This window comes from Nostoc sp. DedQUE04 (genome assembly GCF_034530995.1).
Classification (GTDB): Bacteria; Cyanobacteriota; Cyanobacteriia; order Cyanobacteriales; family Nostocaceae; genus Nostoc.
On sequence record NZ_JAVRCA010000047.1, the window covers coordinates 1 to 57,671 of the forward strand.

Below are 57,671 nucleotides of genomic sequence, written 5' to 3' on the forward strand. Positions count from 1 at the left end.
AAACTAATATATCTTCTTGAAAAACTCCAGTTCTCAAGGTGGATGAGGTTTATATGTGCAGACAACAGATAAAGGTGCTGCCCTGAGCTTCAATGGCATCACTCATACCTAAACTAAAGATGGTGTATACACAGCAATGCTAACCCTTGTAAATTTGGAAACTTATACTGTCTATGAAGCATCAGTGTAAGTAGTTCACTACAAAAAAAAAGATATGCGAATTCTAATTGTGGAAAGCAGTATGTTGTTGCTCCTAACTGCAATGACAACTGGCTGTGTCGGTTCTTCCTCTGTTACAAAACAGTCGCAAGCCTTGTCAGCAAGCACTGAGCAGCTGACGAAACAAGCTGTGTTGAACTCAACACCTACACCGACTGCAAAACCGATAGAGCATTCTAACCCTGAAGCAACTATTGCCACTAATCCGACGCGCTGTGAAACTAGCCAATTGTCAGTGCGTCGAGTCTCTGAAGATGCTGGCGTTGGGAATGTTGCACTTACCTACGCCTTTACCAATAACGGTTCATCTCCTTGCACCCTCTACGGTTATCCGGGATTGGGACTACTGGATGCAAAAGACCGACCTTTGCAGGGGATTAAAATTATTCGCTCCAAGGATACTTACTTTTCGAGTAAGCAACCTCGACAACAAGTAACTCTGGCTCCTGGAAAACAAGCCTCATTTCAAATAGCTTACAACCACATTAGTTCCCCAGATCAAAACTGCCCAATGTCTAGTAAAATTCAAATCACACCTCCAAATGCTTACGAGCACTTTACCCTTACAGAACAAATCAAACCTTGTACGGGCAAAGTTAGAGTGACTCCAGTACGAGCCGTTAACACTCAACCTTAGTAAATTAAATTTCTGTAATTTACTCAAATACCCAGAAAAAGCATAAATTTAATCAAAGCCTCTGATAAGTTCAGGATTGTACTCATCAAAAAGGTTAAAAAATTTTATGGAAGGAATTGATGTTGCCGATCAAGATGGCAGAGTAGATTGGACGGCAGTAAAAAACTCTGGTAAAACTTTTGCATTTGCCAAAGCCACAGAAGGAGTAAGCATCAAAGATTCTGCTTTTGCTCATCACTGGCAAACCATGAAAGCTGTTGGTCTGATTCGCGGTGCTTATCATTTTTTTCACCCTCATACATCTGACCCGGTTCAGCAAGCAAAAGAATTCTTAAAAAGGCTGGGCAAATTAGAACCGGGAGACTTACCACCAGTTCTGGATGTAGAAGTAACTGACAAAGGAAGTAGCCAAGCTGTAATTAATGGAGCGAAGTTGTGGTTAGCAGAGGTGGAAAAAGCCCTTTTGCAACAAACAAAAAAACCAATCAAACCAATTATTTATACCTTCCCTAGTTTTTGGGAACAACTTGGTAATCCATCTGATTTTGCTAGTTATCCGTTATGGATTGCCCACTACGGAACTAGGAACCCAACTATTCCTGGTGCTTGGCAAGGACAATACTTAATCCATCAATATGAAGGTGATATATCTGGTGTAACTGGTGTTAGTGGTCGAGCCGATTTGAATAGATTTAATGGATTGCAGTTAGGAGATTCTGGGCTAAGAGTAAAACAATTACAACAGCAATTAAAAGATATTGGATTATATACTGATGCCATCGATGGGCGTTTTTCTGAGTCAGTTAAGAATGCAATTGTTAGTTTTCAAACATCTAAAAAATTACAAGCTGATGGAATTGTCGGTATAAAAACTTGGATAGCTTTGCTATGGATTTAAGTAAGTAGGTGTGAATAAACAAAGGTTTGTGGTCAACGGCTCCAAACCTTTAATTAATTTTAAATTGTATAATATACTTTAATTTATTGTGGTTGTTGCTTAACATCGTAATGAACAAAATTGAGATTCGACCTGGAAAAAACCTTTAAGGATTCGTTTGAGTGAATTAAACTTAACCCGCCTGATTGCTTTATTCACTTCTACCCACTGTCGTTTTCTTTTACTTGCTTCTGGATAATCTTCACTCAGCATATCAACTGATAATAAATACATCTTGACGCAATAAATTTTGCCTTGTTTGCGGTACTTGTAAGTTCCCAGTTCATTTGCATCTATTTGCCCAATTATCCCTGCTTCTTCCCACGCCTCTTTGGCTGCGGAATCAGGTGGACTCATACCATTAGGAATATCTCCTTTGGGAATCACCCAGTGTTGAAAGTCACGAGTTGTAATTAGCAAGATTTCCACTTTACCATTGTTCACTCTGTAAGGAATTACCCCAGACTGTATAAACACTTTACTGGTTTTTCGACTCATGTAATTTCCATCCTGTACGTCCTAGCTTTTTTGTACAATGTTTACTTCAGAAATTCTAGAGCTGATACCGGATAAATTTTGGTTAATCTTAAGTTATGAAAAGGTTAAAAACAGATTTTTACTTATAAGAGTTAATTATCGAAATGGAATTCAGGAGTCAGGAGCCAATATTCAGAATGAATTTTGTGCAACTAACGGATAGCGTAAGGGTAGCAAGCTATTTATTCAAAAAATTTCTAGCATCAGTGTTTGAGCGGGTGATGATGGTTTTAATGCCGCAGTTACACTATTATTAGACTGGTTTTATCTTGAGGAGTTTGACTTTTATTCGTCAGTTGTATCTATATATATAAAGTTATCGAGAATCTGCCAGCACTTTGGTTCAACTAACTGTAATAACTGTTCCCAAACTCTCGTTGGCTAATCTATCTACTGCACACACGGCATAAGTTCCCGCTTGTTGGACGGTAGCGAATGTTGTGCCAGCAGATAAAATTCGTTGAATTGTCCAAGTATCGCCACTCAACCGATAAAGTGTCCAGGAACGAACTGGCTGATTATCTCCAGGCTGCCAACTCAGTTTGCGGTTATTGACTTGTAGTCCAATGGGTGGAGATGGTGGTGTTGTATCTTGCCAAGGCAAAGTTGGCGGTAGAGCAGGTTTGTTATACAGCAGACTTTGAAATTTATCAGCAATGCCCTGACTATTTTCTGTCAAAACACTGAGATTAAAGAAGATATTCCCTAGTGACAATCGTCCAGCTTGGCTACGACTAATTTTCACCTGCTTTTCAATCTCATCACTTTCCCGACTCTTGTTGCTTGGTTCTGTCAAATTGTTACCAGCATAAACGTGTCTTTGCTTTGTGTTTACCTGTGTCCACCACTGTAGCAACGCTGGATAACTTTGTTGTGGTTGGTCTGTGCGCCAGTAAAGTTGAGGAGCGATATAATCAATCCAGCCTTCTTCTAACCATTTTTTGGAGTCAGCATACAGCACGTTGTAAGCATCCAATCCGGTAATACCAGCAGGTTGGCCGGGGCGATAAATCCCAAAAGGACTAATACCAAATTTTACGTCGGGTTTGGTTGTTTTAATCCCTTGCCAAAGGCGCTGTACCATTTTGTTAACATTGTCTCGTCGCCAGTCACCAAGGCTGAGTGTACCACCAGCTGCTTTATATGCAGCGTAGGTTTTATCATCGGGGAAAGCTTGTCCCTCAATGGGATATGGATAGAAATAATCATCTAAGTGAATGCCATCAACATCGTAGCGCTTCACTACATCGAGAATTACGTTATACGCTCTATCCTGAACTATTTTTAGTCCTGGGTCCATCCAGCGTTGTGTTTTCCACAAATAAACGCTTTCTGGATTAGTAGCTGCGATGTGGGGACTGACTGTTTTAGCTGGGTCGGTGGAAGTGCTAGCGCGGTAAGGGTTAAACCAAGCATGAAGTTCAAGATTATGCTTATGACATTCTGCGATCGCAAAGGCTAAAGGATCGTAAAATGGTTCTGGTGCTTTCCCTTGAGTTCCTGTAATCCAAGCACTCCAAGGCTCTAATCGAGATTCATACAAAGCGTCTCCCTCTGGTCGCACCTGGAAAATCAGAGCATTGAAGTTTAGCGCTTGTAATTTAGTAATAATCTCGGTAAGTTCTGCTTTTTGTTGAGCAACAGAAAGTCCCGGTTTGGAAGGCCAATCACCATTCCACACAGATACTACCCATGCTCCCCGGAATTCCCGGCTATGATTTACCCTAACGCTGCCGATAGGTGTGGGCGTTGGAGTTGGAGTTGGAGTTGGTGTTGGTATCGGAATTGGCGTTGGAATTGGAGTTGGAGTTGGAGTTGGTGTTGGAGTTGGTGTTGGCGTTGGTGTTGGCGTTGGTGTTGGAGTTGGTGTTGGCGTTAATATTGGCGGCTGTACTAAGTAAGTAGAAGCAATTTTTTCTGCCTGACCTAAATACACTAAGGCTTGATAAATAATCACTGCCACATCTGCACGAGTAGCAGCGAGATTAGGATTGAGTAATTTAATATTTGGGAAACTAACCACCAATCCAGCGCTAGTGGCAATAGCTACATGATTTCTACCATATTCAGGAATCTGTACAGAATCCTGATAAATCTGTGAGAGTTTTGAGAGCAGGTCAGGTTTAACCTTGGTAGCAATTTCTAAGCCTGCTACCAAGGAAACTAAGACTTCTACCCTAGTAATTCGGTTAGCAGAACGGAAAGTTTTATCAGGGAATCCGCTAATAAATGCTTTTTCGTAAGCTGTTTTGATGGCTGCTGCTGCCCAATAATTCGTGGGTACATCAACAAAGGAAACATACTGCCGCTTCTTGGAAACTGTCTCAAATGCGTTGGCAATAATAGCGGCAAATTCAGCACGGGTAAGTGAATTATCGGGGCGATAAGTGCCATTAGGCAACCCACTGACAATACCGCGTTGGGCTAAGGCTGTAATAAATAAACGTGCCCAATGGTTTTGAATATCCGAGAATGGAGTAGCAATAGATACCATTGTTAATTGCAGCTAGCTGGCCTTGATTTTGATTTCCTTTGTTAATTTAACAATTTTGTTGGCGTAGGCATAGCCAGCCGCAGGCATCGCTGCTGCAATGTTGTCTTGTAAACTTTGACTACTTAAGTTTGGGAATGGCGCATTGGGCATTGGGGAGCCACTGCGGTCTTGGGGTCTCCCCAAGTGGAGCAAGTGGAGGAGGCAGAAGTTCTTTAATTTTGAATTTTGAATTTTGAATTTTGAATTGATTTCTCCCCCACTCCCCACTCCTATCTACTAAGTAGGATTTGCAGCTTCATTAGTAGGATTTGAGGTAGAACGCGCATTCAACGCTAGCATCACGCGTGAAATGCCAGTGAAAATAATGCTGACACCAACTAGTGTACCCAGAAGCCAAGGTGCGTTGAAGGGCCACTGGAACCAAATCATTGCGCCTAAGACCAGCGTAATAATCCCATCACCGAGTACCCACGTCCAGTTTTCTTGTGGACGTAACCGGAATGCCAAAATTAACTCGAATGTACCTTCAGCCAGTAAAAAGCTACCAAGCAACAGAGTTAGTGTGAGTACACCTGTAAAAGGATAAACAAACAGCATAATGCCTGTTGCAATATAAAGCCCGCTCAATAGAAGTTTCCAAATAAAACCTCCTTGGTGGCGGGTTTGAGTGGCATAAACTAGTTTTGTAAATCCGGCAAAAATCAAAATCGCTGCAATCCAAGTTTCGGTGAATAAGGTGGTGAAATTAGGCGCTGCGATCGCAATAACCCCTAAAATACTCAAAAGAACACCTGTTATCAGTGACCCATTCAGATTTTTTTTAGTATTTTGAGAAACATCGGTTGTCATAAAAATCCCTTTCCTATTCTTAGACTAAACTCTACATTTAGATTAGGGAATTTTTAATTAACACAGTATGAACCCTAAGACAGACTCATCAGTATTAACTTCATTGCGATCGTGACTAAAATTTACGACTATTGAGATACTAAATCAATCATCAGATCGCAACTGCATTGTCTCTAAGTGACCCTATAAGAGTTCTGCAAGACTGCTAAGGCGTTCATAAACAGAAATAAGACGATCTCCTTCAAGTTCAACAGAAGTATTTGGATAATTCTGAATGGCTCCAAGTAATGTCACTTCACCATTTTGTTGAATAGATGTACTTAAAGCGCTTCGCAACGCTTGCTGATCTAATTGTCCTGCGGGAGGGTGAACTACCTCACCAATTTGGTTAACTAAAATTGGCCCTGCCCAACTAGCTAGTAAACTATTTAAAAAGGCAGCATCAGCTTTTATTGGGGCTTTCAATGCCTTACGAGCTACTGCGGGGTCTTGTTGCGCCGCTTCTAAATAAGCTCTTAATGTTGGGGTAGTCTTGCCAGTTTCTGTAAACTGACTTAATTCTTCAACAGATACTTGCCCCTGAAAAGTACCATACTTTAAAACAACTTGCTCGGCAGCATTAGCATTAGTAGTTGAGAAAAGAACAATAGCACCTACACCTAAAGCTACTGTCTGAGTAAGTAACTGAGTAAATTTCTTATTATTTAATTGATTGAAAAGTTGCGAAATCTGCATTTTGTTAAACTTGATAATGGTTTGGAGCAGACATAAGCACAAAATGCCTATGTCTTAGGGTTAAACTTTGTTATTAGGCGAAGCTGCATGAGGTAGTATTGATTGGTCTTCGTCTAAAGTTGGTGCAGGTACGCCCAAATGCTTCCTTGTAGTTTCTTCAGCAAGCTTTCGGTCTTGTTCGTTCTCGAACTGGCTCTCATCTAACAAATGAGGATTTTTTGCTGCTTCGTCTCGGCTTGGCCGATAACCATTTTTCCACCTGTACTTCCAGTCCATAATTTAAAAGGCAAATATACTGCAATTTTATTTCCTAGTTGTTTATAGTAGACGCTCAATAGAAAGTGATACTCCTACTATGGGTTGAAGAGGCTCATTCAGAAGGTATAAATTTAACCTACTAGAGTAAGAATACTTGTCTGCGTAAATTTTAATACTTTAATAAGTAAATAACAAGTCATCAGTAGCGATCGCAAATGTAATAATAACGATTGTCACGAGATGCGATCGCTATTGCTGTGTCATCCGATCAAATTTTACAGTTGCAGAATATCTAAGCGTCGGTGTACTCTTCTCTATGGGACGCGAAGGGCGAACCGGAAACAAGCTATGTACAGTCGTGATTTTTAATCTTTAGGTATATTTACTGGTTGCTTTATCAAAAAGCCTAATTGCTTTATCAAAATACTAAAATACTTTCTCAAAATACTGAAATGCTTTCTCAAAAGGCTTAAATGCTTTCTCAAAACACTTGAATGCTTTCTCATTTCGGTATTTTCAGCAAGCAAAAAGCTTAAATGCTTTCTCAAAAGGCTTAAATGCTTTCTCATTTTGGTATTTTCCGCAAGCAAAAGGCTTAAATGCTTTCTCATTTTGGTATTTTCCGCAAGCAAAAGGCTTAAATGCTTTCTCAAACACCAGTTTAGTTACTCATTTCAGTGTTTTCCACAAGCCAAAGGGCATTTGACTTTTTCAAACGGATCTATGCCTTGTTTCCTATTCCTTACCCATGCAAGTAAATTCTCCGAATCAAACCGGATTCCTATATGTCTGCTAATTTATGACTCGAACGCCTAAAGTTACAGAGGCATTTTGAATTTAGTGCAAAATTTATCAAATTTATGTCTAAAGAAATAAGTACAAAACTAACCTGACTATACCTAAAAATTGTCTATGCATAGAATAGTCACTCTCAATAAATATCTCTATAGATATAACTAAAAAAGCTACTTTTATTATAATTACACCTTTAGGCTCACGCAATTTAAACTAAAAAGGTTAATACTAAAAAATAACATTATCAAAATTAAATCTGGTTGCAATTAAAAATTGCAGCCTAGACAACTAATAGATAAATAAAGAAAAAAGTACAAACAATGGCAACTTCTACTGACCGCAAGCAACAGATTCAAAAACTGCGTGAACTTATCAAAGATATTGATTATGGTATGTTTACTACAGTTGATGATGATGGCAGCTTGCATAGTTACCCCATGTCAAAGAGTGGTGAGATTAACTCTGATAGCATACTCTGGTTCTTTACTTATTCTGATTCCCATAAGGTGACTGAAATTGAACACCACGAGCAAGTCAATATTAGTTTCTCTTCACCCGAACAGCAGCGATACGTTTCGATCTCAGGTACAGCACAACTTGTAAAAGAGCGCAACAAAATGCGAGAGCTATGGAAGCCGGAACTTCAAACCTGGTTTCCTAAAGGACTAGACGAACCTGGTATTGCTTTGCTGAAGGTAAATATTAACCAGGTTAATTATTGGGATAGTGTATCGAGTTTCAAGCCCCAAACAATTAGTTTTTTGACAACATCACGTCCTTAATTAATAATTCGTAATTCGTAATTCGTAGTTAAGAATTCAATGACGAATTATTTAAGACTTGTAATTATTGGACGAAATTGTGGCAATTGTTGGGGGTATTGAGTGACTGAAAGCACTGCCTAAAAATTCAGTGATCGCCTGCCTGCGGCTGGCTTTTAAATAATGCAAGCGGTGTGCGTGCGATCGCTGTCACCAATATGCTGCTGATAAAGGTTTTAAACTCTTCAAAACTTCTAAAGTTTGATACTGATGAAGGCAGAAGCAAACATGGTTTTCCACCCTAAAGCAAAGGACAACTATGAGACTGGGGAAATAAAATTTATGCCTTACAAACAAATTACAGACTTACCAGATGCAGTCAAAGAAAACTTACCCAAACACGCCCAAGAAATTTTCCGGGCTGCATTTAACAGCGCTCAAGAACAATATGGTGGAGAAGAACGTGCCTTTCGAGTCGCTTGGAGTGCGGTAAAGCGCGATTACGAAAAAGGCGATGATGGGCATTGGCACAAAAAACCAGAATAGAAATCAATACGGTTCGATTAAGGTTTTCTTACAGCCAGTGCTTGGGATAAGTCCTCTCTTGTGCCAGATTATTAAAAACCACAGCACAAAGCACCAAAATAATAGAACCTTGTAAAGCAGGTGTTAATAGAAATTGCCAAGGAGCTTTTGTCATCATCACGACTAAGGCAACTGCTCCTGAAGGTGGGTGTAGAGTTCCAGTCAGCTGCATCATCCCAATGGCAGTAGCAACAGCCATTCCCATTGTCCAAGGTGATGAACCAAAAAGATGTAAAATAATTAGGCTGACTAAGGCAGCTACGAGATTACCACCAATCACATTACGGGGTTGAGCCAAAGGACTGTCTGGTACGCCAAATATCAATACACTGGTAGCACCAAACGGAGCCATAAGCAGAGGAGAATGTGTTTTCGCAGACAGGTAAGCCGTTGCTGCGATTGCTAAGAAACTACCAAGCCAACTCCAAAAAATATGTTTGTGATGAGGTTTATCTATAGGACAGGTTAGAGGACATGACCGCCAGGTTCCACTTATCTTAAACCAGTAATTATTCAATTTCAAGTGAAGATTTTTGTAATTAAATAATCTTAAATAAGCAGAATTAGTTCGCTTTTTTGGGAAATTTCCTTTCATAAACTCCACAATAATAAATAAGCATCAACTTAGAAAATATCAGTGGTGAAATTATACTGTAGCTAGTTATCAATACCGAAATAAACAAACACATCTATCTCAAGTTTGTTAGCAAAAATAGTATCTTAAATCGGTTTATACATTAAAGATAACAATGCACACAGTAGTACTTTCCAGATTGTAAATAAGGCATCGACTAGATTATTTATTCAAGACATTAAGAGCAACATTTACATAGACCTATTAACGCTAAATTAACAAGTCCAATAGAATATTGCTTAATGTCATGATTTTATAACATTTTACCATTAAAGGATCTTGGAAATTTTTTAATAAAGCGTATATTACGTAGAAAAAAAACTATTCCACCTATAATAATTACTTATGATTTGCCTGAATTTGTTCCATCTAAACCTCCAAGGTACTCCAATTGGCGGTGATGGAGGATAGGAGGGTTGCCAATCGTGGGGTTCAATGCTCCCGATTGGCAATTCCGGCTGAGAGTGCTTGCAATTAGCGGTGAGAGTTGTCACATTAAAGATATTGTTACTAACTTCAAGGTGCTAGCAGATTTGCTAATAATAGTTTTAGAGCTAATTATTTAACGTGAGTTCGACAAGCCCTTTTTTGACCTCTCCCCCAACCCCTACGGTGTACACACAACTCAAATTACCCCCCTTAATCCCCCCTTATAAAGGGGGGAAACCGGAAATTTTGTTCCCTCCCCAATACATACGGGGAGGGTTAGGGTGGGGTAAAACCGAGATTTATCAACTACTTGAGACTTGTGTATACATCGTAGCCCTGTGGGAGAGGGAGGTTGTCCGGGAGAGATTCATCGAATTCACGTTTATTTAAAAGGTTGATTGCAGTCTTTGCTCAAACCAGTCCCTCAGATGTAATAACAACTCGCCTGACGTTAGATGCAATACGGTTCGGTTAAAGGGGAAAGGGTAAAGGGTAAAGGGGAATAAAAAACCGTTTAAACGCAGAGTGTTTTGGAAGCAATATTGTATTTAAGAAGTATCAGATGTCACACAAACAATTGATTTATTGCTGGCAAAAATGGTTACTTCCCATCTTGATGCCTGCCATTGTGCAAATAGTGGTTCTAACATTAGGGGTGTTGAGCATTTTGGGAAGCACTGCTCCGATGAGTCATGCTCAAGCTGTTTTTAGCAGTAGTCACATCCAGGAGCAACAGACACCATCAAAATCAACGGTGCTAAATGCCACTGTATATCGCAGTCCCGATTGTAACTGTTGTGGCGGGTGGATTGAACACTTAAAGACACAGGGTTTTAAAATCACAGATTTTTCTACACCTGACATCGAAACAGTCAAACAAAAGTACAACGTGCCAGATAACTTGTCATCTTGCCACACGGCAATTGTTAATGGATATGTTATTGAAGGACACGTCCCAGCAGACGACATCAAACGTCTGCTTCAAGAAAAGCCAAATGTTATTGGTTTATCTGTTCCGCAAATGCCTGTAGGCACTCCTGGGATGGAAATGGGGAATCGAAAAGACCCGTTTTCTGTGCTTTCTTTCGATCGCAATAACTCAGTTGCAGTATTCAATAAGTATCCTGGTGAGTCCTGAGTGAATAAAAAGGGTCTTTTAACTCGGAACTCAGCACTCTTTATTTAGAACCAGTTTTGATCGACTGCGACAAATGACTTAACCATCTCCTCAACCAGAAAGTAGATGGTGCGCTTGCAACATTTTGAGAAAGAAACTCAATGGCATGGTTACAATCTTGCAGGCTGGCATCAAGTCCCATTGCGCGATAAATTTCACGAGCATTACAAAAGGCATCCATCGCTTCTGATTCTCGATTGATTTTTTCTAACACCAAACCCAAATTAAACCAGGCATTTGCTTCTTCATTTGGGTCATTAAGATCGCTTCCGATCTTTAATGAATGCTGATAAAACTCCAACGCCCTTTGGTACTTTCCTAAAGCCTTATAAGCACTGCCCAATCCACTCAAAGCCATGCTTTGACCATTGCGATCGCTGATGAATTTCGCCAGCCCTAACCATTGTTGGTAAAATTCAATTGCTAGTTGGTAAGATCCCAACGATTCATAAATGTTGCCCAAACTTCCTAGGCAAATACATTCCCCAGTCCAATCGCCTATTTTCTTGGTTATACTCAACCATTGTTGGTAAAAATCTATCGCTTGCTCGTACTTACCCAGGTATTCATAAGTATTACCCAAGCTTCCCAAGCAAATGCCTTCCCCAGTGCGATCGCCTATTTTCCTGGTAATACTCAACCACTGGTGATAAAATTCAATCGCTCGCTGATATTTGCCCAGTGATTGGTAAGCGTTACCCAACCCAGATAAAGATTTGGCTTCTTCTAAGCGATCGCCTATTTCTTTAGCTATATCTAACCACTGTTGATAAAACTCAATTGCTAGGTGGTACTCGCCTAGCGACTGGTAAGCATTGCCCAAACTTGCCAAAGAAATGACTTCCCGATTGCGATCGCCTGTTTCTCTAGCTTTTTCTAAGCACCGCTCTTCATACTCAATGGACTCAATATTATTTAGTCCCCCGGATCTTATTACTTCTGTCATTCTCTATAGAAATTTTTGATCGATAAGCTGTCGATTATACAATTTTCTGTGGCTTTAGCACAGGATAAGTGCAACTTATGTCAAAATTGAGAAATTATTTTTCAATATCAAGCTTTCTTATATACTTTTCATACACAGCGATCGCCATGTATAAAAAGCTTTTATTTATCCTTAGTAACAAGCATACAAATATACCATACTGAAAAACTTAGCTTTCTCAAAAGATATAATAAAAACAAAATTAATCAGCAGCAGCATAATCTGGCAATACGTTGAGTTCTAAATTAACAGCACTTAAATAATTTTGATCGTTTAAAACTTGTGATGGTAATTTATTTGCATTCACAGCAGCTTTAACCAAATCTTTCGCAAGAATATTTCTATTCAAAGTTTTAAGTACTAGCGCTTCTCCGCTAGGAATACCGTGTTGTTGCAGACCTCCTTGATAAGCAAAATTAACTAGATTCAAAGGCTGGAGGTAATTCGCAGAAGTCGAGTTTGTGGATAAATTATTAGAGTTAACAGCTATTGTTTCACTGTTGTTAGTAGTAGCTGTTTGAGCGCCAGCAATTCCAGGTACAAGAGTAAGAGAAGCAAAAATCAGTGCAGAATTTATTAAGGTAGCAAGTTTCATAAGTTATATTTAGGTAAAATGCGATCGGTGTTTCTTAGTAATAGAGTCCTCTTTATTATTAATCTCAACTTCCTTCAGTCAGGTCATCTGATCGGTTGATATATGACTCACCCAAAAGGGTGAGCTAATTGGGTGATACAAACAGCAATAGAGACTCAACTGAGTCTAGACACAACAAGGATGGTTGAAATTTTCAAGTACTTAACTGAGGCGAGTTGAACATTTATGCAATTTTTTAGGTGACTCAAATACGCTCATTCACCTAAGCCTAATCACAAGTATTTCCTCAAATGTCAGAGAAAAATACTGCGTGCTGCTTTGCTAAAGCGTCTCTACATACCTAAAATTCTCTCTTAGAAGGAAAAACTTGACACTTAAGGGATTGTTTAGTATAAATGTACTATAAAAGCGCTTGATATTGCATAAAACTTTACCACTCCCGACTACGCCAATAGGAGAGTACAAAATAAATGAAGCTATCTAAGGTAGACTTGAGCAGTTTAGTAGCGATCGCTCATTCTGATGGATATTTGCAGTTGTTGCTCGACCGAGGCAACGAACTAGAGTTTTTGGAAATTCCGGCACCGATACAAGCTTACGAAGGATTGCAAGAACTCAATGAGGTTATAGCTGAAACTACTGCACTACCCTTTGAAGAAGAACCAATTGCCATGTTACCAGTTAGCTCATCAATGGCGGCGGCTGTAGGCTACGATCCTGACGAACAGATTTTGCAAGTTGAGTTTCAAAGTGGAGCGGTTTATCAGTACTTAGGCGTAGATGAGGATACTTGGGAAGATTTACATTCCTCGGACTCAATTGGCAGCTTTTTCAATCAAGAGATTAAAGGTAGATATGATTGCGATCGTCTAGATTGTGCAGATTAATGACTAATAACTGCATGTAGGGTTTTTAATAATTCTTGCGTTGTATAAGAAACTTCTTGGCATAAGTCGGGAAAAGGGGAAGGTGGGGCCCCCTCTGGGGATAAGGGGCGTAGGGAAAGGGACTGATGTTTTTTATCCCTTACCATGAGTCTCTTTAACCTTTACCCAATCTCCACCTAACAATTTTGGGTTGGCAGACCACTAGTAATGCTTTCTTCAGAGACAATAGAAAAAACCCATATAATATCAACGCAGTTATGACAACTACACTTACCTCTGCTGTTAAACCAAGAGCCGAAGATAGTTTTGCCATTACCTTTGCACCGTTATCTCTGGAAGAAATCTATGCCAAATCCGACGATCCAGCCAACGGTGCTGTGGTTGTGATGAGTGGTATGGTTCGCAATCAAACCGATGGTAAACCTGTGATTGCTCTAGAGTATCAAGCTTATGAACCGATGGCGTTGCGGATATTTTATCAAATTGCTACTGATATTCGCTTATCTATGTCTGATGTGAATCGAGTCGCGATTTATCATCGTGTTGGACGTTTGCAAGTTGGGGAAATCAGCGTTTTAGTAGCTGTGGGTTCTCCTCATCGGGGTGAGGCGTTTGAAGCTTGCCAATATGCTATTGATACGCTCAAACACAATGCCCCTATATGGAAGAAAGAACATTGGCAAGATGGTTCTAGTACCTGGGTAAGTATTGGTGCGTGTGAAACATCAGGAGAAAATTGTTGATTTGACAAAGAATTCAGAAATCAGAATGGGCTACGCCCCGCTGCGCTAACAGAAGTCAGATTGACAAAATCTTGACAAGCATAGGTAAAATGCTATCCTCTTTTTCCAAATGTATTGAACTCATCGACACCACTCGCCAGAAACTTGAAAAGCGTCATAACTTCTCTACGAGACGCTGCGCGAACGTTGAATGGTGTCGATTGTTTTCACAGTAAGGGTTTCTAGCTAGAAAATCGATTGCTTATTGAGAATTACTTACTGGTTGTTGAAAATTTGAAAAGTGGTGTCGATTTTGTTGCTGTGCAAAAGTACTCTTAACAAACTCTGCAATCTCTATACGATTCCCACCGGGATCTCGGAGGAAAAACCGCACGCATCCTGGAAGTGGTCGTTGGTCGGGAATAATTTCTATCCCATGCTCTTTTAGGTGTTCTTCAAAAGCGTTCAAGTTATCGACTTGGAAACAAAAATGCCGTCTTGATGCTTGGTTATTGGCGTTTTTCTCTCTACTAACGTGCAGTTCAATATCTCCCAATTTGTACCACGCTCCTGAATCATTTTTGATGACATCAGGTCTGGCAATTTCAGTCAATCCTAAAACTTTACTATAAAAAAACAGCATTGCTTCCTCCACTTCCAGAGGATAGGTTACTTGAATATGATGAACTGCATTAAGCTTCATAAATTTTTCTCCTAATTTGGGTTAAAGTTGGTAGCGCTACAATCACCTTTTGCTGTAATACTGGCGTATTTTTAAAGTTTTTCTGTTCAAACTCACCAAACATCTATATAACAAGCTTTCCCATACTGATGCGTTCTTCAATGAGATAGCCAAGTTTTCTATAAAACTCAACTACTTCTGCGTTGGAGACACGAACTTGGAGATTGATTTTGAGGCATCCCATCGCTATCAATACTCTCTCTGCGTGCTGCACTAGCTTGCTACCAATACCCTGTCGTTGATACTGAGGACTGACCGCAACTGTGTATAGCCAACCGCGATGCCCGTCATATCCTGCCATGATAGTCCCTACAATCACAGAGTTAATCTCAGTAACGAAAAACAACTCAGGTTGTACAGCAAGCTTCTGACTGATTACCAATTTTGGGCTGCTGTGCGACGGATTATTAGGAAACACCTCATCCCACAAAGCACTGACTAATTCAGCATCAGATTCTTGGTATGGTCTTATATTCATCTACATCTCTAAATCAAAGCACTTGCCTTTGCACATTGTTTGTGAAATACTACTCTTAAACTACGACAAATCGATATATTTTAAGTAGTATTATACAAAAATTACCATAAAACATCGCGTCCTGAAAGCAATTACAGGCGAATCCCTAAGATGACAAACACAGAAATTCGCACTGCTCAAGTTAAAGTCCCTAACGGAGATTTGCAAATTGATGCTTACTTAGCTGAACCAGCACAAAAGGGAACCTTCCCAGCCGTAATCGTGATTCAGGAAATTTTTGGGGTTAATATTCACATTCGGGAAGTTGCTGAAAAATTTGCCAAAGAGGGGTATGTAGCGATCGCACCGACTTTATTTCAACGCACCGCTCCCGGTTTTGAGGGTGGATATACTCCTGAAGATGTCCAGCAAGGGAGGGGTTATAAGGAGCAGACAACAGCAGAGGAAATATTGAGTGATATTAAAGCTGCGATCGCTTATCTAAGAACCTTACCAAATGTACAAGGAGATGCGATCGGCTCTATTGGTTTCTGCTTTGGTGGTCACGTCGTTTATCTAGCTGCCACTTTACCAGATATTAAAGTTACAGCTTCCTTCTATGGTGGCGGTATTCCCAACTCAACTCCCGGCGGTGGAGAAGCAACCATCACCCGCACTCCAGAGATTAAAGGCCCCATTTACGCCTTCTTTGGTCTTGACGATCAGGGAATTCCCTTAGAACATACAGAACAGATCGAGGCAGAACTGAAGAAAAATCAGATTACTCATGCTATCTTCCGTTATCCCGGTGCAGGGCATGGCTTCTTTTGCAATCATCGGGCCAGCTACAATGCCGAAGCTGCTGCTGATGCTTGGAAAAATGTTCAAGAACTATTCCAAAAGAACCTTCAGCTTCAAAAAGTCTAAATTTTTAGGTTAGGAGCAATACAACACTAGAGGCGCACATCTGTGTGCCTCTACAACTGAACATAGGCAAAATAAGTCAAAAGCAAATTAAAAAACAAAGTATCACGTCCATGATTTCCGCCTTCAAACAACCACAAGTTAAGATTTTCCAAGGTTTTTCACTATTCCTTTTACCTGGATTATTAGCAATCTCAACAACCTTAATCAGTTGCTCAGTCCAAACCCCAAATTCAGCAAATCAAACCATTGGCTTGAAAACCAAAGTTGTCCGAATGGGGTATCAAAGTTCTGGGGATATTTTCAGACTTAAAGGATTGATCGAAAAACGTCTAAAGCCTTTAGGTATTTCCGTGGAATGGGCGCAATTTGCCGCCGGGCCACAACTGATGGAAGCGATGAATGTGGGCAGGGTTGATATTGGCTCTGTAGGCGAGACTCCCCCGATATTTGCCCAAGCGGCTGGCACATCTTTAGTTTATATTGCTAGTAATAAACCCAGTACCGGGAAAGGAAGCGGAATTATCGTTCAAAAGAATTCACCGATTCGGACTTTAGCCGATCTCAAAGGTAAAAAAGTAGTTTTTCAAAAGGGTTCTGCTTCCCATTACTTATTAATAAAAGCTTTGGAAGAGGCTGGTTTAAAATATACTGATATTCAAGCTCTTAGCCTCCCTCCTTCAGAAGCCCGTGATGCTTTTATTCAAGGAAAAATTGATGCCTGGGTAACTTGGGACCCTTATTTAGCCGTGGCCCAAAAAAAAGCAAATGCTCGTGTTTTGAGAGATGCTAGTGGCATTTCTACTCAGGGCGGATATTACATGGCAGCGCGAAAATTTGCCACAGAAAACCCGAAATTAGTGCGATTAGTTCTTGAGGAGATAGATAACACAGGGCAATGGGCTGAGAAAAATCGATCGGAAGTTGTAAAACTGACTATTCCTCATCTCAAAATTGATGAAGATATTTTAACAACAATGGTTGGAAGGCGAACTTACGGTATAAGACCCATTACGCCTGAAATTATGGAAAAACAACAGAAAATTGCAGATTTATTTGCCAAAGAAAAAGTGATTCCTAAACCCATCAATATTAAGGAAGCGATGCTGACTAGCGAACAATATGCAGCTATAACACCGGAAACCATTAGCCAGAAATAGCGCCAGGAGATAAGAAAATGGAAGTTTTTTGGTATTTGCCGACCCAGGGAGACGAGCGTTATTTAGGTACTACAATCGGCAGGCGACCAGCCACTTATCCCTATATGCAGCAAATCGCCCAAGCTGTTGATAAATTGGGCTATGGCGGGATGTTGATTGGTACCGGACAAAAACAAGATACTTGGATTGTCGCTACTTCATTAATTTCAGTTACGGAACGCTTGCGGTTTCTTGTAGCATTTCGTCCGGCAATTATGTCGCCTTCTTTGGCAGTTAGAATGGCTGCGACTTTTGACCAGATTTCTAATGGTCGAATTATTCTGAATGTTGTCACTGGTGGCGACACCAAAGAACTTGCAAAAGATGGGATTTTCTTAGATCATGACCAGCGTTATGAACTCACAGATGAGTTTTTGACAATTTGGCGATCGCTCATGCAAGGTGAAGAAGTAACCTATAGTGGTCGCCATTTGCAAGTTCAAGGCGCTAAACTCCAATTTCCTCCCGTACAAAAGCCTTATCCCACCCTATATTTTGGCGGTTCTTCAGATGCGGCGCTCCAAGTTGCTGCCAAACACATTGATGTATATTTAACTTGGGGTGAACCACCAGATCGAGTTGCCGAAAAGATTGCAAAAGTACGCCAATTAGCAGCAGAACAAGGTAGAACAGTCCGCTTTGGAATTCGGATGCACGTCATAGTCAGGGAAACTACGCAAAAAGCTTGGGATGCAGCCAACGAACTGATTCAGTATGTCGATGATGAAACCATAGCAGCTGCACATCAGCGGTTTGCTCAGTCTGAATCAGAAGGACAACGCCGCATGGCCCAACTGCATAAAGGTAATCGCAAAAACCTAGAAATTAGCCCCAACTTATGGGCAGGTGTTGGCTTAGTGCGTGGAGGTGCTGGGACTGCCTTAGTTGGAGATCCAGACACAGTTGCAGCGCGAATGCTAGAATATGCCGATTTAGGAATTGATACCTTTGTTTTCTCAGGGTATCCCCATCTCGAAGAAGCTTATCGAGTTGCAGAATTATTATTTCCCAGGTTGCCGTTACAAACTCCAGCGATCGCATTACCGCAGCAGGTTGCAAGTACATTCAGTGAATTTGTTACCAAAACAGATTTACTCAAACCCCAGCCAGTGTAAGCAATTCAAAATCCAAAAACTAACGTGATTTAACTCATAACACCCTAGTACAACATTGCATAAATTCGGCAAAACTCTGCGTTCCTCTGCGCTACGCCAGTTGCTACAACGCTGGGAAACCGCGCAACGCACTGGTTTAACTTTGCGTGCCTTTGCGTTTAAAAACACAACGATTTTACAAAAAAAAGCATGAGTACGAAAAAACCTCAACTTAGATTAGGTGCATTCTTGCCCAGCACTGGTCATCACGTAGCGTCATGGCGACACCCCGAAGCGCAAGCTAATGCTGGTTTGAACTTTCAGCATTATAAAAAGCTGGCACAGACAGCAGAACGCGGCAAATTTGACATGATCTTCTTTGCAGATGGTGTGGCTGTGCGCGATGCCTACGGCGGGCTACGCCAACGCAATCAAAGCGCCGACCTTTTGAGCCGGAATGGCAAACTCGTCCACTTTGAACCTCTTACCCTGTTGTCGGCTTTATCTGTAGTGACGGAAAACATCGGTTTGACGGCCACAGTATCAACCACCTACAACGAGCCTTATCATCTCGCCCGCAAATTTGCATCATTAGATTATCTTAGCGGTGGCCGTGCCGGTTGGAATCTCGTAACTTCTGCTACCGAAGCTGAAGCGTTGAACTTCAATCGGGAAAAGCACATGGAGCATACCCTACGTTATCAACGTGCCAAAGAGTTTGTGGATGTAGTCACGAAACTCTGGGATAGTTGGGAGGACGACGCCTTCTTACATGATAAGGAATCGGGTATTTACTTCGATCCAAATAAACTGCACGTTCCCAACCACAAAGGCGAGCATTTTTCAGTACGCGGCCCGCTGAATGTGGCGCGTCCCATCCAAGGTTATCCGGTGATCATTCAAGCTGGATCTTCCGAGGATGGTAAGGAGCTAGCTGCACAAACGGCGGAGGTAATTTTCACTGCCCAACAGACCTTGGCAGAAGCTCAGGCATTTTATACAGATGTGAAGGGGAGACTGGCTCAATACGGGCGCTCACCTGACCATCTTAAGATTATGCCAGGTGTATTCCCAGTTATCGGCAAAACTGAGCAAGAAGCTAAGGACAAATTCGATCGAATTCAGGAGTTGATCGATCCGGTAGTCGGCTTAAATTTGCTTGGCTCAATGATCGGTGGATTTGACCTATCTGGCTATCCATTGGACGGGCCGTTGCCGGAGTTACCAGAGACTAACGGGGGTAAAAGCCGTCAGCAACTTCTGACTGACCTAGCCAAGAGAGAGAATTTAACGATTCGACAACTGTATTTATCGATAGCTGGAGCGCGTGGGCATCGTCAGATTCTAGGCACACCAGAACAAATTGCCGATCAGCTAGAAGATTGGTTTGTCAATGGTGGGGCAGATGGCTTTAATATTATGCCGCCCTGGTTGCCCGGAGGATTGGATGAGTTTGTAGACTTGGTAATTCCTGAATTGCAACGTCGCGGTCTGTTCCGTACAGAGTATGAAGCAGGAACCCTGCGCGAAAATCTTGGTTTACCTCGTCCGGTAAATCAGTTTAGCAAAGTTGCTACTCGTGAAGCGGCGATCGCCTAACTTTTTCTAAAGCAAGTTTTGCAACAAAAAGGCTCAAGCATTCCTGCCTGAGCCATAACTAAATTCAATTTATAGATTAGCTTCAAGAACTATATCTTTCGATCGGTAGTGGATCAGCTCAGTTAAAATTTATCACCATAGTAATGTAAGATAATTATCTGGATGATGTCTGGTTGATATCTATAACCTCAACAAAGTCTAAATTACTAAAGCTGAGAGTTGGGAAACTCCGGTGAAATTCCGGGACTGTGCCGCAGCTGTGATGGGATGACCCAAGTCAGAATGCCAACTCTCAGGATGTCCTCAAGACACACTCACCGTCTACTCCCTGCGTTGCACGGGGAAGGAGTTCTAAGTTTGGTTTCTAGATTTGCCACTTGTCCTGGCTTGTTTTATGCTACTCCTGCCGCAGATGGTATATTATCTCGCGTTAGAATACCAGGTGGAATTATTAGTAGTCAGCAGTGCCGTGCGATCGCAGATATAGCAGAGCAGCACGGTGGCGGCTATATAGATGTGACTAATCGAGCCAACCTACAAGTTCGTGAAATCCGCACGGGGATAAATGCTGAGGTTCTGAAGTACCTACAAAATATGGGATTGGGTTCTGACAATACTGTTGTAGACCAAATCCGCAATATTATGACCAGTCCAACTGCTGGTATCGATCCCCAAGAATTAATCGACACTCGCCCCTTTGTCCAAGGTTGGGATGATTATATTGCTGCACATCCCGCGCTTTCGGGACTGTCGGCAAAATTTAGCGTTTGCTTTGATGGTGGTGGGATAATTCAGGTGTGCGATCGCTTGAATGATATCGCCTTTGCAGCTGTCTTACTTAACGATCGGGTTTATTTTCGTCTCTATCTCAGTGTTGGCGAGAAAAGTCAACCTCCCAGCGATACGGGAATTTTGTTACCACCAGAGGAATGTTTGCCCGTCTTAGCAGCTTTGGCGGATGTCTATCTAGCTTATAGTCATCCTACGAGTAAGCGGCGGCTACGTTTGAGAGAGTTATTGAATACTTTGGGTTGTGAAAATTATCTCCAAGAAGTTGAGCAGCGTTTACCTTTTTCTTTTTTGTACAGTGAAATAAGAAAAGACCTACTCTCCGAGCAAGGCAAGCTACGGTGTACACACAAGTCTGAAACAGTTCACTCATCAGAGCTTAAGCGTAAGTTTTACCCCTCCCTAACCCTCCCCTTGGAAAGGGGAGGGAACTGTATTTCTAGTTTCCCCCCTTTCCAAGGGGGGATTAAGGGGGGTAATTCGATGTGTGTGTACACTGTAGAGGAAGGCAAAGGGGAAAAATATCAGCATATTGGCATCCATCCCCAACGTCAGCAAGGCTTATTTTACATTGGTGTTGTCTTGCCCTTGGGCCGATTGCAAAGTAGACAGATGCGGGGTTTAGCAGATTTAGCAGCAAAATACGGCAGTGGAACTCTCAGGCTAACCCCTTGGCAAAATTTGCTCCTTACAGATATTCCTCAGCAATGGGTTGCTGATGTCCAAGGTGAAATTGCTTTATTAGGATTAGATTTTTCTGCAAACAACGTCAAGGGTGGATTAGTTGCCTGTTCGGGAAAAAAGGGTTGCACCGCTTCTGCCACTGACACTAAAAGTCATGCGTTGGCATTGGCAGAGTATCTTAAAACTCGCGTTACTCTTGATTACCCAGTTAATATCCACTTCACTGGCTGCGAAAAATCTTGTGCCCAGCATAGCAAAAGTGATATTACTCTCCTCGGCGTCACCATTGAGGCTGAAAATAGAACTGTGGAAGGCTATCACGTTTATGTTGGTGACAGTAATCAGAAATTCGGACGCGAACTATATCAATATGTAACTTTTGCCGAACTACCTGCATTAGTAGAGCGGATGCTATATGTATATAAAATTCAACGCTTAAATTCTAATGAGTCCTTTGGGGAATTTGCTAATCGATATCCAATAGCACAATTACAGCAGTTATTTAATAAACACTTAGAAAATGGAACCACAGATAAATACAGATGATTGATTCCTCCCTTTCTCTGACTCTGTGTTCTCTGCGGTTAATTAAATTAGGTATTCTTCTATTAAAAAAGAAGTATCTATACTAACTAACAAATCAATCCAAAATTTAAAATCTAAAATCCCAAATTGAATGCCCGACTATATCCGAGATGCCAACGAAATTTACCGTAATTCCTTCGCAATCATTCGGTCAGAAGCGAACCTAGATGTGCTGCCACCAGATGTAGCAAAAGTTGCTGTGCGTCTAATTCATGCCTGTGGAATGACGGATATTGTCACTGAGTTGGGATATTCACCAACAGCAGTGCAATCCGCAAGGGCAGCACTGGCAGCAGGAGCGCCAATACTGTGCGATTGCCGAATGGTTGCCGATGGCGTTACCAGACGGCGGTTGTCTGCAAACAATCAAGTTATCTGTACCCTCAACGAGCCAGAAGTGCCAGAACTTGCCCAGCGTATGGGTACTACAAGGTCGGCCGCAGCTATAGAATTATGGCGATCGCACCTGGAAGGCTCAGTAATTGCAATTGGGAATGCGCCCACAGCCCTGTTCCGACTGTTAGAAATACTCGATGAAGGAGCTACTAAACCTGCAATTATCTTGGGCTTTCCAGTGGGGTTTGTCGGTGCAGCCGAATCAAAAGCCGCACTGGCAGCAGATAGCAGAAATGTACCATTTTTAACCTTACACGGTCGGCGCGGTGGAAGTGCGATCGCGGCAGCAGCAGTTAACGCCCTGGCAACGGAGGAAGAATGAATATGCAACCTAAAGGTCGTCTTTATGGAATTGGTGTCGGCCCGGGCGATCCCGAACTATTGACCCTCAAAGCGCTGCGGTTATTACGTGCGGCTCCTGTAGTAGCTTATCAATCAGCCACAGATAAAGAAAGTATCGCTAGAGCGATCGTGGCGCAGTATCTTCCTGGCAATCAAATCGAGGTACTATTTCACCTCCCCCGCGCTTTGGAACCAGAAAAGGCAAAATCTATTTATGACCAGGAAATTGAACCAATTGCCGAGCATCTAGCAGCAGGTCGAGATGTCGTGGTACTGTGCGAGGGCGATCCATTTTTCTATGGTTCATTTATGTACCTGTTCACGCGGTTATGCGACCAATACGAAACAGAAGTTGTCCCCGGAGTTTCCTCGCTGATGACTTGTCCGGTAGCCTTGGGTGTACCTTTCACCTACTACAATGATATTCTCACAGTCTTACCCGCCCCGTTGCCAGCAGAAGAACTGACTACACATCTGCTGATGACTGATGCCGCCGCAATTATGAAGCTAGGTCGTCACTTTACCAAAGTACGAGATATCCTGCATAAATTAGGGCTAGCGTCACGAGCAAGATATATTGAGCGGGCATCAACATCACAGCAACGTATCATCCCCCTAGATGAAGTCGATCCAGCCGAGGTACCCTATTTCTCAATGATTGTAATTCCCACCAAAAATCGACTATAGACTGATCTTTCCTTTTTAGTTAAGGTATTCTTTAACTGATGATTAAGACTTGACCATAAAGAAATACTTCAATAAAAGTTGATGGCTTCTAATAGCACCTTCACTCCTGATACGATCGCTGCTGGCTTTCATGCCCTGTCTGACCCCCTACGGATTAAGGTATTAGAACTGCTGCGCTCTCAAGAACTATGCGTCTGTGACCTGTGTGAACACCTGGGAACTACTCAATCTAAACTGTCTTTTCACCTCAAAACCCTGAAAGAAGCGGGTTTAGTTCGCGCTCGTCAAGAAGGGCGCTGGATTTACTACAGCCTCAATCTACCGCAGTTTGCTGTCTTAGAGCAGTATTTAGCAGAATTCCGCCGCTTTAGCCCCATATTACCTATTCGTCCCCCCTGCGATCCTTAAATATTCATCAATTTTTTTTGTAATATTTCGTTTAATTTTAGTTTTATGGGCATTGATAAATCAATTTTTTTTGAAATGATGGAGATATACTCTTGATATAACTCACGAATTTTAGATTTTCAATTTTGGATGTTGGATTGAATAATCTGAAATTCCTGCTCGAAGCTCCTGCATTCATGTATGGGGTTAATTGTAATGAACAAAAATACTTCAAAACGCCTCTCTTTTATTGACCGTTTCCTAACCTTGTGGATTTTTTTAGCAATGGCGATCGGTGTTGGTCTAGGCTATTTCTTTCCTGGAGTAGAAGCCTTTATCAATCAGTTCCAGGTGGGAGCAACCAATATAGCGATCGCCATCGGGTTAATTATGATGATGTATCCGCCCTTAGCCAAGGTGCGGTATGAAGAATTAGGGGATGTATTTCGCAACGGAAAAATTCTTGGTGTTTCACTAATTCAAAATTGGATCGTTGGGCCAATTTTGATGTTTGCTCTGGCAGCTATTTTCTTACATAATTACCCAGAATACATGACAGGATTGATTCTGATTGGATTAGCCCGGTGTATTGCAATGGTAGTTGTGTGGAGTGACTTGGCACGAGGCAATACAGAATATACGGCTGGCTTGGTTGCCTTTAATAGCATCTTTCAAGTCATCTTTTATAGTCCTTATGCCTGGTTTTTCATTACTGTACTGCCGCCACTGTTTGGTTTACAAGGCAGTGTTGTTAATGTCAGCATTGCTGAGATTGCCAAAAGTGTGTTTATCTATCTTGGTATTCCCTTTTTAGCTGGATTTTTCACTCGTTACTTCTTAGTAAAAGTGAAAAGTAAACAGTGGTATCACGAGGAATTTGTGCCTAAAATCAGCCCCATCACACTGATTGCTTTGTTATTTACAATCGTCGTTATGTTCAGCTTGAAAGGAAATTTGATTGTTCAAATCCCCTTCGATGTGGTGAAGATTGCAATTCCGTCGATCGTCTACTTCATCATCATGTTTTTGGTCAGCTTTTACATGGCTTGGCGCGTTAAAACAGACTATTCTAGAGCCGCAAGCGTCGCCTTTACATCGGCAGGAAATAATTTTGAACTTGCAATCGCAGTGGCGATCGCAGTATTTGGCATTAATTCGGGTGTTGCTTTTGCCGCCGTTGTCGGGCCTCTGGTGGAAGTGCCTGTATTGATTGGTCTGGTTAATGTGGCTTTCTGGTTTGAAAAACGTTATTTTTCGCCATCTGAATCGAGAATCTTTTAAATTTAGTCAAATTATTCGGAGGATTTGAACCATGAAACGTGTGATGTTTGTCTGCAAAAAGAATTCTGCCCGTTCCCAAATGGCGGAAGGCTTTGCTAAAACTCTTGGTAAAGGAAAAATTGAAGTGATTAGCTCTGGGTTAGAAGCAAGTCAGGTTAGACCAGAAGCGATCGCAACCATGAAAGAAATTGGTATCGACATTACCGATCAACACTCCAAACCCCTGAGTGATTTCCAAGCACAAGACTTTGATATCGTGATTTCTTTGTGTGGCTGTGGCGTAAATTTACCGCCTGAGTGGGTTGTGCGAGAAGTATTTGAAGATTGGCAGTTAGACGATCCAGCAGAACAACCAGAAATTTTTCCGAGAGTCCGCGATGAAATCAAAGAACGGGTCACTCAATTAATTGAGTCTGTAAATCAAGAAATTACACCTGCTTGATAAGCATTACAAGGATGCTTTATTTCTTGGAAATCCCTAACCAATTATCATGACGACATTTGACCATCCCCCCAGAATTTTATTTTTGTATGGCTCCCTGCGCGAGCGTTCCTATAGCCGCCTTTTGGCAGAGGAAGCCGCACGCATCATTGAAGAATTTGGAGCAGAGGTGAAGTTTTTCGATCCCCGTGAACTGCCGATTTACGGTAGCGTACTTGACACCCACCCAAAGGTGCAGGAGTTGCGTCAATTAAGCTTGTGATCAGAAGGGCAAGTTTGGTCTAGCCCAGAGTTGCACGGTCAGATTTCTGGCATTATGAAAAATCAAATTGATTGGATTCCGCTCAGTATTGGAGCCGTTCGCCCGACTCAAGGAAGAACTTTGGCTGTGATGCAAGTGAGTGGAGGATCTCAGTCTTTTAACGCTGTCAACACATTAAGAATTCTTGGACGCTGGATGCGGATGTTCGCGATCCCCAATCAATCGTCAGTCGCTAAAGCATATCAGGAGTTTAACGAAGACGGCACTATGAAAGATTCGCCCTACCGCGATCGCGTTGTCGATGTGATGGAAGAACTTTACAAATTTACCTTGCTATTGCGTGACAAAGTTGATTATCTCACAAACCGCTATAGCGAACGTAAGGAAAAAGCTGCCAAAGAGACAATCAAGATAGCTTCTCAATCTCTTGAAATTATAGCAACAGCCAAAAAGGTTAGGACATCAACAGACGATAAAACTTAGACACAAAAAGGCTTTTCACCCAGTCCCCAGTCCCCAGTCCCCAGTCCCCAGTCCCTTGCCATAACTTTAAAACAAATTGACTATTGAGCATCCAAAAAAAGATAACCTCCTGGCAGATTGAACCAGGAGATTGAAAAAAAATGATTCATCTTTACAAGCGTTGTAGCAGACTCAAACCGTGGCTATCTGTACCACAAGTATTGAAAAGAAAGTATTCATCAGCCAACTTTTGCACTTGTTCTGATTCCAAGGTGCTGGGTTTCCAAGGGTTAGGGTTATTGTAGGCGTAGAAAGTTTCCACACCATCGATGCCCTTTTCTGCCGCAGCTGGAATTAAGTCGAAATGCGATCGCTTGTAACGAGCTGGATGAGCCAGAACTGCCAATCCCCCAGCTTCATGAATAGCGGCAATCACGTTACTTGCCTGATATTCTTGCCCTGTAGTCGGCCTTCTTTGCAGATAGGGTTTCATACTAGGATGTTCTGTGGCAAAAGCGTAAGCCAAAATGTGAACTTCTATATTCAAAAGGTTGGCATTAATTTCCACGCCACTCCACAGGTGAGGAGTGGTTGCATGAGGATTATTCCACTTCCAATCTTCTAACCAAGCAAGGGCGGCTTGATAGCCGACAATACCATGATGATCGGTGATGGCTAACCCTTTTAACCCAATAGCGATCGCCTGCTCCATCAATGCACTAGGCTGCAATCTACCATCCGAGTAGACAGTGTGCATGTGAAAGTTGAATAACCTTGGACAACTATGTGCATCAATGTTACGGAATACTTGCTTTAAAAGTTCTGCCGAAGTTGTAGTACGGGTCAAATTTACAGCCATAACCCCCTCTGAAGAAAAATATTTATCCTTAACACACCAAAATGCCACATCTTTGGATGAGAAAGAACCTACACTAAAAATTAGTATCGGCTGCTACTTTCTCAGCTTTCTCAGCAAATTTTTCAATATGTTAAGACTACGTTAGCAAATCTTAATCTCAGCAGTCATGGGTGATTCGCACTACTTTATTATTAGGTAGTAGTAAATATTACATCCAGTTTTTCATAAATGCACCTATAGCATCTGTGCTAAATGACCTAGAAAAGAAAGGTTTAGTAGGGTAATTATTTCTAATAAGCCTGAAATGCAAATTGATTTCGTGTGTAAAAAACATTATTTGTCTCAGTAATTACAGCTTTTTTCTAACCCATAATGACTTTAGCGTAGGCGTAGCCCGCCGCAGGCATCATATAAATGAGTCTAAAATAGCTTTGAGAAAACTAACGATGTCTACGACGGGCTATGCCTACATTTGGGTTGCATTATACCCCTCGCGCAATTCCAAAAGAATCTCCCTTCAAGGTGACTCCAAGGGGTTCTATCACTACCTCGCGGGAAAAAGACGCTTCAACTCTCCCAGCGATCGCAGCCGAAAGTTGATGTTCTCTTGCAAGTAGGACAATTCTCTCTGCATCTTGCTCTGACTCTGTATAGAATGCAAATCCTGCACCGTAATTGAACACCGAAAGCATCGTCTCGGCCCCGCCCTCAAGATGACTCTCAACAAATGTAAATATCTCTGGTACTGGGAGCATTGTTTCGATAACGTACCGAAGCGGCTTCACCGACCGCATCAGCTTTTGCCAACCATGACCAGTAATATTCTCCATCGCTGTGGGACGAATTCCTTCGCGCAGCACCGCCTGTACAAGGGGCGTGTAAAGATACGAAGCAGCATTCATCGCTTCCCAGAACTCTTGCCCACTCGGAAGTTTTGTTCTGTAGCCATCAGGAAGCGACTCAGCAAGCTTTCGCAGTGGGGTAAAACCGTTCTCATGGGGGCCCGAACTTTCCACCAAAACAATGGTATTTCCGGCATCCAGACGCGAGCTATCAATAGGAGCGACACCAGCCGGCATAACCCCAAAAACCGAGCCAGCGATGTCGAGCCGCCCTGGAATCATCTTGGTTTTTAGTTGAGGAGTTTCCCCTGAGAGATACACACACCCGACTCGTTTGCACCCCTCAACTACTCCATCAAGAAATCCATCAAGGAAAGCGGGGGTAAAAATTGTTTCAGGAGTACTCGAAGGCAGATAAAGACCGAGAAGTATAGTCTGCATACCTGAAGTTGCGGCATCGTTCGTCAGACACGAGACGATCTTAATCCCAATATTCCACCAGAATCGTCGAAGTTCTTCTTCGGAAAGATCGTCAGGGCGGGTATCGTCTGCGGTGCCTAGTCCTTCCGGCACAAGTGTCATCGAAAGTTCTCTAGCCCCCGCCTGTACAAACGGAGCGAGGTTGAAGCTGAAAGCATTAGCACTTGCTCCCAGACCTGACGCGGGGACGATGCCATAAGCGCTTGCAAAGCCAAGTGTGCGTTTTGCGGCATCGATGAAGCGTCGTTTTGCAGCATCGAGAGTATCGTAATCGACTTGATCGAGAGCTTGAGCCATCAGGTTGTGTTTTAAGTTAGAAGTTATGAGTTAGGAGTTAAAAGTTAGGAAAACTCATAACTCATAACTCCTCACTTTAAAATACCTCATCTTCAATACCGTGCCACCATTCACCCAATTTCATCAAGTCTTGATAAATATCTTCTAATTCTTTGGTATAAACATCGTTTGTCAGAGTGGCTCGACGCTCTTGCAATTTTTTGAGACGCAGTTGTACCAATACCCAAGGTTTAGAGATGCTATTCGTTGCTTCGATGTATTGCGCTAGTTCTTTGCTATCCATATATTTTATATTTTGATTTCTCCACCATCCCCCTTAACGCCTAACCAAAAAGAGTCACGATATTAGTACAATGTCAAGCTAGTTTTCAGGGTTTGTAGTCAGGACTTTAGTGCTTAGAAAATAAGGATTAAAGTCCTGACTACGAACTCACTTACCCATCAATTTAAACTTGACTGACTACTGTCGTGACTGCTGACAAAGGTGTTAAGTGAATTATTTCTACTTTAGATATCTGGCACAAACTACGTAGCCGCAAATTAGCTGACTAAAAGACATCGCAGCCAGTTCAAAACTGGCAAGTAATTAAGCTTTAGCCAAGTTTTCAGCAGCGAAGTCCCAGTTGACCAAGTTTTCTAGGAAATTCTTGATGAACGCTGGACGGGCGTTTTTATAGTCAATGTAGTAGGCGTGTTCCCAAACATCCAAGGTTAAGAGTGCCTTCTTACCATGAGCTAGGGGATTTTCTGCATTTGGTGTTTTGATCACCTTTAGCGTACCACCATCATCGATCAGCCAAGACCACCCACTGCCGAATTGAGTTGCAGCCGCGTTAGAGAACTCTTCCTTGAATTTGTCAAAGCTACCAAAATCTTTATCGATTTTGGCTGCGAGTTCACCTGTGGGTGTGCCACCACCTTGTGGTTTCAAAGAATTCCAGAAGAAGGTGTGGTTCCAAACTTGGGCAGCGTTGTTGAAGATTCCCACTTTAGAGGAGTCTTGGAAAGAAGTTTTAATCACTTCTTCCAGGGACTTATCAGCAAGTTCTGTACCTTCAGTGAGCTTGTTGAGGTTGTCTACATAAGCTTTGTGATGCTTGCCATAGTGATACTCGAAAGTTTCAGCTTTCATACCAAAAGGCTCTAGAGCATCTTTTTCAAAGGGTAGTGGGGGCTGTACAAATGCCATTGTGTCAAATCCTCTCTTTAGCGGTTTCTAGTTTGTAAGCTATTGCAGAAGTTTGGGAAATTAATAGCTTTTATTTTTAGAGGTTTTATGCCTTTGATTAGTGAAACATAAAACTTAACATCGTCATTCTACTACCAAACTGAAGACGGAAACAAAGTACTTTGTTGATAAGTCAAATCGCTAGCAATTCCTGACTATAAATAAAAATGACTAATGTTTTATAACTAAAGGCTAATAACTAAATAGCATTTAGCAATTAAAACTTTAATACTTCTATCTTTAGTAAGATTAATTACGATTTGAAAAATCAGTCGAAAGCGAGATGATTTATTTTTAAAAAAATGTAGATTAAATTAATAATTGTTTACACTTGACTATAAGTATTAATTTTCAAATTAAAATAGCCAATAGTTAACTTACATCTATTTTATTTTTAAATACAGTTTTAAAGATGGTAAGTGAATAATCACTCACCACCCTTTGAAACTAAAAAACTAACAGCAAATAGTAGTAATTAACACTGAGATAAATGCTGTTGGTAATAGTTAACGATTTGTGCCGTGACTTCAGACACATCCAAACCATCAGTTTGAAGTTCGATCGCATCTGCTGCTTTCTGCAAAGGAGAAACCTTGCGTGTACTATCTTTCCAGTCACGTTCGGCGATGTCGTGTTCCAACTGCTCTAAACTCACTTCAGGTTGACCTTGGGTGTTAAAGTCTTGCTGGCGGCGACGGGCGCGTTCGCTTACAGAAGCGGTTAAGAAGATTTTAACTTCGGCATCGGGAAATACGTGAGTACCGATATCTCGACCTTCAGCAACTAAACCACCTTTTTTGCCCCACTTTTGTTGTTGTTTAACCAGTGCTTGACGGACTGCGCTTTGTGCCGCGATCGCAGATACTTTTGATGTTACCTCAATCGTGCGAATCACTTGGGTAACATCAGTACCGTCAATCCAAACCTGCACAGACGATTGTAAATCCTGGGTGGGAGTAAGTTCAATTTTACACTGGTTAGTTAATTCGGCGATCGCACACTCATCGTCAATAGCAATTTTCTTTTGCAGTACTAACCAAGTGACAGCACGGTACATCGCTCCTGTATCTAAATAAACTAAATTCAGGTTTGCTGCCACTTGCCGCGCCACTGTGGATTTTCCAGCGCCGGCTGGGCCATCAATGGCGATAATGGGTTGACGATCGCGCAATATGAGATTGTCAATCAAACGTGTAGCACCAAGACGAGCTGCGATCGCCAACATTCCTTCCTCCTCAACTTTTACTAAAGACATCAACGTAGTCGGTTCAACCAATTCAATATATTCCACACAGACCGTGCTGACCATTGCCACTTCTTGCTGTACCACTGCTATCAACTTGTTGCTATTGCGATCGCCTGCAATGAATGCGGCTTCAGCTCGTCGCAAACCCCGATATAACACCGCCGCTTGCTCTTTTGCCGTTGCAGTCAAATATTGATTGCGAGAACTGAAGGCCAGACCCGACGCTTCCCGTACTGTTGGACAAGCAACAATTTCTACTGGCAAATTTAAGTCAGCTACTAAGCGTTTAATAATTGCTAGTTGCTGACCATCCTTTTCACCAAAGTAGGCACGGTCAGGCTGTACCAAATTGAAAAGTTTGGTAACAATCGTAGCGACACCCTGAAAATGACCTTGCCGAGAACGACCACACAAGCCTGTTATCATAGCAGATGGGGGGATAACTTGTGTAACCTTTGATTCTTGTATACTCTTCTGAGGAACAGCCATCTCTTCAGGACTCGGTGCAAAAATGGCATCTACCCCAGCTTGTTCGCAAAGTTGTTGGTCTTGCTCTAAAGTGCGGGGATAGCGTTGATAATCCTCGTTAGGAGCAAATTGCAGGGGATTGACGAAAATACTCACAATCACCGTAGAATTTTCGTGCCGCGCCCGTTGGATTAAGCTTAAATGACCTTGATGCAAATTTCCCATCGTTGGCACCAGACCGACTGCCGTCTGATACCAGCCAGTCATCTCATCTAGTCTCAGATCCTCAGTAACCGCAATTAGCTTGTTTTCTGAGCAGCGTTTAGTTAAATAGCAGCGTAAAGCTGCGACTGTTGTCAGCAGGCGCACAAAAATACCCCTAGTTCTTATCGATCCCTCCCCCGTTAGTTTATATCCGAAATAGAGGGAAGAGTTGATTGAACTAGGGGAATTAAGTGATACGGAACTGGGATTGGGGATTGGGGATTGGGCATTGGGCATTGGGCATTGGGCATTGGGTATTGGGCATTGGGTATTGGGGATTGAAAATACTTTTTCCTAATCCCCAGCCCCTAATCCCCAGTCCCCAGTCCCTAGATTATTTCCCCAATACCTCAATATGCACTGGTGCTACGCCACTGCCCATCATTCCCAAAATTCGAGCCGCGCCGGCAGACACGTCAATGACTCGACCCCGAATGAATGGGCCTCGGTCATTAATCCGCAGCACTACGGAACGACCGTTGCGAGTGTTAGTTACACGAACTTGCGTACCAAAGGGTAAACTGCGATGAGCGGCAGTCATTGCTTCTGGATTAAATCTCTGACCGCTAGCAGTGCGATTACCAGAACCATCATAGCCGTAATAAGAAGCCATTCCTCTCAGGGTGGCTCGCACTACTCCGACGGCAATCTGTTGAGGCAGCTTTGGTATTGATATTTGTTGACGGACTGGTAAATTTGCAATCTCTTTTAGGGGAGATGCATTGCCTAGTAGTCTCCGCAAGCGATTGGTTGCTTGCAATGCATCTTGCGCTAGATCGTTGGTACTACCTGCTAATCGCGTACCTTCGCTGATTTCGACCAACTCTTCGCCATTAATTTTAATTACATAGCGATCGCCATCTTGTTGGAGGGGGACGCTTTTGTTTTGCGCTTGATTGGCAGTAGATTTTTCCCCTGCTTTCCAACTGACGGTAATCTTACTCCCGTCCACGTTTTCCCGATTCAACTGGTTGATCTTAGCTGCTATTACACCAGCTATCTGAACCGGGTCATTGTCAGTGGAGCTAATCTGGTTACTCGCATCTGTTACGTTCCCAGTATTCAATGCATTTGATGAATTGCTAGCAATAAGGGCGTACCCTTGTACGCCCCCAGTATTGCCAATTGCACCAACTTTTTTAGTCTCAAGATTCGTATTTGATACAGAACTCAAAAAGGTGAGAACAGGTATATTTTTGATAAAAAGGGTTGCCGCCTTACGTCCTTTGATGTTGTGAGGATGAATTTCTGTAATCACAGCATCCAAGGTTTGTTTCCCTGCTGTTGATTGGAACTCTCCCACCTTAACCACATCAGGGGCGGGTGATTTTTGGGATGCTAGCGCATTTCCTTTAGTGGTTTGAGTGCAACCGACTGAGGGTACTCCCAAAACAGCCATAAACAGGGCAACAATAGTCCACAAATGTCTTTGATTCATGCGTCCGTTTTTGAAAGCGACTGTAGAACTTAAAGTTTTATAACTTGCGGGATCGATCGCTAATGAAAGTGATTTCCCTTTTGAAAAACTCGAACTCGTTCCGTTTTCACTTTGTTCTTTATAACTGCAACAGACTAACACGAACCTTTTAGCTTGGGGATCAGGGTTTTAGCGTAACTATGGGCCACTTTCTCAAATTCCCATTCCAATTTGAAGGCCGAAACCTTTCTCAAAAGCGGACTTTGGCTATGTAACGCTTTTTTGTATAAGTCAAAAATTTCTTAAAAAAACTTTACGCTTATTTCACACTAAAGTAGCGATACCCTATTCACATCACTTCTAAAGGCTCACAACTACTCGTGTATTCTAGATCACATTGTTTTTGGCTATTTCCTATAAGAAGGTAATATAACTTTAATTAAATGGCATCGGCATAAATACTTAAAATTATTTATTTAAGGAAATATTTAGATTTAACTATGAATAAGTCGCGATCTGAGTTGCATCTTAAAAAATTATGCAAATTAGTTGGAGTCTGATATCTTTTTTCAAAGTTTTTTCTACTTACATCAATCATTACTTTTATTCTCCATAACTAGACTGATATCGGTAACAAATATAACTTTAAGTAACCGTATTGCTGAGTATAAAAAAAAGGACGATACCCAAAGGAATATTTTTCAGGATTAATCACTTAAAAATTAATAAAACTTTGCGATCGCTTAAACAACAAATATTGTTTGTCACAAAAAATACATGCTGTATTGTTTAATTTCAGTAATTGCTCAAGTATGATTTTTTAGAGCAAGCTGTTTTTGACAAAATCTTTGTAACTGTAGGCATGTACAGCTGTACCTCTTCTATATATAGTAGGTATTTTGGGAAATGCCATCAGCCTAATGACAAACCAAGCACATCCAGGAGATATAGAAATAGAAGCATCGCCATTAAAAGCTGTTCTCAACGAGTTACATTCCCAGTACAAGTCTCTGCAAGAGGGTGCAGTAGCGAAATACATTCCCGAACTGGCAAAGGCAAACCCGGATTTGTTCAGCATTTGTATTGTGACAGTAGACGGTCAGGTTTATAAAGTTGGGGACTACGAGCAACTTTTTACCATTCAGTCAATTTCTAAGGTGTTTGCTTATGGACTTGCCTTAGAAGATCATGGACTGGATTATGTTTTAACTAGAGTTGGCGTTGAACCGACGGGAGATGCATTCAACGCGATTGTTTTGGATGAGCAATCGAAGCGACCTTATAATCCAATGGTAAATGCAGGTGCGATCGCCACCACTAGCTTAATCAAAGGTTCCGGCCCCACCGAACGCCTGAATCGGATGCTAGATATGTTTCGCCGATATATTGGCCGCGACGTATTCGTTGACATTTCAGTTTTCACCTCAGAACGCAGTACAGGACATCGCAACCGTGCAATGGCACATTTGATGCTCAACTTTGGCATGATTGACCGAAATATTGAAGAGGCGCTCGATCTCTATTTCCAGCAGTGTGCTGTGATGGTGAATTGTCAAGACTTAGCAGTGATGGCGGCTACTCTGGCTAACAGAGGTATTAACCCGATTAACAAAGAACAGGCGGTAGATAAGCGTTATATTAAAGATATTCTGAGTGTGATGTATACCTGCGGGATGTACAACTTTGCAGGTGAGTGGGCTTATAAAATTGGAATTCCGGCGAAAAGCGGTATTTCTGGTGGGATTATTGCCGTTGTGCCCAATAAGATGGGCATTGGAGTTTTTTCACCACTGCTAGATGTGCGTGGTAATAGTGTGCGGGGGGTAAAGGTGTGTGAAGAACTTTCCCAACGGTTAGGTTTACATCTATTTGATTGTTCAGGCCAAGAGGCGAAATTTGGTTGAAAGAAGCAAAGGGGTAGAGGAATTTTATTTTATAGTTCTTTTAAGACGAGAGTCGGGATTAATATTATGCATGAAGTTTCAAAGCAAACTATAAAGACAGCACAAAAACATGCTCAAAAAGCAATTGAGCATAGCAAAGAGATACAAGAGTTGGGTAAGAGTTTAGAAACAGATGACCAAATCGATCCCGAACAAAAAGAACGTATCGAAGCCTATGGAAAAACCATGCACGAACACGCGCAGAAATTTCAAGATTTGGCGCACAGACTAATAGAAGATCCTTCAACAGATGTATATTCTGAAGCAGTAGAGGAGCATACGAAGGTAAATCAAGCCCATATCGAAGCAATTAAAGAACTTCAAAAGATACAACCGCCAGCTTAAATGAGATATTAATTAAATATGAAATTTATTTTGCTTTTAGCTGGATGTATTATTGAGCTTGTTATAAGTCTAATAACTACTTGAGCCTTTTCATTTCAGTTAAACACAGGTGATTATTAGCGTAAGCATAGCCCGCCACAGGCATCGCCCTTTATAAACTACTTTTTGGCTTACTATTATCTCAATCAAGTATCATCTAAACAAGATTAAATCAAGAGAGTCACAGATAGTTTCTTCCAACAGCAAGATAGGTATTATCGGCGCAGGGACATCAGGAGCTTATCTTGCCAGTTTGCTTATTCAAGAAGGGTTTCAAGTTGACTTGTTTGAAAAAGCGCCTGTAGTGCGTACCGATGGATGTGGTATTGTTATTGTCCAATCAGGTATGGAGGCACTCTCTAATTTCAATAGCGAACCGATCGCGGCAGTCGGAGGGATTAGTTTAAACGCCAATCCCATCTATAGCAATCCTATTTGAGATCCGAACAGGGTTCATACTGATGCAGTTTAGGAAAATCAAATTCTTGGTGATTGATAAAGAACTTTATTTTAGTATAAATGTACTATTGATTTGCGGCTTCTCTCCCTACTGCCCTGCTCCCTACTCCTCTTGCACTAGTTAATTACCTTTTAGCAAAGTCCAGAAGTAGCCATCTGGTGCAACAAAGGAAAAACTCGGCTCGCCAAACTCATTACTAATAATATCTGTAACTTTTTGTACAGTACTTGCCTTGATGCGATCGTAATACTCCTGTATTCCCTTAACCCGATAGGTATATAAAGACATACCCAAGCTACCTGGTTGGGCTGCCTCAAAGCGCGATTCTAAATTAATATTTTCTGGGAATCGAATGATGTAAAGCCTACCACTGCGTACAGCCATCAAGTCAGACTTAGAAGAACGAGGATCATCAAAGGTAGTGAGAATAAACTTTTCACCAGGATTAAGGTCAAAAATATCTCGACCGGCTGGCGAAGATTCATAGCTAGTTTCGACACCATCACGCACACGCAGCAAACCTAAAACTTCTTCATAAAACTTCAGGGTTTCTTTGCTATCATCTTGAACGATGATCCCCATATGGGTAAACTGACTAGCCTTGAGAGCAGCATTGTGGTTAACTTGTCCGTAATCCGGTAGTGTATAGCCAAACCGTTGAAATAGAAGCTGGCGAGCTAAGGGTTGCAGTAGCAGCATTTCTCGTACACCAACTGCTGGCTCAATAAATGGACGGCTTTTCCTCTCTTTGTTGTAGATGACTTCCCAATAAGGGTTAGTGTGCCTAATAGGCAAACCTGCGGCTTTTGCATTTTCTATATGATTTAAGATACTTAACACATCTGCTGTTAAGCTTGCCGCCCAGCGATTTCCCTTAATTTTCATCGACGCTGTTCCTAAACCTTGATGGGTGGGGTTTTGCCAAACCATCAGCCGAATCAAACCATGATCTGCATTTTGGTGGTAGAGGCGGATTGAGCGTAAAGATGAATTCACACCATATAATTGATTGGCTACATCTGCGGTTAATTGACCCACTTGACCAATGCGATAGCCAAATTGCTCCCAATACTGAATTGCAGAAATTGGCTCTGTGATGCCGATACAGATTTCATAGATACCTTCTATTGCAGTTTGTTGTTCGTGAGTCATACCAATTTGGGATTTTAGATTTTAGATTGGGTCAAAATAGACTTTTAAAAGATTCTCTCAAGGGGGAGCAGGGTGATTTCATATAACGAGAGAAAAATCCCATACTCTTATTTCTTTGTCGGTTAACTATGGAAACTAAATCACAACTGAATGGAAATTTAGGGCTTACACATTTTTCTACCATCAAATGAAACCACCCTGCACTTTTCTCAAGAGGGGAGGATGTCAAAATTCTTCTGCTTGAGGAAGCGGGAAGATTTCACCAGCCAAGTAAGCTTGAAAGTGCTTTTGGAAGTACAACCAGGAAGTCATATCTTCGCCATCTGTCAATGCTTTTGGGGCTTGCTTATATAGAGGAATACGGTTATTAATTTCGTCTTGCAGCACTGGGGGCAGTTCTGTTAAACCATTGACTTTGCTGCCAACAGCACTGTAGATTAGCTGACCGGGGCGATCGCCCATTTTCATCCAGGGAAGCCATTGACCAATTCGATCCCAACTCAATTTGAGTTCAGAAACAGATTTCAGTGCTGGGTTGAATAAATCTGCGGTTGGCACAGTTAATTTAAACAATTCCGCTGCCTGATAAATTGGATTTGGGCTGTATTCAGCAAATTTGCGATCGTCTGCTAAGGGATTGGGGTAATAAGGAAATATATCAAAAACGAAGGTTGTGCTGTCACCATCGACCTGTGCGGGGAAGTTTCCTTCAAACTTTCCCTGCACAGGATTATTGGCAACGTGAATCACCGGAACTGTCTCGCCTGTCCAGGGGTTTTCCCATTTGGATAAAACCTCATCTGTTTTTGGGTTGAGGTAGTAAGTTAGTTCCCTAGAAGTAAAATCCCAGCTACCCTCTGCTGTGGGAATACATCGGCTAACGCTTAATCCCAGCATCTTAAACAGGAGTTGTCTTTTCTCACCGGGGATAAAAGCGTAAATTTTACCTTTCCAAATCAGGAAAGTGGATTCGCTAGGGTCGAGGGAAGAACGAGTTTTAACCCAATGCTGCGCTTCAAGTTCTTGGATTTGGGCAACCATTTAAAGCATCCTTAGTATTTGAATAACAACAAAAGAATAAGCTATCAGCATTCAAGTTGCATTTTTAAAAGTTGGGAGTGGGCAAGGGAGACAAGGTGACAAAAGCTTAGAACTTACAACAAGTCTTTCCCCTTGTCCCCAATTCTCTAAGTGACCTTGTCCTCTTTCCCATACTCCATGCCCCATTCCTAATGCCTTTATCAATTAAACTGGTTCAGAAAGTTGCTTATCCAGACGGCGAAACAAAAACAGCCAAAGCGGTAGAGAACTATTAATCGCAATTAGTCGTACTAAATGACCAGTTGTGACAATTTCAACATTATGATTCAATGCCAGGGAAACTAAGATCATTTCTGCCGATCCTCCTGGCGCTGTGACTAAAAGACAGGTTAACCAGTCCCAAGAGGTTAATTGCATCGCAAGTATAGCAGCGATCGCTCCAGCTACGAGAGTCATCCCCACAGACATCAAGGCATAGGCGACAGTCCGCTTTCTAAAGTTGGGTTTGTCTCCCCAATATTCACCAATAGTAATTCCCAACAGCATTTGGCCCAATAAGTTTATTATTGGTGGCGGACTAAAGCTAATATCACCTACAAAAGGCAGCCAATGTAGCAAAGGATTAAACCCGATACCAATCAGCAATGCACCAAAGAAATCGCCGGCGGGAATTTTAAATAATATAGCTGGATAAACTACTAATCCAGTAATTACCAGTACTAACAAAAGTAATTCTAGTTGAGATGGATCGAGATTGAGCCAAGCAGCTTTGATTGGGAGTGTTTGCGGATAATCATTACCAGCTGATGTCCTAGCGATGAAGGGAATTAGAATAACTACACAGGTAACGCGAATCGCCTGTACTAGGGCAACCAAGCTAACATTTTTATTGTAATCGGCAGCGATCGCTGCCATAATTCCTACACCACCAGGAACTGTAGCCAGCATTGCTGTAAATAGGTTGGTTTTGCTGGCGCGGGAGTAAATATAACCGATACAACCTCCACTTAGCAGCAGAAATAAGGTAAGAAAAATAAATATAGGAATACCAGAAGCAATACTAGCTAGATTCGCGTGGGCATTGGAAGCGCCAACAGTTAAGCCAACAAGTGCCATTCCCACTTTTCTAGCAGTGCGGTTAGGTTGGGGGGAATATTGATAAAAAATTCGACACCCTTGAAGAACCACTGTACCAGCCGCAATGCCGCCAAATATCCAGGCAATCCTGCCAATTTGGAACTTTGCAAGGAGTAAACCCAGAGGTAATGCCAGAAGCATTTCTAAGACAAGGACAATTAGTTGCTTGCCAAATAGCTGTTGTTTGGTAACAACAAGATTTTCATGAATGTGTTTTTCCAGGCTGGGAGTACCACTTAGACTTTGGTTCATCGATACTAAGCTTTTATTTAAGTCTAAGCTATAGGTGCAAAAGTGGATCTTCTGGGATGCGATCGCATACTACACACTACCAGAAAGAAGCAAAATGATACAGGTGTAAGGTTTTAGTTTTAGTAGTGGATTTATTTTAGATTTCAATCAGGTTTGGTAGCTAACATCTTGCACCAGACAATTAAGATAGTGCCAGAGATATTCTATATCCATAGACAAATTAAATATATGAACACAACTCCCTCTAAAAGCAAACAGATGAAATGTTCAAGTGGTTAAATCGTAACCGCCAGATGTTATTAGATTTATATAAAAAATCAGGACTGAGAAATATATCTCAGTCCCGATAAAAAAGCGGGCTAACCGCTATTTATATGGTTAACCCGTGCAGCTTTGGGAACGCGCAGAGAAATTGTTATTGCAATACCAACTTCACATTGGCGTTTTGCAAACCGCGCTGTTTTACTTCAGCCAAAGTTTTGTTAACGGCATACTTTTGGTTGATTGAGTTGATCAACTCGGTTTGGTTGTGCTTCTTAGCAACGCCCCACAGGTCAGCGATTAGGTCAAAAGAACCATCGCCATTGCGAGACCAGCCGAGGTCATATTCGCCTTCCAACACGGCAACGATGTCAGAACGGACACGCTGACCGTTATAACCACGGACATCAGCTTCAGTCTTTACGCTGATACCGAGGTCGCGCAAGGAAGCCTTGAGGATTTCGGCATCGGTGATTTTGGTACGCAGGGTGCTAAAGTGAGACATTTGGGTTTCCTCCAATGAGAAGATTGAGAAAAACGACAACGGTTTGTTTTGGGCGAAGCCGCGCTTAACAAGATGCGGCTTTTCTTATAACTGCTAGCATTTTCAGCTAGCCTTTCCCCCTGGGATGGCAGAGGAAAGCTTTTAAAACTCCATTCGCTGATATTCAGCTACGGAGGATGCTGCGGGGCGTGCGCGCTGTCTGGCCCAATCTCTCAGAGCCGTTACTTGTTCTTGCATCGTTCGAGACAGCGGCAATGTTGCCTTCAGTGCAGCAATAATATCTAGTTGGGTGAACTCCCGATCTTGGGCAAAAGCTTCATACATTGCCGCAACGATCGCTTGTTCAATTTCTGCCCCAGAAAAGCCATCAGACATCTTGGCTAATTGCTCAAGATCGAATCGAGAGATGTCTTCACGGCGCTTGGTCAGATGAATGTTGAAAATTTGCTGCCGTTCTTCCGGTGTTGGCAAATCGACAAAGAAAATTTCATCAAATCGTCCTTTCCTCAAGAACTCGCCAGGTAAGCGTTCTACTCTGTTGGCTGTTGCCATCACGAACACTGGTGATTTCTTATCTTGCATCCAGGTGAGGAAAGAGCCGAAGATTCTACTTGAAGTCCCCCCATCAGAATCAGAGGAACCTCCACTACCAGCAAAGGATTTATCTAATTCATCGATAAACAAAATCGCTGGAGAAATAGATTCTGCTGTTTTCAGGGCGTTTCGCAGATTTGCCTCACTTCGTCCCACCATTGAGCCGTCGTAGACTCGCCCCATATCTAATCGCAACAGTGGTAAACCCCACAGTCGGGAAGTAGTTTTGGCAATCAATGACTTACCGCAACCGGGAACTCCTAAAATTAACATCCCCTTTGGTTGAGGCAAACCGTACTCTCTCGCTCTTTCTGTGAAAGCGTTAGAGCGTTGCTTGAGCCATCTTTTTAACTCTTCTAAGCCACCTACAGCATCAATAGTTTCATCTTCTTCAATATATTCTAAGATGCCATTACGCCGAATTAGTTGCTTTTTCTCAGATAAAACGATGTCTACTTCATCTTCGGTTAAACGCTCTTTAGTTACCTGTGCCTTACGGTAGACTTTCTCCGCTTCATCTTTAGTTAGACCCAAAGCAGCTCTGAGAAGTTTTTCTCTGGCTTCTGTTGTCAGTCGCCGACCGCGATTTTGCTCTATATGGTGAGTTAATACTTTATTCAACTCAGCCATATCTGGCAATGTAAAGTCGAGAACGACAACTTCTTTTTCCAGTTCTATAGGTACTTGTTGCATCGGAGACATCAAAACGATGTTCTTTTGCATACCTTTGAAACTAGCGATCGCATCACGTAGCGATCGGTTAGTTGCAGGCGCATCTATAAAGGGATGTAAATCTTTAAGAATAAATATACTTGCTTCTTTCTGCCGGATAATCCACTCAATCGCCGCTTCTGGAGACACGGTATTATGTTGGGTAACATTCCGGGGTTGACCGTACTCAACAATCCCGTGTGTTACTGTCCAAACAAATACCCGACGCTGGGGCTTTAACAACTGGGCGATAGTGGAAATTGCTTGCTCGGCCCGCTCTTCCTCGGAGGTAACAAGGTAGATTAAAGGGTATTGAGCTTGAATTAGGATCTTGAGCTCTTCGTTCATACTTCGACCTACTTGAGACCTTATAGAGACAGTAGAGACATTGCTTCTGGTAAAGACAACCGAATCATGAATATCTATCTAGCAAGGAACTAACTCTTCCTCACCCTTGGGATTGGTTTTACCTTCATCCATCTCATCGAGAGAAAGATGCTCTTGACCAACTACTCCTGGTTGATTGCCTAAAGTAACCAGTTCCCCATCACGTAAGACTAGTGAGCTATCACAAGTTGGGCATGAATAAACTCTATGAGTCCGCCCATAAGAAGAGTCTTCTAACTCGTCAACCAATTCTTGATTGGATAGGTAAAAACCAAGGGCACGTTCGGCAAGTTCTGACATTGGCTCGGAATCAACTGCTGAACGAATCTTCAGTTTTCTGTGCAACTCTGGCGATAAATACAAAGTGACCTTTTGCTTAGTTTGCGTTTGCATATAACTCTTTAACGGTCTTACCCGGGTATGTATATCAAGTTATCGGTTCTTTTATTGGTTGTCAAGACAGTAAAACGTTTTAACGTCTATTTCGTTACATTTATTTATATTTTTGGTTGCTGGCATCATCATTAGTGGCTCTAGCCCTTGAAATTGAGCGATAAATCGCTCACTACGAATCTCTTAAAATTGATGTGGCAGATTACTAGTTAGCTGATTGAGAATAGTGCAAGATCAGAGTTTCTGGTATTTCCTGGTATTTCTATGAAATCAGTGACTTTGGCAAAATGTGTGATGTAAATGACTACTGCTAATAAAACCTGTAGTTTGGAGCGAAGAATTTATCGGTTTGCCGTCAGCGTTAGCGGAGTTATTGCCGTGTTAATAATTTTGTGGGGTTGTACTGCAAATAATTTTAACGCTGGAGCGATCGCCTGGAAAACTTATAGCAACTCCCGTTATGGCTTTGAATTTCCGTATCCGAGTAACTGGATTTCTTTAGCAGCATCAGAAAATGGTGATGGAATTGCGTTGATTTCACCCCAGAACAAAACGGTGGAAATTCGAGGGTGGGCAAGTCAGCAGCTACCGAATTCGATTGTTACAAACCAAGAATCAGAGAAAAAGCTCAAACCCAACTTTCAAACCGCCCAAGGAGTATCTGGGGTGCTGGTTGTAGAAGTTGATCGACGATTAGGTTCAATGACACTGACACTAACTCAGAGTCAAGTGAAATACTATTTGCGCGGACGAAGCAAGAGCCAAGATTTTCAAGAATACTATCGTTTGTTTTATTACATTGCCCAGGAGTATCGGATTTTAAAGTTTTAATTGGGCATGGGGCATGGGGCATGGGGCATGAGGGGGATGAGGGAGCAGGGGAGGCAGGGGAAGAAGAATTATTGATTATTGACCAATGCCCAATGCCCAATGCCCAATGCCCAATGCCCAATGCCCAATGCCCAATGCCCAAAATCCACATCTCTTTCAGAATGATGATTGAGAGGGTACAGAAACCTGATAGATTTAGCTATCAGCGAGTAAAAACTGGTGAAGATGAAAGTCCTGGTTATTGGTGGTGATGGATATTGCGGTTGGGCAACTGCTCTTTACCTTTCCAATCGAGGTTATGAAGTTGGAATTTTAGATAGTTTGGTGCGGCGGCACTGGGATAATGAACTTGGTGTCGAAACTCTCACTCCGATCGCACTAATTCAACAACGTCTCCAGCGCTGGCAAGATTTGACGGGTAAATCGATTGACTTGTTCATCGGCGATATTACGAATTACGAGTTTCTCCATAAAACATTACAGCAATTTCAGCCAAATGCTCTGGTGCATTTTGGCGAACAGCGTTCGGCCCCATTTTCCATGATTGACCGAGAACATGCAGTTGTTACCCAGGTTAATAATGTCGTTGGGACGTTGAACTTGCTGTACGCTATGCGGGAAGATTTCCCCGACTGTCATTTGGTGAAGCTGGGGACGATGGGCGAATACGGTACACCCAATATTGATATTGAAGAAGGGTATATCACCATTGAACACAATGGACGCAAGGATACCCTACCTTATCCCAAGCAGCCCGGTTCAATGTACCACTTAAGCAAAGTCCATGATAGTCATAACATCCACTTTGCTTGCCGGATTTGGGGATTGCGGGCAACTGATTTAAATCAGGGTGTAGTTTATGGTGTCTTAACCGAAGAAACGGGGATGGACGAACTATTGATTAATCGGCTGGATTACGATGGTGTGTTTGGTACTGCACTAAACCGCTTTTGTATTCAAGCAGCAATTGGACATCCGTTAACTGTCTACGGTAAAGGTGGACAAACTCGCGGATTTTTGGATATTCGGGATACAGTCAGATGTGTGGAATTAGCGATCGCTAACCCTGCCGAGGCTGGTGAATTCCGCGTATTTAACCAATTTACCGAACAATTCAGCGTCGGCGACTTGGCATTGATGGTGAAAAAAGCTGGTAACGCTATGGGATTGAATGTAGAAATCAATCACTTAGATAATCCCAGAGTCGAGAAAGAAGAACATTACTTCAACGCTAAAAACACTAAATTGCTCGATTTAGGTTTACAGCCTCACTTGCTCTCTGATTCTCTCCTCGATTCTCTGTTAAACTTTGCTATCAAGTATCAGACGCGAGTCGATCATAAGCAAATTCTGCCCAAAGTCTCTTGGCACAGAAATTAGGATCAACTCTGCGTGCGGCTGATAACAGAACCTTATTTCACTCAAGTGAGTAATTGGCCTGAAAATGGTCGTCATATTTTAGCGCAATATGACGACCATTCAATTGTTGTTTATCAAGCGTATCGTTTAGCTATTGGTAACTTCGCCGCTACCTACGGTTATTTTGGTGGTGAGTTCAGTTTTGAACGTATGAGTTGGATAAAACCTAACTTCCTCTGGATGATGCATCGTTCTGGATGGGGTATAAAAAATGGGCAAGAGGTAGTGTTAGCTATTTGGATTAAGCGTTCGGCTTTTGAAGAAATTTTAGCGGCGGCTGTTCATTCCAGCTACGTTCCAGAACTTTATCCTGATAAAAGTGCATGGCAAAGAGCATTGAAGCGATCGCAAGTCCGCCTACAATGGGACCCAGACCATCACCCATCTGGGACAAAATTAGAAAGACGCGCTATTGAGTTAGGGTTGCGCGGTGAAGTACTAGCTGCTTACGCCAAAGATTGGATTGTCAACATCGAGGACATCTCGGATTTTGTACAAAAACAGAGACAAAATATTAAATCCGACTGTGCAGAATTGATTACACCACGCGAGAGAGTCTATTCTGTGTTTGATACCGAAACGCAAGCAAAGCTGAGATTATCTGCCTGGACTGAATAGTTTTTTATGAGAATTGCCCTGTTTACCGAAACCTTTTTACCCAAGGTTGACGGCATTGTAACGCGCCTGCGCCATACTGTCGATCATCTCCAGCGCAGTGGTAATCAAGTGCTGGTGATTGCCCCTGATGGAGGCATCACAGAACACAAAGGCGCTAAAGTTTACGGCGTTACTGGTTTTCCTCTGCCATTGTATCCAGAATTAAAAATGGCACTTCCCCGCCCAGCCATTGGGTATGTTTTAGAAAAATTTAAGCCAGATATTATTCATGTCGTGAATCCAGCAGTTTTGGGTTTATCTGGCATATTTTATAGCAAAATCCTCAAAATACCCTTAGTAGCGTCTTACCATACCCATTTACCCCAATATCTCCAGCATTACGGCTTAGGGATGCTGGAAGGTTTTCTTTGGGAACTGCTCAAAGGCGCTCATAATCAAGCTGCTTTGAATCTGTGTACCTCCACAGCAATGGTGGAGGAACTGACAGCACATGGTATTGAACGTGTAGATTTATGGCAGCGTGGGGTAGATACAGAATTATTTCATCCCGATTTAGCTAGTGTAGAGATGCGATCGCGTCTATCACAAAATCATCCAGAAAGTCCATTACTACTTTACGTTGGGCGACTTTCGGCTGAAAAAGAAATTGAGCGCATCAAACCAATTTTAGAAGCAATTCCCGAAGCGCGGTTAGCATTGGTTGGAGATGGCCCCCACCGTGAAGCATTGCAAAAACACTTTGCTGGTACAAACACTTATTTTGTTGGCTATCTTATGGGGCAAGAGTTAGGCTCTGCCTTTGCGAGTGCTGATGCCTTCATCTTTCCTTCCCGCACAGAAACACTAGGCTTAGTGCTACTAGAAGCGATGGCTGCTGGCTGTCCGGTAGTAGCAGCCCGTTCCGGGGGAATTCCTGATATTGTGACAGATGAGGTAAATGGATATCTTTTTGAGCCAACAGCAGATGTTCAAGGAGCCATCGCTGCTACTGTTCGACTTTTAGAACAAAAACAACAACGAGATATCATCCGTAAAAATGCTCGTCAGGAAGCAGAAACTTGGGGTTGGGCAGCTGCTACCAGGCAGCTACAAGATTACTATCAAAAAGTGATATTTTCTGAACAGTTAGCAAAATAAGGAAGTGGGGAGCAGGGGAGGCAGGGGAGGCAGGGGAGCAGGGGAGGATAATTAATGACAAATGACAAATGCCCCATGCCCTATGCCCCATGCCCTATGCCCAATGCCCCATGCCCTATGCCCAATGCCCTATGCCCAAAATCTAAAATTCTTATGACCGAAACAGACTCATGATACAAGCCCATTTATTTATGGGGATTATTAATTTTGAATTTTGAATTTTTAATTCGGAGCGAAGCGACGTGACACTCCCCAACTCTGGCAGCGTCTTGGCTACATTAACTGAACTGACTCAAGTTAATCGCGCTCATGCCCTACTGCGTCGCGTCAAAGACTTATCTGTTAATGAATTTGTTTGCTTACTCGACTTTATAACTGCTGAGTTCCAGCAATTTCTGAGAGCTATTGAATTGATCAATAATGAAGCTCTAGAAACTATGTTGGAGAAAGTATTAGAAGCTATCACACTCAAAATTGGTCAAATTCTCCAAGCAGAACATACAGCCATTTTTTTAGTTGATTATGACAAAGGTCAACTGTGGTCAAAAGTTCCTCAAGATAATACCCAAAAATTCTTAGAAATTCGTACTCCCATTACAGTGGGTATTCCTGGCCATGTTGCTAGTACAGGTCAATATCTAAATATATCTGAAACTTATACTCATCCTCTATTTAGCCCAGAACTTGAAAAACAAATGGGCTACAAAATCCGTAATATTTTATGTATGCCCGTTATCAGTAGCAAAAACCAGACTGTAGCGGTAGTGCAACTAGCTAATAAAACCGGGAATGTTCCGTTTAATCATGATGATGAAGAACGTTTTCGAGACTTTGCGGCTTCGATTGGTATTATCCTGGAAAGCTGCCAATCTTTTTATGTAGCGGCTCGGAATCAAAGAGGCACAACGGCTTTGTTGCGGGCAACTCAGACACTGGGGCAAAGTTTAGATTTAGAAGCGACTTTGCAGATAGTCATGGAACAAGCTCGAATTTTAATGCAAGCAGACCGCAGCACACTGTTTTTATATCGTAAAGAGCTAAACGAACTCTGGACGAAAGTTGCAGCAGCAGCAGATGGCACAAACTTGATAGAAATTCGCATTCCCGCTAACCGTGGCATTGCTGGATATGTAGCTTCCACTGGTGAAGCCTTAAATATTTCTGATGCTTATAAAGACCCCCGTTTTGACCCGACTACAGATAAAAAAACTGGTTATATAACTCGCAATATCTTATGCTTACCAGTGTTTAATTCTGCAAATGAATTGATTGGCGTTACACAATTAATTAATAAGCAACAAAGCAGTTTTACTGCTTCTGATGAAGAGTTTATGCGGGCTTTTAATAATCAGGCAGGAATTGCCTTAGAAAATGCTCGGCTGTTTGAAAATGTACTGTTAGAAAAACAATATCAAAAAGATATTTTACAAAGTCTGTCAGATGCCGTGATTTCTACAGATATGGCAGGACAGATTGTCACGATTAATGATGCAGCCCTAGAGTTGCTGGGTTGTCCGATAGGAGACGCTAATAGTAAAAACAACAAGCTTTTGTGGGAACAAAATTTGATTGGTCGCCTAGTGTGGGAAGTTGTCCCAATTGAAAATCTCCAAATGCGACTAGAAGATAGTCTAAAAACTGGAGCTAAACATTATGTGCCAGAGCAAAGTTTGATGCTGGGAGTGCATCAAGTTATAAGTGAGGAGTTAGGAGTTAAAAGTGAAACTCAATACTTAGCATTCAGTACTCAGCACTCAATTTTAGCAGTGCGCGATCGCACCAACCCTGATATTTTTATTCCTTGGAATCAACCTCTGACTCCCCAATCTGAGTTTCTCACTTCTAATGAGGTACAAACATTAGAGCGCAATATCAATCTTACTGTTAATCCCCTGACTAACCCAGAAGGCGGTGTACGTGGTGGTTTGGTGGTCTTAGAAGACATTACTCAGGAGAAACGAATGAAAACTACCATGTCCCGCTACCTAACGCCCCATGTCGCTGAACAAGTTATGGCTCTAGGGGAAGATGCTTTAATGGTAGGCGAACGCAAGGAAGTAACTATCTTGTTTTCTGATATCCGTGGCTACACAACACTTACAGAAAATCTCGGTGCAGCTGAGGTGGTATTGCTGCTCAATCAGTATTTTGAAACGATGGTGGAGGCGGTTTTTAACCACGAAGGCACTCTCGACAAATTTATTGGTGATGCCTTAATGGCGGTATTTGGTGCGCCGCTACCATTGACAGAAAATCATGCTTGGAGGGCTGTGCAGTCAGCGTTAGATATGAGACACCGCTTAGAGGAATTTAACCAACGGCGAATTATCCAGGCGCAGCCGCAAATTCGTATTGGCATTGGGATTAGTTCTGGGGATGTGGTTTCGGGTAATATTGGTTCCCGCAAACGGATGGATTACACCGTCATTGGAGATGTGTAAATTTAAGTTCGCGCTTGGAAGCGGTAACTAAAGATTACGGTTGTGATATTCTTTTGAGTGAATTTACTTACCAATTGTGCAGCGATCGCATTTGGGTGCGCCAGTTAGATAAAATCCGAGTCAAAGGGAAACACCAGGCTGTTAATATCTACGAGTTAATTGGCGATCGGACTACCCCTCTAGATGCCAACACTCAAGAGTTTTTGTTTCACTATCATACTGGACGCTCGGCTTATTTATCGCGCAACTTTTCACAAGCGATCGCCTGTTTTGAAGCCGCCAAATGCATTCAACCCCAAGATCAAGCTGTTGATATCCACCTAGAGCGTGCGCGTAATTATCAACAAACCCCGCCTCCAGAGTCCTGGGATGGTGTCTGGACAATGCTTACTAAGTAGTCATTTGTCATTAGTCATTTGTCATTTATCAGTTCCCAATGCCCCATGCCCAATGCCCAATGCCTAATTCCCCATTTAATCTTGAGTCTCTCCCTGGTTATCTTGAAAGGGGTCTTCGCCAATTCCTAGCTCTTTTTTTGAGCGTTTCAACTGTTTCCATAGATCCTTTATTTGTTCGTAAGCTGCACCTGGAGGTAGTTTTCCACCTGTCTCTAAGTTGCAAATGTAACTTACCCGTTGAGCAAATTCCTGGAGATTTGCATTAAAAACCAAGTTTTCTGGCTTCACCTGACCGTAGTAGCGACCGCGAGGGAAGAGAAAATCATCCTTGTTCACTATTTTTTTCTCCATTTATTCAATTCACCTTGTGTTTGGGTTTCTGAAGCTGAATTTCCAGCTAACCTAATCTTTACTTTTGTCAGATTGGGGTAAATCAGATCGTCCGACTCCTTTTCCAATTGTCGATCGGAAATTGGTTAGTTTAGCTTTTGATACTAGAGGATAAAGCTTAAGATACTTTGTGTTGTAAATATTACAAAAAAAGTTTGCGCCAAAGTAACTAGAGAGAATATTTTATTTTCCTCCTGGTTATCAATTTATCTCATCTTCATTTATGAAGTTGAAATTGTAATTAGCTTCAGTCGAAATCTTTAGGTACAAATTATTATGACATACTAGTATGCCTAAGTAACTTATTTTATCAAAACTCATTCAAATTCTGAGCGTAAAACTACTTAAGTGAAAATACTAGATCCGAAAGCAAATTGTCCTCTGTTAAAAGTTAGAGATTTAGTTATAAATATTTGGCAACTGGCTATTAAACAGCGATCCACAAGAGAAAATTGATCTGGGTATTAGTTATTACTTATTTTTACCTGCCTCTGCTTCCTCTTAAATAATCACCAATGGCTAATAGTTAATAACTAAAGATAAAATGGTGAAGCCTCAAAGGACAATTTTTGTCCATCGCCTAAAACACTACCTGCCACCATGTCTGTTAATTCCAAGTTATACGAAGGCAAAGCAAAAATTCTTTATACAACGGACGATCCAGAAGTCTTGTTGGCTGATTTTAAAGACGATGCCACAGCGTTTAACGCCCAAAAGCGTGGCAACATCGAAGGAAAAGGAAAAATTAATTGTAGCATTTCTAGCCAGCTTTTTAAACAGTTAGAGGATTATGGTATAAAGACTCACTTTATCGATAGTCCTGCCCCGAATCAAATGCGGGTGAGAGCAGTAAAGATTTTACCCTTAGAAGTGGTGATCAGAAATATTGCTGCTGGCAGTTTGTGTCAGCAAACTGGTTTACCAGTGGGTACAATTCTGAAACAGCCTTTGGTTGAGTTCTATTATAAAAACGATCCATTAGGAGATCCTTTGTTGACACGCGATCGCCTGTACCTGCTAGAACTGGCGACTGCGGAACAAGTAGACGCAATTACACATCTTGCATTGCAAATCAATGAATTTCTTAATAACTTTTGGCAACGGTGTGGCATTACCCTAGTAGACTTCAAATTAGAGTTTGGTTTGGACTCACAACAGCAGTTACTCTTGGCAGATGAAATTAGCCCCGACACCTGTCGTTTATGGGATACCGCAGAAAAGGACTCAAACCGCCGGGTAATGGACAAAGATCGCTTTCGCCGAGACTTAGGAAATGTAGAGGATGCCTACCAGGAGGTTTTACAAAGAGTGCTAAAAGCAGTAGAAACTACAAATTAACCAGGTAAAAACCAAAAGGTGAGAAGGTAATTATATTTAACTTTTGCCTTTTGCCTTTTGCCTTGTAAAGTAAAAAAGCAAAAGAAAAAAATTATGTTTTGAGTTTTACCTGTGAGATAAGGGCATTATTGCCTTGTGATGGTGTGTGTGTGGTCGTGAAGAGGAATATAAGTAAAATGCGTTTATCTCCCGTATTGCTGGCAGCAGTAGCAATTGCAGCCCCTTTGGGTGGCTCATTGAGTGCGAATGCAGAAACCGCCAACAATTCCAAACAGTCAACAGAAGTTTTGACACTAGAAAAAAATCAACACTCAGAAAAGGACACTGGTCAGGTTAACTCTAGTAAAAGTCTAGAATCTCAACCTAAATCTACAGCAACTATAGAGGCAGAGCGTCCCCAATCCCGCGTCGTCGCAATTTACCCTGCCAACCCAGCAGCAAGCGCGGCCCCAAAGGTAATTGTGCCAACCTCCACAACGCCAAGAACTGCACAAACCCCTGAAATTAATAATCCCAGTCCTACTCAACAGCCGTCTCCGGCTCCAGACATTCCACCGCCAGAAATTCAACAACCAACGCTTTCCCCAACTCCTGAGACCACTCCAGTCCCAGAAAATGTAAATCCACCGACAACAGAACCTTTATTACCCACAACTCCAGAACCATCAGCTACTCCAGATATCCCCCCCCCAGCTAGCCAACAAAGAACACCTACGTTATTCCCAGGCGCTACTCCCAGTCCCCAGAATGTTAACCCACCGACAACTCCGGGCAATACTCCATTCCCAGGCACTACTCCCAGTCCGCAGAATGTTAATCCACCGACAACTCCGGGCAATACTCCATTCCCAGGCACTACTCCCAGTCCGCAGAATGTTAATCCACCGACAACTCCGGACAATACCCAACCCAACACAGCCCCAGAAGCCAATGACCCCCGCGTACTGGTATCGGAAGTAGTAGTTAGATCCCAAGCTGGGCAACTATCACCAGAACTGGAAAGCCAAGTTTACAGAGTAATTCGTACCCAACCAGGACAAACAACTACGCGCAGCCAACTGCAAGAAGATATTAACGCTATCTTTGGTACTGGCTTCTTCTCCAACGTCCAAGCAGCGCCAGAAGATACCCCCTTGGGAGTGCGGGTAAGCTTTGTTGTCCAACCTAATCCCGTCCTCAGCAAAGTAGAAGTGCAAGCCAATCCTGGCACTGGTGTCCCTTCTGTACTACCAGCAAACACTGTGGATGAAGTCTTTCGGGAGCAGTATGGCAAAATTCTCAATTTGCGTGACTTGCAAGAAGGCATCAAGCAGTTAAACAAGCGGTATCAAGACCAAGGTTACGTCCTAGCTAACGTGATTGGAGCGCCACAAGTCTCTGAAAGCGGAGTTGTTACCTTACAAGTAGCAGAAGGGGTAGTAGAAAATATTAGAGTCCGGTTCCGCAACAAAGATGGACAGGAAACAGACGAAAAAGGACAACCAATTCGCGGACGGACACAAGAGTACATTATTACCCGAGAAGTGGAGTTGAAGCCAGGACAAGTATTCAATCGCAACACAGTACAAAAAGACCTACAGCGCGTGTATGGATTGGGACTGTTTGAAGATGTGAATGTGTCTCTTGACCCTGGTACAGACCCCAGCAAGGTGGATGTAGTAGTGAATGTAGCTGAACGCAGCAGCGGCTCTATTGCGGCTGGGGCAGGGATTAGTTCTGCTAGCGGACTTTTTGGAACAGTTAGCTATCAACAGCAAAACCTGAACGGTAGAAACCAAAAACTGGGGACAGAAATACAGGTGGGAGAACGGGAACTGCTGTTTGACGTGCGGTTTACCGACCCCTGGATCGCAGGAGATCCTTACCGGACTTCCTACACAACCAATATTTTCCGTCGCAGTTCTATTTCGTTGATTTTCGATGGTAAAGATGAAGATATTAGGACGTTTGATCCGGGTAATCCCACCGATGTAGATTCTCAGGATCGCCCCCGGATTCTCCGTGTAGGTGGTGGTGTTACCTTTACCCGTCCCCTCTCTGCAAATCCCTATAAAACTTCTGTCTGGACTGCCTCAGCGGGTTTACAGTATCAACGAGTTTCTGCTCGTGATGCTGACGGCAATCTGAGAAAAACAGGAGCGGTATTTGATGATGATACTGGAAACCGCCTCAGTGATGAAATTCCACTGACCCTCTCTAGCGGCGGTCAAGACGATTTACTACTGTTACAAGTAGGGGCACAGCGCGATCTCCGTAATAACCCCCTGCAACCCACTAGTGGTTCTTATCTCCGCTTTGGAGTCGATCAGTCAGTCCCTGTGGGGCTAGGCAACATCTTCCTGACCAGATTCCGGGGTAGCTACAGCCAATATTTACCCATTAAGCTGATTAGCCTCAGCAAAGGGGCACAAACCTTAGCATTTAACCTGCAAGCAGGAACCATCATTGGAGACTTACCTCCCTACGAAGCTTTTACCCTTGGGGGTAGTAACTCCGTCCGGGGTTATGAAGAAGGAGCATTAGGTAGTGGACGCTCTTATGTGCAAGCATCAGTTGAGTATCGGTTTCCAGTTTTTTCAGTAGTCAGCGGGGCACTATTTTTTGATCTTGGTAGTGACCTGGGAACTAGTACTAGGGCTGCTGAAGTGTTGAACAAAAATGGCAGTGGCTTTGGCTATGGTCTTGGCGTTCGCGTCCAATCTCCACTGGGGCCGATTCGGATTGACTACGGTATCAACGATGATGGTGACAGTCGGATTAATTTCGGTATTGGCGAAAGATTTTAAGTAATTAGGAGTTAGAAGTTAGGAGTTATGAGTTTTAATTGCTCATTTTTCACTGTTAACTCATAACTTTTCTGGATTAGCTTGCTAATTGTTACATTTACCTCAATACTGTTCCGATAAAGGGATTAATGACATTTTTCAGGGAATATCAGGGATTTTACCAAAACAGACGATGAACAATACTAAAGGAAATATATTAACTTTTCGGCTATGCGACAGCACACTCTAGCAGCCCAAATCACCCAAATAGGGGTGGGACTGCATAGCGGTGTGAATACCCAGGTGCGGATATTACCAGCCGAAGCGGGAAGTGGACGCTACTTTGTGCGGGTGGATTTACCGGATTTGCCAATAATTCCAGCCCAAGTTGCAGCAGTTAGTCACACTGTTCTCTCAACTCAGTTGGGTAAAGGTGAGGTATATGTTCGCACGGTAGAGCATTTGTTGGCAGCACTTTCGAGTATGGGTGTGGATAATGCCCGAATTGAAATTGATGGCCCAGAAGTCCCACTTTTAGATGGTTCAGCAAGTGTGTGGACAGCTAATATTGCCCAAGTTGGCTTAGTCCCACAACTCGTTAACAACCAAGTTCCCTGGGCTATTACAGAACCAATATGGGTCTATCAAGGGGATGCCTTTGTATCTGCCCTTCCAGCAGCAGAAACCCGCTTTAGTTACGGTATTGATTTTGACCTGCCCGCTATTGGTAATCAATGGCATAGTTGGTCGCTAACTCCTGAACTAGAAAAAACTTCTGCTAGCTTTGCTGCGGAAATCGCTCCTGCTCGTACTTTTGGGTTACTGCATCAAATTGAACACTTACAAAAAACAGGGTTAATTAAAGGTGGCAGTTTGGATAATGCACTCGTTTGTGGCCCAGAAGGCTGGCTAAATCCACCGTTGAGATTTGCAAATGAGCCAGTCCGTCATAAAATCTTGGATTTAGTAGGAGATTTGAGTTTACTTGGAACTTTTCCTCGTGCTCATTTTTTAGCGTATAAAGCCAGTCATAATTTACACATTCAACTGGCTCAGAAAATTTTAGATTTTGGACTTCGGCTGCGCTCAGTCGAACAATTTTAGATTTTAGATTCGATCTAAAGTTTGCATCCAGGATTATTAAGGCTTTGGATATACGCTTGCCTACTCAACTTTTAGATAAAAAATCAACTACACGGCCAATGTCAATCCTCACTGAAGTGAATACCATCGATACGACTACACCTACATCTACCGAACCACAGGGTATAAATGAGATTACAATCAGTTCTGAGATTAAAACAACTTTCACATCTGAAGAAATTCAGAAATTACTACCCCATCGCTACCCATTTTTACTTGTAGACAAAATCATTGACTACGTGCCAGGTAAAAAAGCTGTTGGAGTTAAAAATGTCACTATCAACGAACCCCATTTTCAAGGACATTTCCCTGAACGTCCACTGATGCCAGGGGTGCTAATTGTTGAAGCAATGGCACAAGTTGGAGGCATTGTCCTAACTCAAATGTCTTCGGTAGAAGGCGGGTTGTTCGTCTTCGCTGGTATCGATAAAGTTCGCTTTCGTCGCCAGGTCGTGCCGGGGGATCAACTACTAATGACGGTGGAACTGTTATGGGTAAAACAACGTCGTTTCGGTAAGATGCAAGGTCGTGCCGAAGTTGATGGTCAACTTGCTTGTGAAGGGGAATTAATGTTCTCTTTAGTTAGCTAAAAGTTTGCTTTCGTGGTATGGGTATAGCCGTGAAATGCCCCTACTGAATCCTGTTTCAGGATAACAGTTAAAAAATCCACAATAGCATCTGAGTAATTTCTTGATTTTCGCCGCCCTCTCTACGAGACGCACTCACAAACACACTTAACTTGCTTTGCCCGACACTTTCGTTCACTGAAATATTTCACGCTCAACAACGCCAGTCGCCTCAATGGGGCGGTAGTCGGTACAACTCTCTTAAGCAGAGTAACGCCCTGCCTCAGAAACCCCGCCTGGCGCTGGATTATTAAGACAGTTCTGGAGATTCACCCTTGAAAACGCTAATTCATCCAACTGCTGTAATTCATCCGAAATCGGAACTCCACCATACAGTGCAAGTCGGTGCCTATGCTGTGATTGGAGCGCATGTTAAAGTGGGCCCTGAAACAATAATCGGCGCTCATGCAGTGCTAGAGGGGCCTTGTGAAATTGGGGCGCAAAATCAGATTTTTACTGGTGCAGCCATCGGTATGGAACCCCAGGATTTGAAGTTTGTAGGAGAACCAACCTGGGTGAAAATTGGTGATAATAACTTGATTCGTGAGTACGTTACCATTAACCGCGCTACCGGTGCTGGTGAAGCTACGGTAATTGGCGATGGTAATCTTTTGATGGCTTATGTCCATGTGGCTCATAACTGCGTCATTGAAGACCAAGTAGTGATTGCTAACTCTGTGGCGTTGGCGGGTCATGTCCATATAGAATCACGCGCTAGGCTAAGTGGGGTTTTAGGTGTCCACCAATTTGTGCATATTGGTAGACAAGCAATGGTGGGAGGTATGGCACGTATTGACCGGGATGTGGCCCCATATATGCTGGTGGAAGGAAATCCAGCGCGGGTGCGAACCCTCAATCTTGTCGGACTCAAACGGTCTGGTATGGACTCAGCAGATTTGCTTTTGCTGAAAAAAGCCTTCCGCATTCTCTACCGTTCTGATTTGTCTTTTAAGGATGCTTTGGAACAGTTGGAATTGTTAGGGGATAGCGAAGAATTGCAGCATCTGCGACGCTTCCTTCTACTTTCTCAGATGCCTGGAAGACGTGGCTTGATTCCCAGTAAAGGGAAAAAAGGCGCAAGTGATGAATCGTGAGATGTAAGATATATCATGTCTGTCGAATTACCCATAATCACCCCACCCCCAACCCCTCCCCGCAAGCGAGGAGGGGAGCAAAAGCGTAGCTGATGAGGTGGGATTATGAGGAATTGTGGTTAATTTTCCAGACATCATAATTTATGAGTTATGAGTTGATAAATTGAATTTTTAACTCCTAACTCCTCATTTTTAGTAATTACCAATTATCAAATGCGGATATTTATCAGCACTGGCGAAGTATCTGGCGATTTACAAGGGTCGCTACTAATTTCAGCGCTGAAGCGTCAAGCTGCGGCGATTGGGTTGGAATTAGAGATTGTGGCGCTGGGTGGCGAAAAAATGGTAGAGGCTGGGGCAATTTTGCTGGGAAATACCAGTAGTATTGGCTCAGTGGGTATTCAAGAAGGGCTGCCTTATATTTTACCAACTCTCCAGGTGCAACGACGGGCGATCGCTTCCCTAAAGCAAAATCCCCCTGACTTGGTAGTGCTGATCGATTATATGACTCCCAATCTGGAAATTGGGACTTATATGAAACAACATCTGCCAGATGTGCCTGTGGTGTATTACATTGCTCCC

Annotated in this window: 57 protein-coding genes, 2 pseudogenes and 1 riboswitch (1 of these 60 running past the window's edge); of the genes and pseudogenes, 34 read left to right on the forward strand and 25 right to left on the reverse strand. The window is 42.4% G+C overall.

Annotated elements, in window-relative coordinates; genetic code table 11:
* Positions 1-214: 214 nt before the first annotated feature.
* Both RM049_RS26290 and RM049_RS26295 read left to right on the forward strand, forming a co-directional pair.
* The gene (locus RM049_RS26290) at positions 215-856 is read left to right on the forward strand and encodes a DUF4232 domain-containing protein (RefSeq protein ID WP_322706253.1); all 642 of its coding nucleotides are present in this window, start codon (positions 215-217) and stop codon (positions 854-856) included.
* Positions 857-962: 106 nt separating this feature from the next.
* Positions 963-1,754 (forward strand): GH25 family lysozyme, encoded by a 792-nt coding sequence (locus RM049_RS26295; protein WP_322706254.1) that lies wholly within the window; start codon positions 963-965, stop codon positions 1,752-1,754.
* 99 nt (positions 1,755-1,853) lie between these two features.
* Here RM049_RS26295 and RM049_RS26300 read toward each other — a convergent pair whose 3' ends face one another.
* The 7 genes from RM049_RS26300 to RM049_RS26330 form a co-directional block, all read right to left on the reverse strand.
* On the reverse strand, positions 1,854-2,291 hold the full coding sequence (locus RM049_RS26300; protein ID WP_322706255.1) for an NUDIX hydrolase: 438 nt from the start codon (positions 2,289-2,291) through the stop codon (positions 1,854-1,856).
* A 382-nt stretch (positions 2,292-2,673) separates the two neighbouring features.
* Positions 2,674-4,824: a glycoside hydrolase family 10 protein gene (locus RM049_RS26305; protein ID WP_322706256.1), complete on the reverse strand. Its 2,151-nt coding sequence runs from the start codon at positions 4,822-4,824 to the stop codon at positions 2,674-2,676.
* Between the two features lie 12 nt (positions 4,825-4,836).
* Positions 4,837-4,974, reverse strand: a complete 138-nt coding sequence (locus RM049_RS26310) for a hypothetical protein (RefSeq protein WP_322706257.1) — start codon at positions 4,972-4,974, stop codon at positions 4,837-4,839.
* Between the two features lie 126 nt (positions 4,975-5,100).
* Complete coding sequence (locus tag RM049_RS26315) at positions 5,101-5,673, reverse strand: HdeD family acid-resistance protein (RefSeq protein ID WP_322706258.1); 573 nt, start codon at positions 5,671-5,673, stop codon at positions 5,101-5,103.
* Between the two features lie 183 nt (positions 5,674-5,856).
* The gene (locus tag RM049_RS26320; protein WP_322700270.1) at positions 5,857-6,408 is read right to left on the reverse strand and encodes an alpha/beta hydrolase; all 552 of its coding nucleotides are present in this window, start codon (positions 6,406-6,408) and stop codon (positions 5,857-5,859) included.
* A gap of 60 nt (positions 6,409-6,468) precedes the next feature.
* Positions 6,469-6,684: a bromodomain-containing protein gene (locus RM049_RS26325; protein WP_322662184.1), complete on the reverse strand. Its 216-nt coding sequence runs from the start codon at positions 6,682-6,684 to the stop codon at positions 6,469-6,471.
* 347 nt (positions 6,685-7,031) lie between these two features.
* On the reverse strand, positions 7,032-7,277 hold the full coding sequence (locus RM049_RS26330) for a hypothetical protein (RefSeq protein WP_322706259.1): 246 nt from the start codon (positions 7,275-7,277) through the stop codon (positions 7,032-7,034).
* A gap of 504 nt (positions 7,278-7,781) precedes the next feature.
* Between RM049_RS26330 and RM049_RS26335 the strand changes: the two genes are divergently transcribed.
* Both RM049_RS26335 and RM049_RS26340 read left to right on the forward strand, forming a co-directional pair.
* Positions 7,782-8,243, forward strand: a complete 462-nt coding sequence (locus RM049_RS26335) for a pyridoxamine 5'-phosphate oxidase family protein (RefSeq protein ID WP_322706260.1) — start codon at positions 7,782-7,784, stop codon at positions 8,241-8,243.
* A gap of 321 nt (positions 8,244-8,564) precedes the next feature.
* Complete coding sequence (locus tag RM049_RS26340) at positions 8,565-8,768, forward strand: ChaB family protein (RefSeq protein ID WP_322671445.1); 204 nt, start codon at positions 8,565-8,567, stop codon at positions 8,766-8,768.
* A gap of 28 nt (positions 8,769-8,796) precedes the next feature.
* Here the strand turns inward: RM049_RS26340 and RM049_RS26345 are convergent, their stop codons facing one another.
* Entirely contained in the window at positions 8,797-9,402 is a 606-nt protein-coding gene (locus tag RM049_RS26345) for an HPP family protein (RefSeq protein WP_322691481.1), read from the reverse strand.
* 1,030 nt (positions 9,403-10,432) lie between these two features.
* Between RM049_RS26345 and RM049_RS26350 the strand changes: the two genes are divergently transcribed.
* On the forward strand, positions 10,433-11,008 hold the full coding sequence (locus tag RM049_RS26350) for a DUF411 domain-containing protein (protein WP_322706261.1): 576 nt from the start codon (positions 10,433-10,435) through the stop codon (positions 11,006-11,008).
* A gap of 40 nt (positions 11,009-11,048) precedes the next feature.
* Here RM049_RS26350 and RM049_RS26355 read toward each other — a convergent pair whose 3' ends face one another.
* Entirely contained in the window at positions 11,049-11,993 is a 945-nt protein-coding gene (locus RM049_RS26355) for a tetratricopeptide repeat protein (RefSeq protein WP_322706262.1), read from the reverse strand.
* 241 nt (positions 11,994-12,234) lie between these two features.
* A complete protein-coding gene (locus RM049_RS26360; RefSeq protein WP_322671448.1) occupies positions 12,235-12,627 on the reverse strand; it encodes a hypothetical protein in 393 nt (130 codons plus the stop codon).
* Positions 12,628-13,097: 470 nt separating this feature from the next.
* Between RM049_RS26360 and RM049_RS26365 the strand changes: the two genes are divergently transcribed.
* Positions 13,098-13,514, forward strand: coding sequence for a KTSC domain-containing protein (locus RM049_RS26365; RefSeq protein WP_322671449.1), 417 nt, complete (start codon positions 13,098-13,100; stop codon positions 13,512-13,514).
* Between the two features lie 257 nt (positions 13,515-13,771).
* Positions 13,772-14,257 carry a molybdenum cofactor biosynthesis protein MoaE gene (locus tag RM049_RS26370; protein ID WP_322706263.1) on the forward strand — a complete coding sequence of 162 codons (486 nt, stop codon included), beginning with the start codon at positions 13,772-13,774 and terminating at the stop codon, positions 14,255-14,257.
* 241 nt (positions 14,258-14,498) lie between these two features.
* Here the strand turns inward: RM049_RS26370 and RM049_RS26375 are convergent, their stop codons facing one another.
* A complete protein-coding gene (locus tag RM049_RS26375) occupies positions 14,499-14,939 on the reverse strand; it encodes a VOC family protein (RefSeq protein WP_322706264.1) in 441 nt (146 codons plus the stop codon).
* A 103-nt stretch (positions 14,940-15,042) separates the two neighbouring features.
* Complete coding sequence (locus RM049_RS26380) at positions 15,043-15,456, reverse strand: GNAT family acetyltransferase (protein WP_322684346.1); 414 nt, start codon at positions 15,454-15,456, stop codon at positions 15,043-15,045.
* 150 nt (positions 15,457-15,606) lie between these two features.
* Here RM049_RS26380 and RM049_RS26385 point away from each other — a divergent pair, with 150 nt between their 5' ends.
* The 11 genes and pseudogenes from RM049_RS26385 (at position 15,607) to arsH (ending at position 26,589) form a co-directional block, all read left to right on the forward strand.
* On the forward strand, positions 15,607-16,362 hold the full coding sequence (locus RM049_RS26385; RefSeq protein ID WP_322706265.1) for a dienelactone hydrolase family protein: 756 nt from the start codon (positions 15,607-15,609) through the stop codon (positions 16,360-16,362).
* A gap of 110 nt (positions 16,363-16,472) precedes the next feature.
* Positions 16,473-17,519: a sulfonate ABC transporter substrate-binding protein gene (locus RM049_RS26390; RefSeq protein ID WP_322706266.1), complete on the forward strand. Its 1,047-nt coding sequence runs from the start codon at positions 16,473-16,475 to the stop codon at positions 17,517-17,519.
* Between the two features lie 17 nt (positions 17,520-17,536).
* The gene (ssuD, locus tag RM049_RS26395; protein WP_322706267.1) at positions 17,537-18,673 is read left to right on the forward strand and encodes an FMNH2-dependent alkanesulfonate monooxygenase; all 1,137 of its coding nucleotides are present in this window, start codon (positions 17,537-17,539) and stop codon (positions 18,671-18,673) included.
* 189 nt (positions 18,674-18,862) lie between these two features.
* Positions 18,863-20,251 (forward strand): LLM class flavin-dependent oxidoreductase, encoded by a 1,389-nt coding sequence (locus RM049_RS26400; protein ID WP_322706268.1) that lies wholly within the window; start codon positions 18,863-18,865, stop codon positions 20,249-20,251.
* Positions 20,252-20,428: 177 nt separating this feature from the next.
* Positions 20,429-20,560: riboswitch (cobalamin riboswitch) on the forward strand.
* Positions 20,534-22,270 (forward strand): precorrin-3B synthase, encoded by a 1,737-nt coding sequence (cobG, locus tag RM049_RS26405; protein ID WP_322706297.1) that lies wholly within the window; start codon positions 20,534-20,536, stop codon positions 22,268-22,270. It overlaps the preceding riboswitch by 27 nt.
* Positions 22,271-22,400: 130 nt before the next feature.
* Positions 22,401-23,027, forward strand: a complete 627-nt coding sequence (locus tag RM049_RS26410; protein ID WP_322706269.1) for a precorrin-8X methylmutase — start codon at positions 22,401-22,403, stop codon at positions 23,025-23,027.
* Positions 23,028-23,029: 2 nt separating this feature from the next.
* Positions 23,030-23,734, forward strand: coding sequence for a precorrin-2 C(20)-methyltransferase (locus tag RM049_RS26415; protein WP_322671557.1), 705 nt, complete (start codon positions 23,030-23,032; stop codon positions 23,732-23,734).
* A gap of 81 nt (positions 23,735-23,815) precedes the next feature.
* Entirely contained in the window at positions 23,816-24,142 is a 327-nt protein-coding gene (locus tag RM049_RS26420) for a metalloregulator ArsR/SmtB family transcription factor (RefSeq protein WP_322671458.1), read from the forward strand.
* Positions 24,143-24,337: 195 nt separating this feature from the next.
* Positions 24,338-25,402: an ACR3 family arsenite efflux transporter gene (arsB, locus tag RM049_RS26425; protein ID WP_322706270.1), complete on the forward strand. Its 1,065-nt coding sequence runs from the start codon at positions 24,338-24,340 to the stop codon at positions 25,400-25,402.
* A 31-nt stretch (positions 25,403-25,433) separates the two neighbouring features.
* On the forward strand, positions 25,434-25,844 hold the full coding sequence (gene arsC / locus RM049_RS26430; protein WP_322706271.1) for an arsenate reductase, glutathione/glutaredoxin type: 411 nt from the start codon (positions 25,434-25,436) through the stop codon (positions 25,842-25,844).
* A 49-nt stretch (positions 25,845-25,893) separates the two neighbouring features.
* Positions 25,894-26,589: pseudogene (gene arsH, locus RM049_RS26435) on the forward strand (arsenical resistance protein ArsH).
* Positions 26,590-26,740: 151 nt separating this feature from the next.
* Here arsH and RM049_RS26440 read toward each other — a convergent pair.
* From RM049_RS26440 to RM049_RS26460, 5 genes are all read right to left on the reverse strand, one after another.
* A complete protein-coding gene (locus RM049_RS26440) occupies positions 26,741-27,427 on the reverse strand; it encodes a PHP domain-containing protein (protein ID WP_322706272.1) in 687 nt (228 codons plus the stop codon).
* Between the two features lie 482 nt (positions 27,428-27,909).
* Positions 27,910-29,046 (reverse strand): AIR synthase related protein, encoded by a 1,137-nt coding sequence (locus RM049_RS26445; protein WP_416212665.1) that lies wholly within the window; start codon positions 29,044-29,046, stop codon positions 27,910-27,912.
* 76 nt (positions 29,047-29,122) lie between these two features.
* A complete protein-coding gene (locus RM049_RS26450) occupies positions 29,123-29,329 on the reverse strand; it encodes a hypothetical protein (RefSeq protein WP_322706274.1) in 207 nt (68 codons plus the stop codon).
* A 303-nt stretch (positions 29,330-29,632) separates the two neighbouring features.
* A complete protein-coding gene (locus RM049_RS26455) occupies positions 29,633-30,235 on the reverse strand; it encodes a superoxide dismutase (protein WP_322671464.1) in 603 nt (200 codons plus the stop codon).
* A gap of 514 nt (positions 30,236-30,749) precedes the next feature.
* Entirely contained in the window at positions 30,750-32,357 is a 1,608-nt protein-coding gene (locus RM049_RS26460) for a bifunctional pantoate--beta-alanine ligase/(d)CMP kinase (protein ID WP_322706275.1), read from the reverse strand.
* A 64-nt stretch (positions 32,358-32,421) separates the two neighbouring features.
* Here RM049_RS26460 and RM049_RS26465 point away from each other — a divergent pair, with 64 nt between their 5' ends.
* Complete coding sequence (locus RM049_RS26465; RefSeq protein ID WP_322706276.1) at positions 32,422-32,550, forward strand: hypothetical protein; 129 nt, start codon at positions 32,422-32,424, stop codon at positions 32,548-32,550.
* A gap of 36 nt (positions 32,551-32,586) precedes the next feature.
* Here RM049_RS26465 and RM049_RS26470 read toward each other — a convergent pair whose 3' ends face one another.
* Positions 32,587-33,690: a septal ring lytic transglycosylase RlpA family protein gene (locus RM049_RS26470; protein WP_322706277.1), complete on the reverse strand. Its 1,104-nt coding sequence runs from the start codon at positions 33,688-33,690 to the stop codon at positions 32,587-32,589.
* Positions 33,691-34,589: 899 nt separating this feature from the next.
* Between RM049_RS26470 and glsA the strand changes: the two genes are divergently transcribed.
* The 3 genes from glsA to RM049_RS26485 all read left to right on the forward strand — a co-directional run bounded on the left by glsA (position 34,590) and on the right by RM049_RS26485 (position 36,435).
* Positions 34,590-35,573, forward strand: a complete 984-nt coding sequence (glsA, locus tag RM049_RS26475) for a glutaminase A (RefSeq protein WP_322706278.1) — start codon at positions 34,590-34,592, stop codon at positions 35,571-35,573.
* A gap of 66 nt (positions 35,574-35,639) precedes the next feature.
* The gene (locus RM049_RS26480; protein ID WP_322671468.1) at positions 35,640-35,957 is read left to right on the forward strand and encodes a hypothetical protein; all 318 of its coding nucleotides are present in this window, start codon (positions 35,640-35,642) and stop codon (positions 35,955-35,957) included.
* 256 nt (positions 35,958-36,213) lie between these two features.
* Entirely contained in the window at positions 36,214-36,435 is a 222-nt protein-coding gene (locus RM049_RS26485) for an FAD-dependent oxidoreductase (protein ID WP_322706298.1), read from the forward strand.
* Positions 36,436-36,576: 141 nt separating this feature from the next.
* Here RM049_RS26485 and RM049_RS26490 read toward each other — a convergent pair whose 3' ends face one another.
* The 6 genes from RM049_RS26490 to RM049_RS26515 all read right to left on the reverse strand — a co-directional run bounded on the left by RM049_RS26490 (position 36,577) and on the right by RM049_RS26515 (position 42,889).
* The gene (locus tag RM049_RS26490; protein WP_322706279.1) at positions 36,577-37,608 is read right to left on the reverse strand and encodes a VOC family protein; all 1,032 of its coding nucleotides are present in this window, start codon (positions 37,606-37,608) and stop codon (positions 36,577-36,579) included.
* Positions 37,609-37,833: 225 nt separating this feature from the next.
* Positions 37,834-38,649: a DUF1838 domain-containing protein gene (locus RM049_RS26495; protein WP_322706280.1), complete on the reverse strand. Its 816-nt coding sequence runs from the start codon at positions 38,647-38,649 to the stop codon at positions 37,834-37,836.
* Positions 38,650-38,853: 204 nt separating this feature from the next.
* Positions 38,854-40,038 (reverse strand): AbrB family transcriptional regulator, encoded by a 1,185-nt coding sequence (locus RM049_RS26500; protein WP_322706281.1) that lies wholly within the window; start codon positions 40,036-40,038, stop codon positions 38,854-38,856.
* Positions 40,039-40,453: 415 nt separating this feature from the next.
* Positions 40,454-40,804: a DUF1257 domain-containing protein gene (locus tag RM049_RS26505; RefSeq protein ID WP_094350625.1), complete on the reverse strand. Its 351-nt coding sequence runs from the start codon at positions 40,802-40,804 to the stop codon at positions 40,454-40,456.
* A gap of 141 nt (positions 40,805-40,945) precedes the next feature.
* Positions 40,946-42,457, reverse strand: coding sequence for an AAA family ATPase (locus RM049_RS26510; RefSeq protein WP_322671475.1), 1,512 nt, complete (start codon positions 42,455-42,457; stop codon positions 40,946-40,948).
* Between the two features lie 78 nt (positions 42,458-42,535).
* The gene (locus RM049_RS26515; protein WP_322706282.1) at positions 42,536-42,889 is read right to left on the reverse strand and encodes a hypothetical protein; all 354 of its coding nucleotides are present in this window, start codon (positions 42,887-42,889) and stop codon (positions 42,536-42,538) included.
* Positions 42,890-43,189: 300 nt separating this feature from the next.
* On the opposite strand from RM049_RS26515, the gene RM049_RS26520 reads away from it, so the two are divergent.
* The 6 genes and pseudogenes from RM049_RS26520 to RM049_RS26545 all read left to right on the forward strand — a co-directional run bounded on the left by RM049_RS26520 (position 43,190) and on the right by RM049_RS26545 (position 49,733).
* On the forward strand, positions 43,190-43,720 hold the full coding sequence (locus tag RM049_RS26520; RefSeq protein ID WP_322671477.1) for a hypothetical protein: 531 nt from the start codon (positions 43,190-43,192) through the stop codon (positions 43,718-43,720).
* Between the two features lie 20 nt (positions 43,721-43,740).
* Complete coding sequence (locus RM049_RS26525; protein WP_322706283.1) at positions 43,741-43,971, forward strand: hypothetical protein; 231 nt, start codon at positions 43,741-43,743, stop codon at positions 43,969-43,971.
* Positions 43,946-45,100: an NAD-dependent epimerase/dehydratase family protein gene (locus tag RM049_RS26530; RefSeq protein WP_100899423.1), complete on the forward strand. Its 1,155-nt coding sequence runs from the start codon at positions 43,946-43,948 to the stop codon at positions 45,098-45,100. Before RM049_RS26525 ends, RM049_RS26530 begins: the two co-directional genes overlap by 26 nt.
* Positions 45,101-45,112: 12 nt before the next feature.
* Positions 45,113-45,757: a DUF4291 domain-containing protein gene (locus tag RM049_RS26535; protein WP_322706284.1), complete on the forward strand. Its 645-nt coding sequence runs from the start codon at positions 45,113-45,115 to the stop codon at positions 45,755-45,757.
* 6 nt (positions 45,758-45,763) lie between these two features.
* A complete protein-coding gene (locus RM049_RS26540; RefSeq protein ID WP_322706285.1) occupies positions 45,764-46,894 on the forward strand; it encodes a glycosyltransferase family 1 protein in 1,131 nt (376 codons plus the stop codon).
* A 242-nt stretch (positions 46,895-47,136) separates the two neighbouring features.
* Positions 47,137-49,733 (forward strand): annotated as a pseudogene (locus RM049_RS26545) (GAF domain-containing protein).
* A 75-nt stretch (positions 49,734-49,808) separates the two neighbouring features.
* Here the strand turns inward: RM049_RS26545 and RM049_RS26550 are convergent.
* Positions 49,809-50,084 carry a hypothetical protein gene (locus RM049_RS26550; RefSeq protein WP_322671481.1) on the reverse strand — a complete coding sequence of 92 codons (276 nt, stop codon included), beginning with the start codon at positions 50,082-50,084 and terminating at the stop codon, positions 49,809-49,811.
* Positions 50,085-50,723: 639 nt separating this feature from the next.
* On the opposite strand from RM049_RS26550, the gene purC reads away from it, so the two are divergent.
* From purC to lpxB, 6 genes are all read left to right on the forward strand, one after another.
* Positions 50,724-51,461, forward strand: a complete 738-nt coding sequence (gene purC, locus RM049_RS26555) for a phosphoribosylaminoimidazolesuccinocarboxamide synthase (protein ID WP_322671482.1) — start codon at positions 50,724-50,726, stop codon at positions 51,459-51,461.
* A gap of 176 nt (positions 51,462-51,637) precedes the next feature.
* Complete coding sequence (locus tag RM049_RS26560; protein ID WP_322690715.1) at positions 51,638-54,247, forward strand: BamA/TamA family outer membrane protein; 2,610 nt, start codon at positions 51,638-51,640, stop codon at positions 54,245-54,247.
* A 210-nt stretch (positions 54,248-54,457) separates the two neighbouring features.
* Entirely contained in the window at positions 54,458-55,330 is an 873-nt protein-coding gene (gene lpxC / locus RM049_RS26565; protein WP_322685948.1) for a UDP-3-O-acyl-N-acetylglucosamine deacetylase, read from the forward strand.
* Positions 55,331-55,428: 98 nt separating this feature from the next.
* Positions 55,429-55,959, forward strand: a complete 531-nt coding sequence (gene fabZ, locus RM049_RS26570) for a 3-hydroxyacyl-ACP dehydratase FabZ (protein WP_322671485.1) — start codon at positions 55,429-55,431, stop codon at positions 55,957-55,959.
* A gap of 311 nt (positions 55,960-56,270) precedes the next feature.
* Positions 56,271-57,089: an acyl-ACP--UDP-N-acetylglucosamine O-acyltransferase gene (gene lpxA, locus RM049_RS26575; RefSeq protein ID WP_322671486.1), complete on the forward strand. Its 819-nt coding sequence runs from the start codon at positions 56,271-56,273 to the stop codon at positions 57,087-57,089.
* A gap of 213 nt (positions 57,090-57,302) precedes the next feature.
* Positions 57,303-57,671 carry the 5' portion of a lipid-A-disaccharide synthase gene (gene lpxB / locus RM049_RS26580; RefSeq protein ID WP_322706286.1) on the forward strand. 786 nt of this gene lie beyond the right edge of the window, so only the first 369 of its 1,155 coding nucleotides appear in the window; the start codon lies at positions 57,303-57,305; the stop codon falls past the right edge of the window.

Bases quoted from the DNA above. Each gene is read 5' to 3' on its own strand.
- RM049_RS26290 (WP_322706253.1), top strand. From the start codon at position 215: ATGCGAATTCTAATTGTGGAAAGCAGTATGTTGTTGCTCCTAACTGCA.
- RM049_RS26295 (WP_322706254.1), top strand. From the start codon at position 963: ATGGAAGGAATTGATGTTGCCGATCAAGATGGCAGAGTAGATTGGACG.
- RM049_RS26300 (WP_322706255.1), bottom strand. From the start codon at position 2,291: ATGAGTCGAAAAACCAGTAAAGTGTTTATACAGTCTGGGGTAATTCCT.
- RM049_RS26305 (WP_322706256.1), bottom strand. From the start codon at position 4,824: ATGGTATCTATTGCTACTCCATTCTCGGATATTCAAAACCATTGGGCA.
- RM049_RS26310 (WP_322706257.1), bottom strand. From the start codon at position 4,974: ATGCCCAATGCGCCATTCCCAAACTTAAGTAGTCAAAGTTTACAAGAC.
- RM049_RS26315 (WP_322706258.1), bottom strand. From the start codon at position 5,673: ATGACAACCGATGTTTCTCAAAATACTAAAAAAAATCTGAATGGGTCA.
- RM049_RS26320 (WP_322700270.1), bottom strand. From the start codon at position 6,408: ATGCAGATTTCGCAACTTTTCAATCAATTAAATAATAAGAAATTTACT.
- RM049_RS26325 (WP_322662184.1), bottom strand. From the start codon at position 6,684: ATGGACTGGAAGTACAGGTGGAAAAATGGTTATCGGCCAAGCCGAGAC.
- RM049_RS26330 (WP_322706259.1), bottom strand. From the start codon at position 7,277: ATGAGAAAGCATTTAAGCCTTTTGCTTGCGGAAAATACCAAAATGAGA.
- RM049_RS26335 (WP_322706260.1), top strand. From the start codon at position 7,782: ATGGCAACTTCTACTGACCGCAAGCAACAGATTCAAAAACTGCGTGAA.
- RM049_RS26340 (WP_322671445.1), top strand. From the start codon at position 8,565: ATGCCTTACAAACAAATTACAGACTTACCAGATGCAGTCAAAGAAAAC.
- RM049_RS26345 (WP_322691481.1), bottom strand. From the start codon at position 9,402: ATGAAAGGAAATTTCCCAAAAAAGCGAACTAATTCTGCTTATTTAAGA.
- RM049_RS26350 (WP_322706261.1), top strand. From the start codon at position 10,433: ATGTCACACAAACAATTGATTTATTGCTGGCAAAAATGGTTACTTCCC.
- RM049_RS26355 (WP_322706262.1), bottom strand. From the start codon at position 11,993: ATGACAGAAGTAATAAGATCCGGGGGACTAAATAATATTGAGTCCATT.
- RM049_RS26360 (WP_322671448.1), bottom strand. From the start codon at position 12,627: ATGAAACTTGCTACCTTAATAAATTCTGCACTGATTTTTGCTTCTCTT.
- RM049_RS26365 (WP_322671449.1), top strand. From the start codon at position 13,098: ATGAAGCTATCTAAGGTAGACTTGAGCAGTTTAGTAGCGATCGCTCAT.
- RM049_RS26370 (WP_322706263.1), top strand. From the start codon at position 13,772: ATGACAACTACACTTACCTCTGCTGTTAAACCAAGAGCCGAAGATAGT.
- RM049_RS26375 (WP_322706264.1), bottom strand. From the start codon at position 14,939: ATGAAGCTTAATGCAGTTCATCATATTCAAGTAACCTATCCTCTGGAA.
- RM049_RS26380 (WP_322684346.1), bottom strand. From the start codon at position 15,456: ATGAATATAAGACCATACCAAGAATCTGATGCTGAATTAGTCAGTGCT.
- RM049_RS26385 (WP_322706265.1), top strand. From the start codon at position 15,607: ATGACAAACACAGAAATTCGCACTGCTCAAGTTAAAGTCCCTAACGGA.
- RM049_RS26390 (WP_322706266.1), top strand. From the start codon at position 16,473: ATGATTTCCGCCTTCAAACAACCACAAGTTAAGATTTTCCAAGGTTTT.
- ssuD (WP_322706267.1), top strand. From the start codon at position 17,537: ATGGAAGTTTTTTGGTATTTGCCGACCCAGGGAGACGAGCGTTATTTA.
- RM049_RS26400 (WP_322706268.1), top strand. From the start codon at position 18,863: ATGAGTACGAAAAAACCTCAACTTAGATTAGGTGCATTCTTGCCCAGC.
- cobG (WP_322706297.1), top strand. From the start codon at position 20,534: ATGCCAACTCTCAGGATGTCCTCAAGACACACTCACCGTCTACTCCCT.
- RM049_RS26410 (WP_322706269.1), top strand. From the start codon at position 22,401: ATGCCCGACTATATCCGAGATGCCAACGAAATTTACCGTAATTCCTTC.
- RM049_RS26415 (WP_322671557.1), top strand. From the start codon at position 23,030: ATGCAACCTAAAGGTCGTCTTTATGGAATTGGTGTCGGCCCGGGCGAT.
- RM049_RS26420 (WP_322671458.1), top strand. From the start codon at position 23,816: ATGGCTTCTAATAGCACCTTCACTCCTGATACGATCGCTGCTGGCTTT.
- arsB (WP_322706270.1), top strand. From the start codon at position 24,338: ATGAACAAAAATACTTCAAAACGCCTCTCTTTTATTGACCGTTTCCTA.
- arsC (WP_322706271.1), top strand. From the start codon at position 25,434: ATGAAACGTGTGATGTTTGTCTGCAAAAAGAATTCTGCCCGTTCCCAA.
- RM049_RS26440 (WP_322706272.1), bottom strand. From the start codon at position 27,427: ATGGCTGTAAATTTGACCCGTACTACAACTTCGGCAGAACTTTTAAAG.
- RM049_RS26445 (WP_416212665.1), bottom strand. From the start codon at position 29,046: ATGGCTCAAGCTCTCGATCAAGTCGATTACGATACTCTCGATGCTGCA.
- RM049_RS26450 (WP_322706274.1), bottom strand. From the start codon at position 29,329: ATGGATAGCAAAGAACTAGCGCAATACATCGAAGCAACGAATAGCATC.
- RM049_RS26455 (WP_322671464.1), bottom strand. From the start codon at position 30,235: ATGGCATTTGTACAGCCCCCACTACCCTTTGAAAAAGATGCTCTAGAG.
- RM049_RS26470 (WP_322706277.1), bottom strand. From the start codon at position 33,690: ATGAATCAAAGACATTTGTGGACTATTGTTGCCCTGTTTATGGCTGTT.
- glsA (WP_322706278.1), top strand. From the start codon at position 34,590: ATGACAAACCAAGCACATCCAGGAGATATAGAAATAGAAGCATCGCCA.
- RM049_RS26480 (WP_322671468.1), top strand. From the start codon at position 35,640: ATGCATGAAGTTTCAAAGCAAACTATAAAGACAGCACAAAAACATGCT.
- RM049_RS26490 (WP_322706279.1), bottom strand. From the start codon at position 37,608: ATGACTCACGAACAACAAACTGCAATAGAAGGTATCTATGAAATCTGT.
- RM049_RS26495 (WP_322706280.1), bottom strand. From the start codon at position 38,649: ATGGTTGCCCAAATCCAAGAACTTGAAGCGCAGCATTGGGTTAAAACT.
- RM049_RS26500 (WP_322706281.1), bottom strand. From the start codon at position 40,038: ATGAACCAAAGTCTAAGTGGTACTCCCAGCCTGGAAAAACACATTCAT.
- RM049_RS26505 (WP_094350625.1), bottom strand. From the start codon at position 40,804: ATGTCTCACTTTAGCACCCTGCGTACCAAAATCACCGATGCCGAAATC.
- RM049_RS26510 (WP_322671475.1), bottom strand. From the start codon at position 42,457: ATGAACGAAGAGCTCAAGATCCTAATTCAAGCTCAATACCCTTTAATC.
- RM049_RS26515 (WP_322706282.1), bottom strand. From the start codon at position 42,889: ATGCAAACGCAAACTAAGCAAAAGGTCACTTTGTATTTATCGCCAGAG.
- RM049_RS26520 (WP_322671477.1), top strand. From the start codon at position 43,190: ATGACTACTGCTAATAAAACCTGTAGTTTGGAGCGAAGAATTTATCGG.
- RM049_RS26525 (WP_322706283.1), top strand. From the start codon at position 43,741: ATGGGGCATGAGGGGGATGAGGGAGCAGGGGAGGCAGGGGAAGAAGAA.
- RM049_RS26530 (WP_100899423.1), top strand. From the start codon at position 43,946: ATGAAAGTCCTGGTTATTGGTGGTGATGGATATTGCGGTTGGGCAACT.
- RM049_RS26540 (WP_322706285.1), top strand. From the start codon at position 45,764: ATGAGAATTGCCCTGTTTACCGAAACCTTTTTACCCAAGGTTGACGGC.
- RM049_RS26550 (WP_322671481.1), bottom strand. From the start codon at position 50,084: ATGGAGAAAAAAATAGTGAACAAGGATGATTTTCTCTTCCCTCGCGGT.
- purC (WP_322671482.1), top strand. From the start codon at position 50,724: ATGTCTGTTAATTCCAAGTTATACGAAGGCAAAGCAAAAATTCTTTAT.
- RM049_RS26560 (WP_322690715.1), top strand. From the start codon at position 51,638: ATGCGTTTATCTCCCGTATTGCTGGCAGCAGTAGCAATTGCAGCCCCT.
- lpxC (WP_322685948.1), top strand. From the start codon at position 54,458: ATGCGACAGCACACTCTAGCAGCCCAAATCACCCAAATAGGGGTGGGA.
- fabZ (WP_322671485.1), top strand. From the start codon at position 55,429: ATGTCAATCCTCACTGAAGTGAATACCATCGATACGACTACACCTACA.